Source organism: Dictyoglomus sp. LHC4, from assembly GCF_055181355.1.
Genome location: NZ_CM143707.1, coordinates 1614803 through 1672473 on the forward strand (window position 1 = coordinate 1614803; position 57671 = coordinate 1672473).

Genomic DNA, 57671 nt, shown 5'->3' on the forward strand with positions numbered 1-57671 from the left:
TACCCCCTCAGATATTCCGCTAATAATCCTATTTCTTTGTGGAAAGGTATATCTTGTAGGTCTTGTACCTAAAGGATACTCACTTATTAAGGCTCCATTCTCCACTACTCTTTCTGCTAAAATTCTATTTCCAGAAGGATATATAAAATCTAAAGAACTACCAAGAATCCCATATGTTCTCCCTCCACCTTCTAAAGCTCCTTTATGAGCATATGTATCTATCCCATAAGCAAGACCACTTACTATTATAAATCCATATTTTACTAATTCTCTTGAGAAATACTCAGAGATTTTAATTCCATATTGGGTGGGTCTTCTTGTTCCTACAACAGCTATATATCTTTTACCAATTATATTTCCTCTATATGTGAGAAATAACGGTGGATTTTTTATCTCTTTGAGTAAAGGTGGATATTCTTCATCCCATAAAGTTGTAAGTTTATAGTCTTTTTTAACAAGTTTTTCCCACAAGTCTTCCCAATAAGTCTTTCTTTTAAAAATTATAAATTCTTGGATCAAGGAAGAATACGAGAATCTCTCAAGAATTTCATTATCTGACAAAAGGAAAAGTTCTGGTGGCGAAATAAAATCTATCCATTCCCTCCATCTTCTATATAAAGGAGGGAAATAACTTAAAGAATATATAAAGGGTTTATCCTTGGGATTATAATTATACATTAGTTATCAAAATAATAGGGGGACTAAAATAATCCCCCTATATCTCTTTTAAAGAATAAAGTAAAGAATAAATAATATAGCCAATATGATTAACACTGGATTTAATTTTTTAATTTTCCCTGTAAGAAGATTTAACATTACATAAGAAAGAATACCGAATATTAACCCATTTGCTACTGAATAGGTAAAAGGCATAGCCACTATAGTAATAAAAGCAGGAAGAGCTTCCTCTATTTCCTTTAAATTTACTTTTAATATAGGTTCCATCATAAGGAAACCAACAATAACTAAGGCAGGAGCAGTAGCGGAAGATGGTATAATCCCAGCAAGAGGCCAAAAAATTACAGATAAGAGGAAAAGCAATCCTACTACTAATGAGACAGCTCCTGTTTTACCTCCTTCTGCTATTCCTGCTGCAGATTCAATATATGTAGTTATAGTTGAGGTTCCACATAATGCTCCAGCTACAGTTCCTACTGCATCAGAAACTAAAGCTCTATCAGCACCCTCAAAACTTCCGTCTTCTCTAAGCATATTAAGCTTAGCTGCAAGTCCCGAAATAGTACCTACAGTATCAAACATATCTACAAAAGTAAATGTAAAGATAATAGAAAATAATCCCCATTTTAGAGCTCCTAAAATATCCAATGCTAAAAAGGTTTTAGAAAATTCTTCCCAATTAGGAAGGGCTATTATATTTCCTGTAAAATTGGTGATAGGTTGACCATTGGAACCTTTTACAAAAATACCTATAAATGTAGTAATTAATATCCCTAATAATATATTTCCTTTAACATTCAATGCCATAAGTAAAGCAATAATAATAATTCCAAAAATAGAAAGCAAGGTTTCTGGAGATCCTAAATTGCCTAAGGATATTAAAGTAGCATCATTCTTTACTACAATCCCTGCAGATCTTAATCCTATAAGAGCTATAAAAAGTCCTATACCTACTGACGTTGCCATCTTAATATTAAGTGGTATAGCTTGTAAAATCCACTTTCTTACCGAAAGAATTGATAAAATTAAAAAAATGATCCCATCTATAAATACTGCTCCTAATGCAACTTGCCAAGGAAGACCTACTCCTTTACATACAGAATAAGCAAAATATGCATTAAGTCCCATACCAGGAGCCAAAGCAAAAGGAAGTTTTGCATACAATCCCATAGTCAAAGTAGCAATTCCAGCCCCAATAGCGGTTGCCATCAAAACAGCACCCTTTGGCATTCCTGCATCTCCTAATATGTTGGGGTTTACAAATAAAATATAAGCCATGGTAATAAAAGTAGTAAGCCCTGCAATGATCTCGTTAGCCCAATTAGTCTTAAATTTCTCAAAGCCAAAATATCTCTCCAAAGCTTTAATCAATACAAAAACCCCCTTTCATTAATTTTAAAGATTAGAAACAAAATCCTCTAAACCTCGAAAGGTTAGAGCCTCCATCAAATGACTTTCTTTAATCTCTTCACTACTTTCTAAATCTGCTATAGATCTTGAAACCTTTATAATTCTATCAATAGATCTCATAGATAATTTCATTCTTTCAGCTGTATTTAATAATAAATCCCTAATTCTTGGATTTAGGTTAACATATTTTTTGATAAGTTTTGGAGTCAATTGGGAATTTAAATATATTTTCTCGGATTTATATCTTTCATATTGAATCTCTCTTGCTTTTTTTACTCTTTCTCTAATCCTTTCTGATGATTCCTCAAGATTATCATTAAAGATCTTTTCTTTCTCCACTCTATTCATATAAACCCTTATATCAATTCTGTCTAAAAGTGGACCTGATACCTTACTCCAATATTTTTTTACATCATAAGGAGTACAAGTACATTCTTTCTCTTTATCACCAAAATATCCACATTTACAAGGATTCATACCAGCCACTAAAACAAATTGAGCTGGATATGTAACAGTATACTTAGATCTTGAAATCACAATCTTCCCCTCTTCTAATGGCTGTCTTAATCCCTCCAAAACATCTCTTCTAAATTCTGGTAGTTCATCTAAAAATAAGATTCCTTTATGGGCAAGAGTAATTTCCCCGATTTGAGGAGAGACCCCTCCCCCTAAAAGGCCAGCATGAGATATAGTATGATGAGGATTCCTAAAAGGCCGTTTTCGTATTAAAGAATCTTCTACTAATAAACCTGCAGCACTATATATTTGAGTAACTTCAAAAGCCTCTTCATAAGTCAATGGGGGAAAAATGGAAGAGAAGGCCCTTGCTAAAAGAGTCTTACCTGTACCTGGTGGACCTACTAAAAGAACATTATGTCCACCAGATGCTGCTACTTCTAATGCTCTTTTAGGGAAATAATGCCCTTTTATAAAAGAAAAATCTTCTTCATAAACTGGATTATATTCAGGATATTGAAATTTAACAGGAGGTAAATTTATTTCCCCTAAAAGAAATCTCACAATTTGGGAAAGATGAGAAACAGGATAAATTTCAATCCCATCTATTAGACTACATTCAAATTCATTTTCCTTTGGTACAAAAACTTTATTGTATCCATTATTTTTTAAACCATATACAATAGACAAAATCCCTTTTCCTTTTCTTATCCTTCCATCAAAAGCAAGTTCACCTAAGAAAGCAGTCTTTTCATTATCAAAGTGAAAATTCATAAATGTAGAAAGGATCCCTATAGCAATTGGTAAATCAAATAAAGGTGTATCTTTTTTCAAATCCGCAGGGGCTAAATTTATAGTCACTCTTTTTAAAGGAAATTCAAAACCAGAATTTTTTAATGCAGATCTTACCCTCTCCTTAGATTCTTGCACCTCTTGCTCAGCCAATCCTACTATATTAAAGCTTGGAACTCCAGAAGTAATATCTACCTCAATTTCAACATCATAACATTTCAATCCCCATAAAGTAGCAGATTTAACCATAGAAAGCATTTGTTATATGCTCCCATTTATCTACTTTCCCTAAAGGAGAAATATAAATACTTATAACATCAAACCTTACACCTTTCATTTTCTTAAATCTATTCTTAAATTTTACCATAAAAGCTTCAGCTATCATCCTTATCTTCTCTTGTTTTTTCAAACTTACTGCTTCAATAGGTAAACCATATTTATTTGATCTTCTTGTTTTAACCTCTACAAAAACTAAAATTCCATTTCTTTCAGCCACAATATCTATCTCTCCTAAAGACATTTTTAAATTTCTATATAATATAGAATATCCTTCCTTTTCTAAAAGATTTACAGCAAAATCTTCTCCTAATTTTCCAATATATTGATTACTCACAAAAGTCTAAATCTCCTTCTGTGGATATCAAGCACTCCTAACGATCTTATCTTTTCTCTATGTTCCTTAGTTGCATAACCTTTATGTTTCCCAAATCCATAATCGGGATATTTTTCATCAAGTGTCCTCATATATCTATCTCTCAAGACCTTAGCAACAATTGAAGCAGAAGCCACATTCAAACAATACCTATCTCCTCTAATCACCGTTTCTTGTGGTATATATAAATCTGGAATACTAATATTACCATCTACTAGGATATACTCAGGCTTTACCCTAAGGCTGTCTATAGCTCTTTTCATTGCAAGAAGAGTAGCTTTCAAAATGCCAAACCTTTCTATCTCTTCCACATTAGCAAAACCGTAACTCCAACAAATAGCCTCTTCTTTAATCTTTTCAAAAAGGATCTCTCTTTCTTCCGGCTTCAACATTTTGGAATCTTTAACAGTAATATTAGAAAAAGGAGGCAAGATTACAGCTCCAGCATATACAGGACCTGCTAAGGCTCCCCTACCTGCCTCATCTACTCCCGCTATATATTTGAAATAATTCCAAAGCCTTCTCTCTATGTCTCCTATTTTACCAACCCTATTCTTTGGGGTGGCCATAAAAGTAATACCGCTTTTCCTACTAAATTTTTCTTAGGTACAAATCCCCAATATCTACTATCCACACTTACAGGCCTGTTATCTCCTAATACAAAATAACTTTCCTTTGGTACTTGTATTGGTCCATAATTATCACTACTTTTATTTTTTACATAAGGTTCATCTAAAGCTCTACCATTCACATATACTATTCCATTTTTTATTTCTATAGTATCCCCAGGAAGAGCTATTAACCTTTTTACATACTCCTTAGTAGGATCTTGGGGATATTTAAAAACTATAACCTCTCCCCTTCTTGGCTCTCTAAAATAATAAGGGATTCTTATAACCAAAACTGCTTCCTTTTCATTTAAAGTAGGTATCATAGAACCAGTAGGGATGTAAGATATCTGCAATATAAATGTCTTTATTAAAAAGGCTAATATAAAAGCAAATATAATAGTTTCAAGAAGATCGTACCATTCATGCTTCTTCAATTCTTGTCTCTTACTAAGTATAAGATTCCAAAATTCCAGTAATTTATCCTTCATTTTCTACCCTCTCAGCAATCTTGGCACTCTTACCTTTTCTTTGTCTTAAGTAATAAAGCTTAGCTCTTCTAACCTTTCCTCTCTTTACTACTTCAATCTTTTCCACAAAAGGTGAATGAATTGGAAAAATTCTTTCCACACCTATTCCTTGTACAACCTTTCTTACAGTAATAGTTTCTCTAATACCACCATGCTTTTTAGCAATAACAACCCCTTCATACACCTGAATTCTTTCTTTATCTCCTTCCACAATACGATAATGAACCCTAACAGTATCACCAGGCCATATTTGTGGTAAATCCTTTTTCATAAACTCTTTTTCAAGATTCTGAATTACAAGATCCATTTTTTACCTCCTCTCTTAGTTCTCTTTTAATTTCTTCTAAAAATGAAATATCTTCTTCAGAAAGTTTTGTTTTCTGAAGTAAATCAGGCCTTCTAAGTAATGTTCTTCTTAAGGCTTCTTTTCTTCTCCATTTCCTAATCTTTTCATGATCCCCAGATAACAATACTTCTGGTACTTTTAAGCCTTCAAAGTCTCTGGGATGAGTATAATGAGGATACTCCAAAATTCCCCATTGAAATGATTCTTCTCTTAAAGAATTAGGATCTCCTATAGCCCCAGGAATAAGCCTTACTACTGCATCAACTATAACCATGGCAGGAATTTCTCCACCACTTAAAACATAGTCTCCTATAGAAACTTCCCTAGTTATTATAGTTCTTACTCTTTCATCTATTCCCTCATATCTTCCACATATGATTATTAGATGACTTTTCTGTGCAAATTCTTCTGCCAATTTTTGATTAAAAAGATCTCCTGATGGCGAAAGAAGTATTACTTCTGAATCCTCTTTCTTTAAGGCTCTCACAGCTCTAAATATAGGCTCTAGTTTCATTACCATTCCAGGTCCACCACCATAAGGATAATCATCAACTGATCTATGCTTATCAGTAGTATAATCCCTTAAATTATGGATATAAATATCCACCAACCCTTTTTCTTTGGCTCTTTTTATTATGCTTACATTAAAAGGGCCTTTAAACATCTCTGGAAATATGGTAATAATATCGATCTTTATCATAACTAATACTCTTGCATTTTTTTAATAATAATTTTTCCTTCATTTAGATCTACTTTTATTACTACATCCTTAATAGCAGGAATACAAATCTCTTCTTCTCCCTCCACCACAAAAACATCATTGCTTCCTGTTTCTAAAATCTCCCTTACAGTTCCCAAATATTTTCCTTCCAATTCATATACAGGAAGCCCCATTATTTGGTAAGAATAAAAATAACCTTCTGGAAGAACCGGTAAATCTTCTTCTTCTAACAGAAGCCAGTTTCCTTTTAGTTTTTCTGCATCTGTTCTATTTGTTATTTCAGTAAAATAAACAACAAACCCTTTATTATGTTTTCTTATATATTCCAATGATAGTTCCTTCTTTACAATAAGGGTATCTCTCCAAGACAAATATATTCTTTGTCCCTTCTTTAAATCTAAAAGATAATCGTAGAAGGGCCATATTTTTAATCCACCTTTTATTCCAAAAGGCTCTCCTATCTTAGCTATTCTTACCAAACGAGAAGCCATCCCTCATTGTAGTACTTCTATTACCACCTTTTTACCCTTTTTAATACCCGCTACTCTTATTATCGTCTGTAAAGCTTTAACAGTTTGTCCCTGCTTTCCAATAACTCTACCTCTATCCTCTGGGGCTACTTTTACTTCAAGTATTACTGACTTAGTTCCTTCTACTTCTCTAACCTCAACCTCTTCAGGTTTCTGAACAATAGCTTTAACAATATACTCTAATAACTCTTTCATTAACAAAAGCCCCCTTTATGCAGAACTTTTAACAGTTCTCTTTAAGGCAAGGAACTTATCCCAAACACCATACTCCTTGAGCAAACTAAGAACAGTATCGGTAGGTTGGGCACCTTGACTTAGCCAATATAATATTCTTTCTTCTTTTAACTGTATAGTGGCTGGATCAGTCTTAGGATCATAATATCCTAAGATCTCTAAATGTTTACCATCTCTTGGTTCTCTACTATCCATAGCCACTATTCGATATGCTGGACTATTTTTTGCTCCAATCCTTGTTAAACGAATCTTTACCAAAATTCTTCACCTCCTTGTTAGATTTATTTTATCTTAAAAATGGAAAGAAAGATTTTTTACTTTTATTTAATTGTTTTATCAAATCTAAGGTTTGAAAATACTGCTTTAATAATCTATTTACATCTTGTACTGTAGTACCACTACCTTTGGCAATTCTTAATCTTCTACTTCCATTTATTATGGAAGGATTTCTTCTCTCCTCTGGAGTCATCGATTCTATTATAGCAAGAAATTTTTTAATTTCCTTTTCTCCTACTTCTGGTTTAATTTTATCCTTTGGTACATAAGGTAACATATCTAAAATCTGATCAAATGATCCTACTTTTTTAAGTTCTTTAAGTTGAATATAGAAATCTTCAAGATCAAATTTTGACTTTTTAAGCTTTTCTTCTAATTTTGCCATTTTTTCCATTTCAATATTCTTTTCTATACGCTCAACTAAGGATGTGAGATCACCCATTCCAAGGATTCTTGACGCAAATCTATCAGGATAGAAATATTCTAAATCTTCAATCTTTTCTCCTACTCCAATAAACTTTATAGGTTTACCTGTTACAGCTTTTATAGATAAAGCTGCACCACCTCTAGCATCACCATCTAATTTAGTAAGAATCACACCTGTAATTGGTAAAAGTTCATTAAATTTTTCTGCTATATTTACAGCATCCTGCCCTGTCATCCCATCTACTACTAAGAGAATCTCTGAGGGTTCAAAGCTTTTATTTAAATCCTCTAATTCTTTCATCATCTCCTCATCAATATGTAGCCTACCAGTAGTATCTACAATCATGACATCTGCTAATCTTTCTTTTGAAAATTTTATCGCTCCTTCAATTATTTCTTGTGGGGTTTTACCATCTAAACAAACCGGTACCTTTATTTTTTCCCCTAAAACCTGTAGTTGTTTTCCAGCTGCTGGTCTAAAAGTATCTGCACCTACAAGTACCACTCTTCTTCGTTCCTGTAAAAGCCTATATGCAAGCTTTGCAGCTGTAGTAGTCTTACCAGATCCTTGAAGTCCTACTAAGAAAATAACTCCTGGCTTTCTAACCCCAAGATTAATATTAGCCCTATCCCCTCCAAGAATGTTTATTAATTCATAATAAAGAATTTTGATAATTTGCTCAGCAGGTGTAACACTTCTAAAAACTTCTTCCTGTAATGCCTTAGCCTTCACATTATTAAGAAGCTCTTTCACTACTTTGTAATGAGCATCCGCCTCTAAGAGAGCTTGTCTTATCTCTCTTAGAGCCTCTTCAATATCTTTCTCTGAGAGCCTTCCTTTTCCTCTCAGTCTTCTAAAAATATCCTGCAATCTACCTGTTAAATTTTCAAACATTTTTATCTTTCTTCTCCATAAATTTAAATTCTCACACTTAGCATACTATAGACAATATAGAACTTATTGTCAATAATCTCTATTTTTCCCAAAAATCTGGAATCTTTTTCCATCTTTCTTTCACGAAATGAGCTGCCATTTTAGGTTGTCTCTGCCTAGTAAATACTCCTTTTCTATTACCAAGAACCCTTCTTACTTCTTGTTTTGTCATAAAATCAGCAAAATTCCAAATATGCTCACCTATTACAAAGTCTAATCTATCTAAGGTTTCCATAAAGCGCCTTAACATCTCCCATTGGTATTCTTCAGTAAACATTAAAGGTGGATCACTATGAAATCCAGTAATAGTATCTGCACCAAATTCTGAAAGTATAATAGGTTTTCCAAATTTATCATACCAATCTTTCAATTCTTTTTCTAATTGATATTCTATAATATCTAAATTTCCAGAATCAGTATACCAGGAATAATAGCGATTAACACAAATAACATCCACATATTTACTTACTTTTGTATCTTTATAAGAAGTACTTTCCACAATTGTTACCGGTCTTGTTGGATCAAGCTTTTTTGTCTCCTCTATAATCTTTTTAAAATACTCCTCAGATTCTTCCTCAAAAGTTGCAGCTTCGTTTGCCACACTCCACATAACAACAGAAGGATGATTTTTATCCCTATCTATCATTTCTTTCATGACTTGCAGATGGTGTTCTAAAGTCCTTTCATCAACTCGCCCTTTCCTAAAAACCTTATTCTCTGGATTCCATAAATTCATACCAACTGCAGGTGCTTCCTCGATAACCGCTATACCATATTTATCAGCTAAAAAAAGCACTTCGTCGCTATAGGGATAATGTGATGTTCTAAAAGAATTAGCACCTATCCATTTCAATAAATTGAAATCTTTTATATTTATTACGTGGTCTAACCCTTTTCCTCTTATATCAGAATCCTCATGTTTACCGAAACCCTTAAAATAAAAAGGTTTATTATTAATTAGAAATCTTTTGCCATCAATCCTTATAGTTCTTATTCCTATATCTAATCTATAGCAATCTATAAGTTTCTTATCTAAAAAAATTTTCACTTCAAGTGTATATAAATGAGGATTTCCTGGTTCCCATAAATTAGCATTTTTAACCTCTAACATACCATTAAAAGAATTAGATGAAGCTACTAAATTTCCATTTTCATCCCTTAAATTTACTATGATATTACCTATTTCTCCCTCTAAACTTACTTTGTATTCTACCAATCCGTCCTTTCCTTTAATATCTGTTTCTACCTTTATATCTTTTATATAAGTCATCGGGGTTGTATATAACAAAACAGGTCTGTGAATCCCCGAATAATTAAAGAAATCAAAATAGTATTCCAATACTTTATATTCTTTTGGATGCATCTCATCATTTATTATTTTCAACTCTCCAGGTGGAAGAATATCCCAGCTTAAAGTATTATCAACAGATATTAGTATCTCATTTTCTCCTCCATATTTTAGTAGAGATGAAATTTCACCCTCAAAAGGCAAAAATCCACCTTTGTGCTCCATAACTTTTACATTATTTACATACACTTCTGAAAAATGGGCTGCAGATCCTATTCTTAGGAAGACTCTTTTTTCTTTCCAACTAATCGGTATAAAAGTCCTCTTTCTATACCAAACCTTCCCAACATAATCTCTAAGAGTTATATCTTGAGTTATATCATTGTAACTTGCAGGAACAGGCATGAGAATAAAACTATCTTCCCCATCACGCTTAAAATCCCAAATCCCTGAAAGGTCCTTTACTTCTCTTGTCTCCGTTTCTATAGGATAAAGCATTAAATCTCCCTCCATAAATATTAAAATTTATTTTAAAATTATACCAAAAATTTAAAAGTTTTAAGTTTTTTATGTTAAAATATCATTAACATTTTTCAAGAAAGGAGGGTATAAAATATGGAAAACAAAGAAATTTATTCTTATGAAACCTTACAAAATATGAGCGACCTTCTAAAAATATTAGCTCATCCTATAAGAATCAAATTATTACTTCTGCTTTCTAAAGAACCTAATACTGTTTCTGAACTACTTAAGATTTTAGATTTAAGACAACCTAATCTTTCTCAACATCTTACTTTATTAAAAAGGATCAAAATATTAAAGATAAAGAGAGATGGTAAGTCTGTATATTACTATATAGCTCATCCAGAAATCCAGGATATTATAACGAAAGTAAAAGAGTTATCAGAAAAAATAGCAAAATAAGGAGGAAAAAGATGGGAACAATATTCAATGCTATTGCTGTAATAATTGGAGGAACCATAGGAACAATTTTTAAGGAAAAAATTCCCTCAAGTTTACAGAAGTTACTTATGGATGCATTAGGATTAATATGCTTACCTTTAGGTATGGAGATGGCTATTAAAGGAGAAAAATTTTTAGCATTGGTTTTTAGTACAGTAATAGGAGGTATAATAGGTGAATTAATAGGAATTCATGAGGGTTTAGAAAAATTTTCAAATATGATAGAAAGAAGGTTTGCAAAAGAGAAAAATACATTTGCCAAGGGATTTCTTACTGCAACACTCCTATATTGTATAGGACCCATGACCATAATGGGATCATTACAAGATGGATTAGGACAATCTCCTCAAATTCTCTATACTAAGTCTCTATTGGATGGTACTGCTTCCATAGCTTTAGCTTCAGCCTTAGGTTTAGGTGTTATATTTTCAGCCATATCTGTATTAGTAGTCCAAGGGAGTATCACTTTATTCGCAAAATTTATCAGTACATTTTTCACAGACATAATAGTACAAGAGATGACAGCAGTAGGTGGAGTATTAATATTAGGTATTGCATTAAATCTGTTAAATATTAAGCAAATTAAAGTTGCTAATTTATTACCTGCCCTATTTCTTATTCCAATTTTTATACATATTTTTCCTTAAAATCCCAATTCTTCATTTACTACTACAATTGAAAAAGGTGTTTTAGCTGGAGGAGCTTCGATAATAGTAGTAATTCTACATATTTTTTTAGGATGATTACAATCAATGCAATACCCCTCTTCTGCACAAGGAAGTTCAAGTTTTAATCTTTTTGCATTAAGGGGTGTTACTACGTTCTTAATTCTCCATATAGCGGTTTCCAGATTAATAACTAACTTATTTTTACCTACTACTACAATTACTTTTTTAGGACCAAAAATTTGTGCTGCTATCCTATTTCCAATTGCCTCCATATTTACAATCTCCCCTGAAAAAGTCAAAGCATTAACACTGGAAAGGAAAATATCAGATAACAACTCTTGTCTTCTTATTTCTAAATCCTCCTCAGGAGATAATCCTTCCTTCCAATGATGAATAACCCTGTTACCTCTTCTCTCTAACTCTTCAATAACCCCTATTTCTCTAATAGTCACACTCCCACCTACTCCTACTTTAGCATTTTCAGGTATCATTTTAAGAACTAAATCTCTTGCTTCATGTCTATCATTTACTAAAAAAACTTCAAAACCCCTTTCTTTTAAAAGATTTGCTGTTCTTTTAAGTTGTTTCTCTTCTAACCATCCCTTAAGATCTCCCATAAATAAACCTCCTTACTCCCATTCTATAGTTGCTGGTGGTTTGTCCGTTAAATCATAAACCACCCTATTAATACCTTTCACCTCATTAGTAATTCTTCTTGATATCTTACCAAGTATATCATAAGGTACTTCTACAAAATTAGCTGTCATCCCATCTTCACTCTCTACAATCCTTAAAGCTACAACATACTCATAAGATCTAAAATCTCCTTTAACTCCTACTGTTCTAATAGGTAGAAGTACAGCAAATGATTGCCAAATTTTTTCATATTCGCTCCACTTTTGTAACTCTTCCTGTAATATATTTTCAGCCATTCTAAGAATCTCTAATTTATCCTTTGTTACCTCTCCTAAGATTCTTACAGCAAGCCCTGGGCCGGGAAATGGTTGTCGCTTAATAATAAAATCAGGAATATTTAAAATCTCAGCAATTTTTCGTACCTCATCTTTAAAAAGATATCTAAAGGGTTCTATTAATTCAAATTTTAAATTTTCAGGAAGACCCCCCACATTATGATGTGTCTTTATCTTAGCAGCCATACCTGTAGATGAAGCAGCACTTTCTATAACATCAGGATATAGAGTTCCCTGAGCCAGATATTTAAAAGGACCTCTCTTCTTTGCTTCCTCAAGAAAGACCTCTATAAACTCATGTCCAATAATTTTTCTCTTCTCTTCAGGATCTGTCACTCTTTTTAATCTATTTAAAAATCTATCTTCCGCATTAACGACTACCAAATTCACTCCTAAGGATATCAACGCATTACTTACCTCTTCTTTTTCACCTTTCCTCAATAAACCATGATCCACAAAAATAGCAGTTAACTTATCTCCTATAGCTTTCTGTAATAATACCGCCAAAGTTGAAGAATCTACTCCTCCACTGACAGCAAGCAAAACCCTATCTTCTCCTACTCTCTCTTTTATCTCCTTGATCTTTTCTTCAACAAACCTTCCTAAATCCCAATTTTTCTTAGCCTTGCAAATTTCAAAAGCAAAATTCTCCAATACCTTTTTCCCATTTTCTGTATGGGTAACTTCTGGATGAAACTGCACCGCAAATAGAGGATTTGTTTGGGACTGAGCTGCAGCAATATAATTATTTTCAGAATAAGCCAAAACCTCAAAAGAAGGTGGTAATTCTTTCACCACATCATAATGACTCATCCATACCTTTTCCTCTTCAGCTAACCCTTTAAATAATAATGAGTTTTTAACAATTCTTATTTTATTTAAACCAAACTCACCTTTTTCACCTTTTTCTACCTTCCCACCAAGAATTTGAGCCATTAATTGAAAGCCAAAACATATACCAAATACAGGAATCTTTCCAGAAAAAATATCCATATCAAAATTTAAGTTAAAATCGTATACACTGTTAGGTCCTCCTGAAAGTACTATACCTTCTACATCTTTGTTTTTTAGTTCTGAAAATTTCACTGTTGGTGGAAAGATCTCTGAATATACTCCCATTTCTCTAAATCTACGGGCTATAAGCTGAGTATATTGAGAGCCAAAATCTATAACACCTATCATAGATTACCAAACTCCCTTTCTAAAATTTTTTCAATCTCTGAAATAATAACTCTCAATGGTATACCCTCTTTTTCGGCGATTTTTCGGCAATCCTCATACTCAGGATATGTTTTTTCAATATCTCCATATTTAGAAAATTTAACTCTAACTTTACCCCAAGGTGTAACTATCTCTTTAATCTCCCTTATCATAAATCTCTTATCTACATAATATTTTCTTATTCCTAAAGTGGTTGTCTCTCTAAAAATAATTTCAAATAATTTTCCTTCATATATAGGATTTGCTATGACTGTAAGTAGAACTCCAGGCCTACCCTTTTTCATATATACAGGAGTTAAGAAAACATCAAGAGCTCCTTCATTAAACAACTTTTCAGTTAAATATCCATAAATCTGTGGATTCATATCATCAATATTGGTCTCCAAAACTACATTTTTCTCATCCAATACCATATTTTCGTCCTTTTCTCCTAAAACTACTCTAAGAAGATTAGGAAACTGAAAATTCTTTTTTCCGCATCCGTATCCTATTTTCTCAATTTTTATCTCAGGCATATTATCAAAAGATTTTGCAATAGTAGTTATAATAGCAGCTCCTGTTGGTGTCACTAATTCTCCTTCTCTCCCATCAGTATAAACAGGAACACCTTTAAGGATCTCCAAGGTTGCAGGGGCAGGAACAGGAATTTTTCCATGATCTGTATCAACAAAACCCCCACCTAAGGGAAGAGAAGAAGAATAAATTTCATCCACATTTAAAATTTCTATAGCAATCAAAGATCCTAAAACATCTATAATAGTGTCTAAAGCTCCTACCTCGTGAAAATGTAATTTTTCTATGGATTCATTATGAATTCTTGATTCTGCCTCAGCAATTTTATAGAAAATTTTTTTGGCTTTCTCTTTGATATCCGAAGATAGATTACTTTTTTCCACAATATCAATTAAATCCTGAAGATGTCTATAGGCTTTAGTATCTTTTATCCTTATATTTACATCTGTACCATAAATTGCTCCTTTTTTCTTCTTTGTTACTTCAATTTCATAACCTTCAATAGGAATCTTTTTAAGCTCACTTTTCCATAATTCTTCATCTAATCCCAAATCCAAAAGGGCTCCTAAAATCATATCTCCACTTATTCCTGAAAAACAATCAAAATATAATATCTTCATTTTTTCTCCTCCACCATCAAATTTATCATATTTGCTAAATATCCTGCACCAAATCCGTTATCAATATTAACCACCGCTATTCCAGGAACACAACTGTTTAACATAGTAAGCAAAGCTGAAAGACCATTAAAATTAGCACCATATCCTACACTGGTAGGTACAGCTATTATAGGTCTTGCTACTAATCCTCCTACCAAAGAAGGGAGTGCTCCTTCCATTCCTGCCACTACAACAATAACATTTGCTTTATGAAATTCAGCCAATCTATCAAATAATCTATGAATTCCAGCTACCCCTACATCATAGATTCTCTCAACATTACTTCCCATTATCTCACATGTTACTGCTGCTTCCTCAGCTACAGGAAGATCAGCAGTTCCTGCACAAGAAACAATAACTTTTCCTTTCATCTCTATTTCTTCCCTCAATACTGCAACCATTCTTGCTTTTTCAAAATAAATAGCATCTTCAATCTTGCTCTTTACCTTATCAAAAATTTCTTTACTTGCCCTTGTAGCGATAACTCTATTATTCACTTTTACTAATCTTTCCATTATTTCCATTACTTGCTCAGGAGTCTTTCTTTCTGCAAATACAACCTCAGGAAATCCTCTAATAAGAGCCCTTAAGTGATCGATTTTAGCAAACTGTACATCTTCGTAAGGTAGAATTTTTAACCTATCAATAGCATCCTCAATAGATAATTCTCCTCTCTTTACCTTGTATAATATTTCTCTAACTTTCTCTTTCATTCACCGTCTCCTTAATAAGAATTTTTTTAATATTTATACATTAATTTCTTCTTTTTTAAAAGGGTTTGGTGATAAAATAATATTAATAAAAAAGGATGGGGGTGTTGAGTATGGCAGAGGATCGTAAATGCAAAAATTGTAAATTCTACCAACCCAATCCTAATGATCCATCCCGTGGCACTTGCTTTGGTATACCTGTAAAAGCTGAAAACTGTTGTCCTCAATTTGTAGCTAAGTCTTAAATTCTACTCTTTCTAAATATATTTCTGAATTTCTTATCAAATGTTTAATAAATTCTGGGGAAATTAGATATAAGATAATTGAATAAGGCCTATAGTTAAGGTAATGTAATGATTTCTTAAAAATTAGGAGGCTCCTTATAAGAACACCAAAAAGAAATAGGATTTTATACTCAATAAAATCTCTTAACTCAAAAAGCTCACGAGGAGCCTCCAACCTTTTTTCTTTTATTCTTTTAATAACTTCTTTTCGTTCATTTAAAAGATTGTAGAGCATCAATAAGAAACTTTCAGGAAATGTGAAATTTTTAAATATTCCATCATATCCTTTGGACTCTAACTTTTTAACTAATTTAATACTTCTCCCTAAATCAACCGAATACCCTTTCTCATATAATATAAAATTGGCAAGATGAAAATACTCTCCTAATTCTAAACCTTTTATAAGCTCTAAAAATTTTGAAACTTGTTCAACTTTATTTCTCCAAATCTTAGAAAATTCTTTAGAATTAATAACTTTCTTGCCTAAATATATCTCGATAAATTTGGGAACTTGTATATCTAAATCCATTTTATCTAAATTATCTAAAAGATTAAGTCTTACCCTAATAAGATGACTATCAGGAATATTTTTTAGATAAGAATTCAATTCTCCTAAAAAATAATCTACCATTGGAGCATATTTTGATCCTTCTTCAGGAACCGCTAATACTCTAGGATGTCTTCTCATTTCAGCCATAAATGGACCTGCCTTACCAATAAGAGCAAATCCATAAGGAAACTTACCACAATCATATAAAGTTTTGAGAAAAGTTTCTGCACTATCAAGATTTTCTTTAGACACCAGAACAAAAGATTTACAATGAGGAGAAGATAACTTAATATAAGGCTTGTCATTATTAATTGTTTCTAAATTACATCTTATTAAAACCTTCCTATCACCCTGGAAATTAAAGATCTCTAAAAAATATGGCAGTTGTAAAGTATTTTCTTTCATTACTACTCTTTTCAAAGGTAACCTTGCCTTATTAAGAGCTAAATTGTAGGCGTTAGAAAATATAATAGGATGTTTCAATAATAAATCAAAGAAATAATAGAAGCTTTTATTTTCTAAATCTTCATATGATGCAATTTTAAGTATATCTGATGTTCTCTGAAAATTAAAATTATAATCTTCTGATATATCCTTAATTATCTTTTCAGCAAGCCTTATTTGAAAATCAGCTATCGTTACGTTTTTCTCTTCTAAGATCTCTTTGGCCCAGTTATATATTTTTCTTGCTCTCTTTAAAATTCCTTTCCTTTCTTCCTTATTTTTTACTTGTTTTAAAGTTCCTCTTAATCCTAAGATAAAAATAGTTTTCAAATATCTTAATAGCTCATCATCAAAATATATACTTGAAAGACTTATTTCCTCAGGATAACGAGGTACAATTCCATACCATCCTAAGGATTTTGAAAACAAATAATATATTTCTGCTTTAGGATTCCTTTGGAAATATGAAGTTAATGTCTCTTTATTTGCCATTATTCCAGATCCTGTAAAAACAGAATAATTTTCATAGTCTAAAGAAAAACAAAAGTCAGCCAAGCTCTTTGAAAAATTGTCATCTCGCTTTATTATATCCCTAAATCTTCCCCAATCCTTTGCTAACCACAATAGTTTAAAATTTAAATCATTATAGTCAGAAGGCTCAATTGTAACCCCATATAAAAGGCCATAAGATATATCTTGATTTATATATACCGCTCCCGTCAATTTTCCTGCATAATCCTCAGTAAGAGTATATCTCCCTGGATCTTTATAAAAAGGAATCAGTCTATAATCCCCTGTACCAAGTTTCTCATCATGTATAAAAGGAACAAAAGGTAATTTCTCTCTTAAACTATTATAAATTACTAAATCAGTAATAAGAGCATCCCATAATAAATTTTGATCACCCTTATAAACCCACTTTATTCCTAAATCAATAAGCTTTTCAGACAAATCTGATGTACAGTTAATCCTAAGAGTATAGAAATTTTCATCTTCTCTTATTATTTCTCTATAACCCTCTTCCATGCTTAAATCCCTATATGTCTAAATTTCTCACAAATTTTGCTTTCTGCTCTATGAAATTTCTTCTCTCTTCTACATTATTTCCCATTAGGATAGAAAAAAGTCTTTCTGCTTCTAATGCGTCCTCTATGGTAACCTGCAAAAGAATTCTTTTTTGAGGATCCATAGTGGTTTCTCTTAATTGATCTGGGTCCATTTCTCCCAAACCTTTGTATCTCTGTAGATATACATTATCTGGATAACCCCATTCCTTCAAAATCTCCTCCTTTTCCTCTTCGGAATAAGCATATCTTTCTTCTTTACCTTTTCTTAAAAGGTATAATGGTGGTTGAGCTATATAAACATATCCTCCCTCAATCAGAGGCCTAAAATGCCTATAAAAGAATGTAAGTAGAAGAGTTCTTATATGAGCCCCATCCACATCAGCATCGGTCATAATAATAATTTTATGATATCTAAGTTTAGATAAATCGAAATCTTGACCTATACCTGTTCCTAAGGATGCAATTATAGTCTTTATCTCTTCACTAGACAGAATTTTGGTAAGATGCTGAGCTTTCTCCACATTTAGTATTTTACCTCTTAGAGGCAAAATAGCCTGATATCTTCTATCTCTTGCTTGTTTTGCAGAACCTCCTGCTGATTCTCCCTCAACTATAAAGAGTTCACACTTCGTAGGATCTTTTTCAGAACAATCTGCTAATTTTCCAGGGAGTAAGGTAGACTCAAGTAGACTCTTTCTTCTAACAAGCTCTTTTGCCTTCCTTGCTGCCTGTCTTGCCCTATAAGCCTCAATAATCTTACCAATTATTAATTTTCCAATATCCGGGCTTTTATTAAAGTACTCTGTTAACTCTTCTTCTACAACCTTTTCTACAAATTTTTTAACCTCTGAATTACCAAGTTTTGTCTTAGTTTGCCCTTCAAATTGAGGATTAGGAACCTTCGTACTTATAATAGCAGTTAATCCTTCCCTTACATCTTCACCAGATAATGATTCAGCCTCCTTCCAAAGTCCCCAAATTCTAGCAAAACTGTTTACTACTTTTGTCAGAGCTGAACGAAATCCTGTTACATGAGTTCCACCCTCAATAGTATGTATATTGTTCACGTAAGACAATAATAATTCGTCATATCCAGTATTGTATTGGAGAACCACTTCTATAACTAGATTCTCCTCTTCTCTCTTAAAATAAAAGGGTTCATGTAATACTTCTTTACCCTTTGAGAGATATTCCATAAATTGTATTAAGCCGCCCTCATATTTATATACGTTACCCTTACTGGTGTTTTCATCTTTTAATTCGATAGTAACACTAGGATTTAGAAAGGCTAACTCTCTCAATCTATTTGCAATAATTTCATAATCAAATTTCGTAGTCTCAAAAATCTCAGGATCTGGATAAAAAAGTATCTTTGTTCCTGTTTTATCAGTGCTACCTTTTTCTATCAAAAGGGTAACAGGTTTTCCTTTCTCATAAGCCTGATAATATAATTTACCATCTCTCATTACCTCTACTTCTAATCTCCTTGAAAGAGCATTAACAACAGAAAGTCCAACGCCATGTAGTCCACCACTTATCTTATAAATAGAATTAGAGAACTTACCCCCTGCATGAAGTGTAGTTAAAACAATCTCTAAAGCAGGTTTTTTTGCTTGAGGATGTAAGTCTACTGGAATACCTCTTCCATTATCCAACACTACAACCCCACCATCTTTACGCAATTCTACATATATATAATCACAATATCCTGCCATAACTTCATCAATACTGTTATCTACTAATTCAAAAACAAGATGGTGAAGCCCTCTTACTCCCACATCTCCTATATACATACCTGGTCTTTTCCTTACTGCCTCTGTACCTTCCAATATTTGAATACTGTCTGCAGTGTATTTATCCTTTTTTGTTACGGTCATCTTTTATACCTCCTTTTTGCATAATGGCTAAGTTTCTATAATAATTTCTAAGAATTTCTCTTAACTCATCATCTTTTACTTCCTCAACTATTTTAGCAATTCTTTCTTCTTCACGCAAAGAAAGTATAGGTTTTTGACTAATATTAGTTTTTCTCTTTGCTTTAAAATTCCTACCTTTATCAATAAAGACGATATCTTTTATAATATTTGGAATAACAAGTTTATTATTTATTTTTTCTATTAATTTGTTCTTAAAAAGCATAAGTTCTTGTACCCATACACTGCTATCTACATATACATAGAGAATCCCATTTTTCACATATGCTGGTCTAGTATGAGATGATAAGGTCTCACCTACCACTTCTTCCCATTTCTCCATGGCTAAATATTCACATAATTTCTTTTCTAAATTGAGTCTTATGAAGACTTCCCAAAGCTTTGAATATAAAGAATCACTCATTATAGAATACTTCTCCGTTTTTCACTAAAAAATGTGGATAATCCTTTAAAAAACCCATTCTCATTGGCAAACTCATAAAAATCTGAAATATACTTATACCATTCCAAACAAGTTTCTGTTTTTCTTCATCTAAATCTCCAAAAAGATCATCTATAATAAGAATTGGCTTTTCTCTTCTGAACTCGGAAAGAAGCTTTACAGTAGCTAATTTAAAGATTATAAAGGCAAGTTTTCTCTCACCAGCAGACGCATATTTTCTCATATCATATCTAAGAGAATCTTTCTTTATGTAAAATCTAAGATCATCCCTGTGAGGTCCCACTAATGTGTAACCTTTTTTATTCTCATCATCAAATGATTCCTTTAGCTTTAGTTCAAAATTTTTCATTAAATTTTCTTCATCCATATTCTCTAAATTAACACTTGAGTAGTATTCTATTTCCAAAAAGTCTCTTCCCAAAAACTCAAGAGAAATATTATGGATAAGTTGTCTTAATTTATTAATTATCTTCAATCTTTCTATCAGTATATAAGTTCCACTTTTTACTAAGAAACTGTTCCATATATCTACATTACCATTACTTTTTAACGTAAGATTTCTCTGATATAAAACCTTATAATACTCAGAAAGTAATTTATGATATTTGTAAGAAAGAGTAGAAATAAATCTATCCAAAATATATCTTCTTTCAGATGGGCCTTTTTTGAAACTTTCAATCTCTTCTTGAGAAAAAACAACTGCAGGAAATAGAAATATCATATCTTTTTGCTTCTTTAATAATTTTTGGTTTATCTTAATTTTTTTATCTACTTTAGATAAGGCTGTTTCTAAAATCAATTTTTGATTTTGCCATAATACATTACCCTTTATATAAAAGCTTTCCTCATTCCAATTTATTAATTCCTTTTCATATGGTGTTCTAAAGGATTTTCCCGTAAAAAGAAAATAAATACTCTCCAAGAGATTAGTCTTTCCCTGAGCATTCTCCCCACAAAATATGTTTTTATCGAAAAATTTTAATTGTACATTTTTAAGATTTCTAAAATTTACTACCCTCAAATCCTCTAAAAACACTAATCATCCCCTATTAATAAATATTTTTCTCCTCCTATTTCTACCACATCCCCTTTCTTAAGCTTTCTTCCTCTATGAAGTTCTATCTCACCATTTACCTTTACCACACCAGAAAGGATTAGATTTTTAGCCTGTCCACCTGTATCCACAACCTTAGCCCACTTCAAAAATTGACCTAAGGTGATAGTATCTGTGTAAATTTTTATCTCCTTCATAATCTTACTGGCATTAATATATACATATAATTTTCCTCTTCTGGAGAAGTTATCAATGCTGGTCCTAAATCAGTTGTAAATTTCATTATAATCTCATCTACACTCATATTATCTAATGGATCCATCAGATATTCCACATTAAAACCAATCTCCAAACTTCCATTTATATCAATCTCTGCAGGAAGTACTTCTTTAGCAAACCCTCTTTCAGAAGGTAAAGTAGATACAACTACCTCATTGGAATTAATAGTAATTTTCACAGTATTAGTCTGATCAATTTCGGCAAAAACCGCCATTCTTTCTAAAAGGTCAAGAAAATCTTTTCTATTTGCCTTAAAGGATGATGTAAAATCAGTTGGAATTATTTTATCATAAGCAGGAAATTGCCCTTGTAGCAGTCTGGAAATAAAATATATCTCCCCACAATTAAAAACCACTTGACTATCAAGGCTTCTCATGTCTACCCTATCATCCTTAGCTTTTGTTAGAATCTTATGCCATTCTTTTAAACTTTTAGCTGGAATTATAGTAGGTGGGAAATTATTATCTATGTATAATGCTTTTAATGCTAATCTGTGCCCATCTACTGCTACCACATTAAGCTTTCCGTCTCTCCCCTCAAAAAGAACACCTGTAAGGACCTGTTTAATCTCATCTTCAGCTGCAGCAAAAATAGTTTCTTTAATAGCTCTTCCAAGCTCTATTCTATCTAAGGATATATTATATTTATTTTCTATATCGCCTATTTCTACTTTCGGAAATTCTTCGGTACTTTCACCCTGTATCTCTATATCTGAATATCCCGCATGAATTATTGCCCTATTTCTCTCATTTACCTGTATTTCTAAGGTTACATCGGGAAGTTTTCCCACAACTTCAATAAAAATACTAGCTGGAAGACATACTTCTCCAGGCTCCTCAACTATTACAGGCATACTTAGAGCAAGACCTATTTCAAGATTATTTCCTTGAAGATATAACGTATCATTTTCAGCCTTCATATAAACATAAGTCAATATAGGAACAGTGGTTTTTGTGGCTACAGCACTTTTAACAAACTGTAAAGATTGATATAAATCTTCTCTTTGAGTTATAAATTTCATCCTTCCTTCCTCCTTTTCATGAATTATTCTATATAAGACAATTATACCTTGAGGCATAAAAAATAAAAAGTTACATTTGACAAAATTATAATTCCGACTTAAAATGTATATGTTGAGTGAATTACTAAACATTTATGGAGAGGAGAAAGGATGTTTAAAGTATCAGCAAAAATTGAATATGGGTTAAGAGCTATGATTCTCCTTGGCCAAAATTACAATATTGGAAGACTTTCTTTATCTGAGATAGCAAACAGCGAAAAAATCTCAAAAGAATTTTTAGCCCAGTTGATGTTAGATTTAAGAAAAGCAAATTTAGTAGAAAGTTATAAAGGTATAACAGGAGGATATTCGTTAACAAGACATCCCAGAGAAATAACGTTAAGAGAAATATTAGAAGCCTTGGAAGGACCAATTCAAATTATTGAGTGCATACGTGGATCCAACTTATGTGAGAAACAAAATCTCTGTATCACAAAAAATGTTTGGGAGTTTGTAGAGATTAAAATCTTAGATTTATTCAATGAGATCACTTTACAAGATTTAATTACAGGAAATATAAGAAAGGAGGCAAATATTTTATTATGACAGAAATATTAAGAGTAGAGAATTTAAGAGTAGAAATTAAAGAGGAAACAATTCTAGAGGGATTAAATTTTTCCTTAGAAGAAGGTGTACATGTTCTCTTAGGACCTAATGGTACTGGTAAATCAACTCTTCTCGGTGCCATTATGGGTCTTCATAAGTATAAGTTATCAGGAAAGATTTACTTTTATGGAGAAGATATTACCGATTTAACTCCTGATCAAAGATTTAAGAAAGGAATTTTCCTTGCCTATCAACTTCCACCAAGTGTAAGAGGAGTAAGATTAAGGGATATACTAAAGAAAATCTTAAATATAGATCCCAAAAAAGAGTTACCAGTTGAGATTTATAACTATCTAAAATCCTTAGATTTAGATGAGAGTTTTTTGGAAAGAGAAATTAATTATGGATTCTCAGGAGGAGAAAGGAAAAAAAGTGAAATACTTCAATTACTCCTGGCAAAGCCAAAACTAGCCTTATTAGATGAGCCTGATTCTGGAGTAGATATAGATTCCTTAAAGCTTATTGGTGAAGCTCTAAGAAAAATAGCTAAAGAAAGTAATTTACTGATAGTAACGCATAATCTAAAGATCTTAGATTATGTAGCGCCTGATTCTGTAATTGTCTTATTAGATGGTAAATTTGTGTATAAAGATGGTTTAGAAATAATCCATCAAATTGAAGAAAGAGGATATAATTATGTAAGGAGGTTGGTCTATGCTCAAAACTTATCTTAAAGAGATTAGAGAAAAAGCTTTCAAAGCTAAAGATAAGCCTGCTATTTTAGGACCAGATATAGATTTAGAATCATATATGAGAACAATAGAAGAAACTCCAATAGATGATCTGGAAAAACTACCGGATGAAATAAAAGAGAACATCTTATATTCTGGCATAACCCCATCAGAAAATGATAGGGCAGGTACCTACTTTCAAATTAACCATAGTGTGGTTTATGAGAAATTACAAGAAATATATAAAGGAAAACTTGAAATAATGTCTATTCAAGAAGCCCTTGAGAAATATGATTGGTTGGAAAATTATTATAGTAGATTAGTTCAACCAGATACTGATAAGTATACTGCTTGGGCAGAAATAAAACCTACAGGAGGCTACTTTATCAGAGTACTTAAAGGTCAAAGAGTAGAACATCCTGTTCAATCATGTCTGTATATAAAGGAAGGGAATATAAGTCAAAATGTCCATAACATAATTATAGTAGAAGAAGGTGCAGAAGTATTTGTTACTACTGGTTGTCTTACACATCTTAAGGATCAACCAGGAATCCATATAGGTATCTCAGAATTTTATGTAAAAAAAGGTGGAAAACTTTACTTTACAATGATACATAACTGGTCAGAAGAATTTCACGTAAGACCAAGAACTGCTGTATTAGTTGAAGAGGGAGGTATCTTTATAAATAATTACGTAACCTTAAAACCTGTTAAATCAATCCAAAGCTACCCAACTGTATATGTGAGAAAAGGAGCCATTGCTCGTCTTTATAGTATCATCTATGGGAGAAAAGATTCCTACATAGATCTTGGAGGAAGATTGGTTTTTGAAGAGGAAGATGCCAAGGGAGAAATTGTCTCAAGAATCATAGCAAATGACTCATCCAAGATATATAGTAGAAGTGAAATTACTGGAAAGGCAAAAGGGACAAAAGGATTCTTAGATTGTAGAGGAATATTACTTAGTAAGTCCTCTCAAATAGTAGCTGTGCCTATCTTAGACGCTCAACATCCAGAAAGTGAATTGTCTCATGAAGCAGCCATAGGTCCAATTAATGAAGAAGAAATAGAATATCTTACAACAAGAGGTTTTGATAAAGATGAGGCCATATCAACTATAACAAGGGGATTTTTAAGTTTAGAAATACCGGGACTCCCAAAGGTAGCCAAAGAACAAATTAATTACGCTGTAGCCCAATTAGAAAAAGCTGGGTTATAATATGTTTAAATGGAAGAAAATTTTAAAGAAATCCTTAGAGAAAAGGTAAAGAATATAGATATTGAGCTTTCCCCCTCTCAAGAGGAGAAGTTTTTTCTGTACTATAAAGTGTTAAAAGATTGGAATAGAAAGATAAACTTAACATCTCTTGAGGGGGAGGAAGAGATTATCTTAAAACATTTTGTAGATTCCCTTACATGTATTATACCAATAAAAGATGAAAAAATAAAAAGGGTTATTGATATAGGAACTGGGGCAGGATTTCCCGGTATTCCAATCAAAATTATTATCCCTACCCTTAATATCACCCTTCTCGAATCCCAAAAAAAGAAAGTTTCTTTTTTAGAAGAACTTATTAAGATATTAAATCTTGATAAAGTTGAAATTATATGGGACCGAGCAGAAAAATTAGGAAAAAATCCTCAATACAGAGAAACTTATGATTTAGCATTAGCAAGAGGAGTAGCAAAACCCAATATTGTTTTGGAATATGCTTTACCCTTTGTAAAAATCTCTGGATTATTTCTCAGTCAAGCTACTGAAAAAAATATAAATGAATGGTATATGGCTAAGAATGTAATATCAATCCTTGGTGGAAACCTGGAAAAGGAAATCTCAATTTCTATAGATTCCACCATTTCTCGAAAGCTATTGATTATTAGAAAAATCTCTTCAACTCCCGATAAATTTCCACGAAAGCCTGGAATCCCTGAAAAAAAACCATTACTTTAGAAAAGGGAGGAACAAAAATGTCTATTGAAATTAAAGAGGTAAAAAGCAAAAAGGATAAAAAAGAATTTATAATGTTTCCTTCTAAACTATATAAGAATGATCCTCTTTGGGTACCACCTTTAATCTCTGAGATGAAAAGAATTATGGAAGGACCCGGAAGTTTGTTATTTCAAAGTGGACCTCATACCTTTTTTAATGCATATAAATCTGGGGAAATAGTTGGAAGAATTGCGGTAGGTATCGATGAAAAAATGAATAAGTGGAGAAATAAAAAGGAGGGTTATGTTACCCTTTTTGAATGTATAAATGATAAAGAAGTAGCCTTTTCTCTATTAAATAAAGCAGAAGAATGGTTAAAAGAAAGAAAAATGGAAGATATGGTTGGTCCTGTATCTCCTACAAATGGAGACGATTATAGAGGAATGTTAGTTGAAAATTTTGAAGATCCCCCAGTAATATACACAACTTATAATCCTCCATATTATGTCGATTTTTTTGAAAGCTACGGTTTTGAAAGAGAACATACATTTGTAGCTTACAAATATGATTTAAAAAAGTTGCCCTTAGATGACCATATAAAAGTAATTGAATATGCTAAGAAAAAATATAATTTTTACACAAGACCTGCAGATTATTCAAAGATTCCTGAAGAAGCAAAAACTTTACAAAAGATATTAGAAAGATCGCTTATACCCTTAGAATATGATTATCTTATACCTCCTACTGAAGAAGAAATGTTGAATCTAGCAAAAGATTTAGTAAAATTTATTCCATCAGAATTTGTACAATTAGCATTTTCTAATGAAAATCCAGTTGGTTTTGCTGTTGCTATGCCAGATTATAATCAAATATTAAAGAAGCTTAATGGTCAACTTTTTCCAATTGGGTGGTTAAAATTCCTCATGTATAAAAATAAAATAAACAGGGCAAGAGTATTCTTACTTTTTGTAATTCCTGAGTACCAATCAAAAGGTGTTCCTGCAGCTCTGTTTATTGAGCTCCTTAGACATGCGAGGAAAAAAAGATATGTTTTTGCAGAAGGATCTACCATAAATGCTAATAACACCAAAATGTGCAGAGAGGCAGAAGGGGTTGGTGGGGTTTTATATAAAAAGTTTGTAATATTTAAAAAGAAAATACATTAAAAGGAGGTGAAAAGGAAAAACTTTTTTATGAGAATATTGACATAAAAAAGATTTTTCTTATACTTATATAGAACTTATAAAATTTAAGAAAGGGAGTAATAGAAATGGAAGATAAAAAGAATCTTACTATAGAAGAATGTGAAGCCTTAGCAGATGTATTTAAATCTTTATCAAGTTATGTAAGAATCCATATCTTATGTGCGTTAAGAGATGGAGAAAAAAGTGCAGGAGAAATAGCAAAAATCATAAATGCATCCTTTGCCAATACATCACAAAATCTTAAAGATCTTTACAATTTAGGCCTTTTAAAAAAAAGACGTGTAGGTCAATTTGTTTATTATTCCTTAGCTGATGATTCAGTATTGGAACTTTTAAATTTAGTTTATAAACTCAGATTTCGTGGAGTAAAAAGCTAAAAAAAAGAGGGGAGAATCTCTCTCCCCTCTTAAAAAATTCCTCTCTTAGAACTTGAAAGCCCCAGATATACTAAAGGCTTGTGGCTTTGTAAGATCTTGAGGATCAAAAGCAAAACCTAAATCTGCTTGAAGAAGAAGCAAATTCACACCAAAGCCAGCTGTGTAAAGTTGTGGATTAAATTGAGTATCTAAAATTGCTCCTCCCCTCAATACAGCAAACAGCAATACAGGCTGTTCAATCCCAATCCTATATAATGTGGGAGAAAGATTACTATCAAGATCTGCTCCAACCACAATTCTTGTGCTAAGAACTGGTACTTTTACAAATACACCCGCCTTAAGAGACATGGATGGAAGGGTTACCTCAATAGGATTAGTAGTTTCAGAATATGATGTGTATTCGTGATAATTGCCATTACTATCGTAATACCCATCTCCATATCCATAAATTTCTTTTCCTTCAAGAGGTATACTATATGCATCCTTTGCCATGATACCTACTGCTAAAAAGGGTGAAAATCTCATATAGGCACCAAGGTCAAGAGAAATATATTTTTCATCTCTTGAATTATATTCTTTTTTATGAATATCATTATCATTGGGCTCATTTGAAATTTCAGCATACGATACTCCACTTTGAGTCACATGTATGCTTTCATTGTAAGAATAATATAAAGTATTGTTTAACCTTATATTAGTACCTAGATTTAATTTCAAGCCTAATAAATCTAAAGCAGGTATAGCAATGGTTAAGGCACCATTAAGATTTGGAATACCAGTTACAGTAATATTTACATCAGCTTTTAGATCTTCAGAAGGATCATCTGAGGTATATTTGTGGAAATAAAAGTTTATATCACTATCTCCAAATATTGTGATTCCTATTTTACTTATACCAAGATGTAGATATCCTGCAAGAGAAAGATAGGTATTAATATCACCATCTGGAGGCTCTGTATTACTATTTAATGTGTTGTAAAGATCTATAAAAGATTGTACATTAGAAATAGGTGCTAATCCAAGACCTGCTTTAAGAGTTAGCTTTGAATATTCACCTATAAGAGCTGGATTATATATGGCAGATGTTGGGGAGTCAGCAAGAGCTGTCATAGCACCTGCCACACCCATAGCCCTTGGATCATAAAGTAAATCCTTAAAGCCATAACTTGTAGTAACCCCGTAAGATACTGTAAAAAGAAAGATTAAAAATAAAAAGGAGCTTAAAATTAACTTATTTTTCATGTTCTTCTCACCTCTCTTAAAGATTTCTTTCAGTTACATTGTATCACTTAAAAAATAAATAATAAAGTGATATAAATCACACTGTCATTAATATGATATAATGGAAATGAAGATAAATATAAAAATGTCAAAGTTTCTGGAGGATAAAAACTATGGAGAGGAAAAGAATATTTACACAAAGAAATGATCCTTTTGGTAGAGAAATATTTAGAATTGTAGACTGTTTCTATAGAGAAAGTACGCGCTTCTCCATGCAATGGGGGGCATGGGTACCAAGAGTAGACGTTTATGAAACTAATGATAAAATAGTGGTCTTAGTAGAGATTGCAGGAATAAAGATTCAAGATATTGATATTACATTCCACGAAGGTAAATTAATCCTAAGAGGTACAAGACAAGAAAATTATATATCAGAACCAGAAGTTTATCACAGGATGGAGATAAACTTTGGCCCCTTTGAAAGGGTAATACAGTTACCTGTAGAAGTTGATGCTCAAAACGCGGAGGCATCATATAACAATGGGTTTTTGGAAATTGTTCTTCCCAAAAAGTAAAGAAAGGAGGGATGAAAAAATGGAAGAAAAAGAAATAAACCAAATGCCAGATATACCAGAAGAATTACCAATTCTTCCACTAAGAGAGACAGTAGTATATCCTCAAATGCTTATTCCACTTGTTGTGGGAAGAGAAAAGAGCATTAAATTAGTAGAAGATGCCCTTTCTGGTAATAAAATAATCGGAATGTGTATGCAGAAAACTCCTATAGAAGAACCAACACCAGATGATATTCATAGGGTAGGTACTGTTGGGATAATTGTTAGAAGTTTAAGATTCCCAGATAACACCCTTAGACTATTTGTACAAGGATTACAAAGAATAAGAATAATAGAATTTACGCAGACAGAACCATACTTTAAAGCAAAGGTAGAAGTAATAGAAGAAAAGGTAGAAAAAACTGTTGAAATAGAAGGACTAATGAGGAATCTTTTAAATCTATTCCAAAAGATGGCATCCTTAATACCCCAATTTCCAGAAGAGCTTATAATAAATGCCATGAATATACAGGAACCAGGAAAGCTGGCAGACTTTATAGCCTTTAATACTAACCTAAATATTAACGAGAAACAAGAGATATTAGAGACTTTAGATGTAAAAGAAAGACTACAAAAAGTAACATACTATCTTACAAGGGAGTTAGAAATCCTTGAAATAGCTAATAAAATCCAAAATGAAGTCAAAAATGAAATAGAAAAAAGTCAAAAAGAATATTTCCTAAGACAACAGATGAAAGCAATACAAAAAGAGCTTGGTGAAATAGATCCCAGAGAGATGGAAATAAATGAATTAAGGCAGAAACTTCAAGAAGCAAAACTCCCTCCCGAAGCAATGAAAGAAGCAGAAAGAGAGTTAGAAAGACTTGCTTTAATGCCACCCGGCTCTGCAGAATATACAGTTACAAGAACCTATTTAGATTGGCTAATTAGTTTGCCATGGGCAAAGTCTACAGAAGATAACCTTGATATAAAAAGAGCTGAAGAAATCTTAAATAAAGACCACTATGATTTGGAGAAGGTTAAAGAAAGAATCTTAGAATACTTAGCTGTTAGGAAGTTAAAAAGTGACATGAAGGGCCCAATATTATGTTTTGTAGGACCTCCAGGCGTTGGTAAAACATCTCTCGGAAAATCTATAGCCAGGGCTCTTGGAAGAAAGTTTGTAAGAATATCTTTGGGTGGTATAAGAGACGAAGCTGAGATAAGAGGACATAGAAGAACCTACGTAGGAGCCTTACCGGGAAGAATTATTCAAGGAATGAGAAAAGCTGAGTCTAACAATCCTGTATTTATGCTTGATGAGATAGACAAATTAGGGGCAGATTTTAGAGGAGACCCATCAGCAGCACTATTAGAAGTCCTTGATCCTGAACAAAACAATTCTTTTGTAGACAACTACTTAGGTGTACCTTTTGATCTTTCTAAGGTCATGTTTATAGCAACTGCAAATGTACTATATACTATACCCCCAGCCTTACTTGATAGAATGGAAGTAATAGAACTCCCTGGATATACGGAATATCAAAAGCTTGGAATAGCAAAAGGTTTCTTAATTCCAAGGCAACTAAAGGAGCATGGTTTAGAAAATTATCCGATAGAATTTACTGAAGAAGCTATAAAGAAAATTATAAGAGAATATACTCGAGAAGCAGGAGTAAGAAATTTAGAAAGAGAGATCGCTTCTATCATTAGAAAGATTGCAAAAGGTATTGCAGAAGGAAGTATTAGTAATAAGGTGATTGTTGATAAGGAAGATATACCTAAATACTTAGGTCCAGAGAAATATACCTTTGGTATGAAAGGAGAAAGGGATGAGGTTGGAGTAGCTACTGGTCTTGCCTGGACAGAAGCAGGCGGTGATATTCTTTTCGTTGAAGCTTTAGTAGTTGAAGGGAAAGGAAATCTTATACTTACTGGTAAACTTGGAGAGGTAATGCAGGAATCAGCAAAAACAGCCCTTTCTTATGTGAGATCAAAGTTAAAAGATCTAAATGTAAATTACGAAATTCTTGAAAAATCAGATATCCATGTACATGTACCATCAGGTGCTATTCCTAAGGATGGCCCATCAGCGGGTGTAACAATAGCAACAGCTATAGCTTCAGCTCTTACCAAGAGGCCTGTCAAGAAAGATATTGGAATGACAGGAGAAATCACTTTGCGTGGTAAAGTTCTTCCGGTAGGTGGAATAAGAGAAAAGGTTCTTGCAGCTCACAGGGCAGGTCTTACAGCAGTAATAATGCCTAAGGATAATCAAAAAGACTTGGAAGAAATACCAGAAGAAGTTAAAAATGAGCTAAATTTTTATTTTGTTGAACACGCCGATGAGGTCTTAAACCTTGCTCTTTTGGGGGTGAAAGAATATGCTGAGCAAAGAGATCCTGAAAGAACTGGGTAATCTTAATTTTTATCCGTATTTGATAACAACTCTTTACATAAATGTATCCCCCTTGGTAAACCCCAAGGGGGAATATAAGATAATATGGAAAGATTTAAAAAAATCAGTTTTAGATAATCTAAATAATCAAAATTTAGAGGTAGAGATCAAAAAGTCAGTACTTTTAGATTTAGAAAAAATAGAAACTATCTTAGATCAGGGCTCTTTTGGATCTGCTAATACAATTATTCTAATGAGCTGTAGTGCCAAAGATTGGGAACATTATATACCTCTTTATCCTCCCCTTAAAAACAAATTAGTAATAGATAAAGACCCTTATACAAAACCCCTATCCCACCTTATAGTTGCCAATAGACCTTATTACTTAGTAATTTTGTCAAAAGGAGATGCCAGAGTTTTCAAATATTTCTTGGGAGAAATTCATGAGGAAGGAGAGATAAGAGAAGAAATACCAAAAAAACATAAACAAGGAGGATGGGAAGCATCCGATTGGCAAAGATGGCATGAAACACACGTTATATGGTATTTTAAAGAAGTAGCTGATTTTTTAGACAAAATAATAAATACAAATGAAAAGATAATTTTAGGAAGTACTTCTCCTAAAAATATCTCTGAATTTTTAGAACTTCTTCCCAAAAGGCTCCATAATTCAATAATTGGAGAAATATCTTTAGAATTGGATTCTCCAATAAAGGATATTCTTGAAAAGACATATGAACTTATTAAATATTATGAAGAAAAAGAAACTAAAGACTTAGTAGAAAGTCTAATTGTGGCCAATGCAAAGGGAAAGGAAGCAGTCATAGGATTAGAAAATGTTGCCCACGAGGTATATCAGAAGAGAGTACAGAAACTATTAGTAGAAGAAAATTATGAACAAGAAGGATATGAATGTCCATCATGTTATTTTAGAAGTACTTATTTAGAAATTTGTCCTTATTGTAATATAAAGATGATCAAAAGATCAGATATAGTAGATGAAATTATAGAAGATGCAATTATAGAAGGGGCAGAATTAAAATATATTGAAAATAAAGAACTTGCAAAAAAGATAAATATCATAGGTGCTTTTTTGAGGTATTAAAAAAGAGGGGAGAATCTTTCTCCCCTCTTTATATTATCTTCTTAATTCTTAAATTCTATAGTCTCTCTGCTATATATCCTGTTAAGTCAGCAAGTCTGCAAGCATAACCCCATTCATTATCATACCAAGCAAAAACCTTTACCATATTCTTATCAATTACAATTGTAGATGGAAGATCTACTACTGTAGAATAAGTGGTTCCTTTGAAGTCCATTGAAACAAGCTCTTCATCAGTGACTCCAAGAATTCCCTTCATCCTTCCTTCAGCTGCCTTTCTAAATGCATCATTTACTTCCTCAACAGTTACATCTTTTTGTAATATACATACCAAATCAGTCACTGATACAGTTGGTGTTGGAACTCTCAATGCTACTCCATGCATCTTTCCATCAAGTTCAGGAATAACTCTACCAATAGCTTTTGCTGCACCTGTAGATGTAGGAATAATATTTAATGCTGCAGCCCTTGCTCTCCTAAGATCTTTATGAGGAAGGTCTAAAATTCTTTGATCATTTGTATAGGAATGTACAGTAGTCATAAGACCTTTCTCAATACCAAAGTTATCTAATAACACTTTTGCAACTGGAGCTAAACTGTTGGTGGTACAAGAAGCATTAGAAATAATATGATGCTTTGAAGGATCATATTTTTCCTCATTAACACCTATAACTATTGTTATATCTTCGCCTTTCGCTGGAGCAGAGATAATTACTTTCTTTGTCCCCCCAGAGGTAATATGTACTTTTGCCTTATCGGCATCAGTAAAAAGTCCTGTTGATTCTATAACCACATCAACCCCTAAATCTTTCCAAGGAAGATTTGCTGGATCCTTTTCAGCAAAAACCCTTATCTCTTTTCCATCTATAATTATGGACTTATCTGTATATTTTACATCACCCTTATAGGTTCCATAGTTGGAATCATATTTGAATAGATGAGCTAAAGTTTTTGTATCAGTAATATCATTAACAGCCACTACTTCAACTTTATCAGGATACCTTTCTAAAAGTGCTTTAAGTACTTGTCTCCCAATTCTCCCAAAGCCATTAATACCTACTTTAACAGCCATAAAAACACCTCCTAAATCGTTGAATTTTTCTTTATTTCACCCTCTTCATTATACCACTTACTTTTTACAAAAATTGTTAAAATGTTTTTAAAACTAAATATTGAAACTTAATATTTTACCAGGTATGTAAACTACTTTCTTTATCTCTTTATTATCCAAATACTTTTTAACATTCTCCCTTTGTAATGCTAAATTCATAACTTCTTCTTGAGTCGCATCAGCACTTACATCTATTCGATCTCTCACCCTTCCATTAATTTGAATAACTACAGTTACAATTTCCTCCTTTATTAACTCTGGATCATAAGAAGGCCAGGGTTGCATATGAATACTATATTCATTTCCTAATTCTTTCCACAGCTCTTCAGTAATATGGGGAACAAAGGGTGAAAGAAGTAATAATGAAGTCTTTACTGCTTCTTCAAATGCAGGAGTTCTTCCATACACCCTTTTGTGCTCTGTGAGAAGATTAGTTAATTCCATAATAGACGCAATAGCAGTATTAAATTTAAAATTCTCTATATCTTCCGTAACCTTCTTAATAGTCTTATGTAACTTCCTTCTTATAATCTTTTCTTCCTCATCATCAATTTTTTGTTCATCTGTACTTTCTAAAACTAATCTCCAAAACCTATTCAAGAATCTATTTGCTCCCTCTACTCCTTCATCGCTCCACTCAATATCCACTTCAGGTGGAGCAACAAACAATATAAATAAACGGGCTGTATCAGCACCATAATTCTCCACCATATAATCTACAGAAACAATATTCCCTAAGGATTTAGACATTATCTGTCCATCTTTATAAACCATTCCTTGAGTAAAAAGTCTCTTAAATGGTTCTTTTACTGGGCTATATCCTGCATCATAAAGAACCTTTGTTATAAATCGAGAATAAAGTAAATGCAATACAGCATGTTCTATACCACCTGTATATTGATCAACAGGCATCCAATACTCTGCCTTTTCTCTTGAGAATGGCTCTTTATCATTGTGTGGGTCAGTATAACGAAAATAATACCATGAAGAATCAACAAATGTGGCAAGAGTATCGGTTTCCCTCTTTGCAAGACTTCCGCATTTTGGACACTTTGTATTTACAAATTCAGGGACTTTCGCTAAAGGACTTTCACCTGTTCCCGTTGGCTCAAAATCAGAAAGATCAGGAAGCTCTACTGGCAAATCTTCGTAAAGCACAGGTACTATTCCACAATTGGGGCAATAAATAATGGGAATAGGTGCTCCCCAGTATCTTTGACGAGATATTAACCAATCTCTTAATCTATATTGTACTTTTTTCTTTCCAATCCCTAAATTTTCAAACTTCTCAACAATAATTTTCCAAAATTCTGAACTTTTTAAACCATTGTATTTCTCTGAATTAATCATTATCCCTTCTTCTTCATAGGGAAGTGGAGGTTCTTTGCCAGGTTCAGGAGTAATTACAGGAATTATTGGAATATTATACTTTACTGCAAATTCATAATCTCGGGAGTCATGGGCAGGTACAGCCATTATTGCCCCTGTTCCGTAGGTTGCAAGTACATAATCAGCCACATATATTGGTACAGGTTTTTTAGTAAGAGGATGTATTGCATAACTTCCCGTGAATACTCCAGTTTTATCCTTTTCTGAAACAATCCTTTCTAATTCACTTTTATTTTTAGCAATCTTTACATACTCTCTCACTTCATCTAAATATTCCTTTTTAGTTATTTTTTCTACCAATGGATGCTCTGGAGCCAGTACTACAAAAGTTACTCCATAGATAGTGTCAGGTCTTGTAGTATAAACATATATCTTCTCATCAGAATCCTGAATATCAAAGTAAAATTCGAGTCCTTCAGATTTACCTATCCAGTTTTTTTGCATTAGTTTAACTTTCTCTGGCCAATACTCCAGAGTATCTAAATCATTTAATAAATCTTCAGCATAAGCAGTAATTTTAAAGAACCATTGTTCAAATTCCCTCTTCTCAACCTCTGATTTACATCTCCAACATTTACCATCAATTACTTCCTCATTAGCAAGTACTGTCTTACAAGTAGGACACCAGTTAGCAGGAGCTTTTTTTCTATATGCAAGCCCTCTTTCATAAAGTTTTAAAAAGATCCACTGAGTCCACTTATAATAGTCCGGAGCACAAGCTGTAACCTCCCTATCCCAATCATAAACCACACCCATTTTAAAAAGCTGCTCCTTCATTCTTGCTATATTCTGATAGGTCCATTCCTTTGGATGTACCTTATGCTTTATAGCTGCATTCTCAGCAGGTTGCCCAAAAGCATCCCATCCCATTGGATTTAAAACATTGTAACCACGCATAGTATAGTATCTTGCTACCACATCACCAATAGTGTAGTTCCTCATATGTCCCATATGGAGATCTCCAGATGGATACGGGAACATAACCAAAGTGTAGTACTTTGGTTTATCCTTTCTTTCAGTTACATGATACAATTTGTCCTCTTGCCATTTTCTCTGCCATTTAGGTTCTATTTCCTGTGGATTATACCTCTTCATTTTTTAAATCCCTCTCTCCTCTTACAAATTTTTCTTTATCTCCAATTATATAAAAGTAAATTACTATGGACAATAATTAAAAATTAGGAAGACTTCCTTCTTAGAAATCCTATTTTCATTGTCAAAATTCTATCAGTAGAAAATATTTTTGCTGCAATTATTATAAGAGCTATAAAAACAACTACCATATATAATATCCCTAAAAATACAATATTATAATTTCCAAGTAAAATTTCCCTTGATGCAATAAAAGGATGACTAAAAGGTATAGCCATTATAATAAGCCTTACTGGCAAAGAAAGGTTATTGATATCAGAAAAGAGAGAAACAAAATAAGGTATAATAACTAAAAAAACTAAAGGTAAAGACATACTTTGAGCACTTTTTAAATCTTCAGCTAAAACCCCTAAAATGGTAGATAAAGCTAAGCCACAAAGAATTGCTAAAAACAATGAAATTCCAAACAAAGTATAACCGTAAGGTGTAAAGCTCAAACCTAATTTTTGAATAATATCAGATGTACTGCTTACATCCACATTTCCACCTATTTCACCCATAAAAGATCTATATCCATACATATAAATTAAAGATGAAATTATTCCAACTATACCAGCTCCCATCATTTTAGCAATCACTATCTGTCTTCTACCTATAGGTACTGTAAGGAGAGTCTCAAGGGTTTTATCCTGCTTCTCCATAGCTATAGCAGAAAGAACCATCTGGGATGTATACATGATTACTACCATTAGAATACTAGGAATAAATATTGATTGAGAATAAACTGAGTTAAGAACATCTGATGTAGTACCTTCTGCAATCCTGTTTTTAACAATAACAAACTCTTTTTTCCTTATAGGGTTTTTCAAACTATCAGGATCTACCCCTGGGAATTTAGCTCCAATAAACTGGTCAGACATATACCTATTCATTGCGTTAATAACCTGATCCAAAACTGCAGATCCCACATTACTGCCCAATGAGAAACTCCTTATGAAAGAATATATCTCAATCTCTGCTGGCTTAAATCTAGACACTAATGATCCAAAATTCTCAGGGATTAAAACAAAAAAATTTATTTTTTCTCTTCTTGCAAAATCAAATGCCAAATCTTTATCTTCCTTTGGAAGAAGCTCATTTAATAACTTAACCTTGAAATTTGCCAAAGAAAGATTACTCAAAAGTTCCTTCGATATTTCTGATTTATCAAGATCTAATACATAGATGTCTTTTGTCTCAACAGCCTTCTCAATTTCTCTTTTTGTAATACTACCCATAAAATTAAAAATTAATATTGTAAAAATAAGAGATATTATTAATTGAAAAGTTACAAGTTCCTTTATTTCCTTTTTCAATAGGTTTAAAAACTTGTTCATTGTACTACCCTCCGAAACACTTCCTCTAAATTTTTAACATTGTGTTTTTCCTTCAACTCTTCTGGTCTACCTATCTCTAATATTTTTCCCTTATCAATAAGAGCAACTCTATCAGAGAGAAATTCTATCTCTAACATATTATGAGAAGAAAGTAAAACAGATGTCCCTTCTTTAACATATGCTCTTATAATCTCTCTTATTTCTAAAGCATTAATAACATCCAAACCGGACGTAGGCTCATCCAAGATCGCTAAAGTAGGCTTCGTCATGAGAGCTCTTGCAAGTAAAAGTTTTCTAGTCATTCCTTTACTGTATGTCCCTACTTTATCCTTTAATCTATCTTCGAGTCCACTTATTTCTTTTGCTCTATTTAAAAATTCTTCTAACTCCATTTGATTGTTAGCATAAAAAGTTGCCATAAATTTTAAATAATCAATACCTTTCATATTCTTATAAGCCCCTGCCTCTTCGGGTAGATAGCTAATATTTTCTCTTACAAAATCAGGATTTTTTCTTAAATCTTTACCCATAAATGTAACTTTTCCATCCGATGGAGTAAGAAGAGTTGCAACTATTCTTAGGGTAGTTGTTTTACCAGCACCATTTGGTCCTATCAAAGCAAAAATCTCACCCTTTTTAACCTCAAAACTAACACCTTTAAGGGCTTCTAAATTACCATAAACCTTTCTAAGATTTTCTACCTGGAGAATATTATCCAAAAATATCACCCCCAAACTAATATTGTTTGTGGAAATTATATCAATCAAATTTAATAAAACCTATTAAAAATATGTTAAAACGTATTTTACTTGCAAAAAATTTTCATTTAGAATACAATTTTTACTAGAACAAAGCTGTTAGCATAAGGAGAGACTTCAAATGAATTTTAAAGAAAATTTAAAAAATAAAGGCATAAGATTGAGCAAACCAAGACTCATTGTCCTTGAGTTCTTTGAACAAAACAAAAAGGGACATTTTTCTATTTATGAAATTTATGAAGAATTAAAAAAACAGAATAAAAAAGTTTCTTTTACCTCTGTCTATAGGAGTTGTAAACTTTTTGAACGCTTAGGTTATATACGTCCTATAAGCTTTGAAGAAAGACATATTCATTATGAAAGTAATTTAAATCCTCATATACATTTCCAATGTGTATCATGTGGGAAAGTAGAGGAAAAGGAATTAACAAATCTCTTAGAGATATCTAAGATAATAAAAACAGAAGATGATAATTTTATAGTTACATCGATAAAGATTCAAGTATTAGGAGTATGTGAAGATTGCCAAAAGAAACAAAGGGGGTAATTATGATCAAAAAACTAATAGAATTAGAAAAGGGAGAAAAAGGAAAAGTAGTTAGCATTATAGGTGGTAAAGGAAAAATTTTAAGACTTGCAGAATTGGGAGTAATCCCAGGAGAAGAAATTGTTCTTTTTCAAAAATCTTTAGGACCTGTGATAGTAAAAGTTAAGGATACTAATTTAGCTTTAGGTAGAGGTTTAGCAGAAAGTATTCTTGTAGAGGTAGAGAACCATGAAAAAGAAAATTAAAGTAGGTTTAGCTGGTAATCCAAATGTGGGAAAAAGTACTGTATTTAATCAACTTACAGGATTAAATCAACATACAGGCAATTGGCCAGGAAAAACAGTGGAGAAAAAGATTGGATATATAGAAAAAGATGATTATCTAATAGAGGTGGTAGATCTTCCAGGAACTTATAGTCTTACTGCTCAATCCTTAGAAGAACTTATAGCAAGGGAATTTATAGTGGAAGAAAAGCCTGATATCTTAGTACTGGTTTTAGATGCTTCCCTTTTGGAAAGGAATTTATATTTGTTGTCTCAAATTTTAGAATTACACAATAATGTAATTATTGCTCTTAATATGATGGATATATTAGAAAGCAAAAAATATAAATTAGATGTGAAAAAGTTTGAAGAAAAGTTAGGACTACCTGTGATTCCCATGGTAGCAAGTAAGGGTAAAGGCTTAAATGAACTTATAGAAAAGGTTATTGAGATTTATGAGAAAGATAATATTCATCCCACAAAAGTAAAATATTCAAAATTAGAAGAGACTATCAAAAGAATAGAAGATCTGTTACCTGACAAAATTCAAAAATATCCAAAAAGATGGGTGGTAGTAAAATTATTAGAAAATGACACAATTATCATAGATTTATGTAAAAATAATTTAAAAGATTGGGAAAAAATCCAAAAAATCATAGAAGAAAGAGAAGATAATCCTATAAGAGTTGCTACTGCAAGATATGAATGGATTAAAGAAATATTAAAGGAGGTTATAGAAAAACCCAAAAAACAAGCAATTCTCTGGACTGATAAAATAGATGAATATGTTACTCATCCCATTTGGGGATTTGTTATAGCCCTTTTTATAGTAGTAACAATTTTCTATCTTACTTTCTCCATAAATAATCTAATATCTATTCCTTTGGAAAATCTACTTGACATTATAGGAGAAAAGATATCAATCCTTTTGACTTTTTTACCAGAATTTCTAAGAAACTTGATAACTAAAGGCATTTGGCAAGGTATTGCAACTATTCTTTCTTTTACCCCTTTAATTACTATATTCTTCTTATTTTTAGCTCTTTTAGAAGATACAGGCTATCTTGCAAGACTTGCTTTCATAACTGATAGAATAATGCATAGTTTAGGACTTCATGGTAAATCCTTCCTTCCATTAGTGATAAGCTTTGGTTGTAACGTACCTGGAGTAATGGCCACAAGAACCCTTGAAGACCAAAAAGACAGGATACTTTTAATAATTATTGATTCCTTTATCCCTTGTGTACCAAGAATATTAGTTGCTTCCTTCTTCCTTGGAATATTCTTTCCCCAATATGCCTTTCTACTTCTTTTAACGCTTTATATTATTAGTTTCACTTCCATATATATAAGTGGCAAATTATTAAGAAAAAAGGTATTTAAAACTTCCATGAATCATCTTCTTATGGAACTACCAATATATAAAACTCCAAGCCCTAAAATAGTACTTTTATATATATGGGATAAATTAAAATCTTTTTTCATAAGAGCAGGAACTGTTATGGCTTTACTTTCAGGATTAACTTGGATTCTTACCAACATTCCCTCTGGAAATATAGAGAACTCATTATTCTCTCAAATAGGCAAATTATTTCTACCTTTAGTCTCTCCCTTAGGTTTCAGTTGGCAACTTACTACAGCCCTTCTTTCAGGATTTGTAGCTAAAGAAGCTTCACTTTCCACTTTAAGTGCCATCTATGGTCAAAGTGGAAATGAACTTGGTAATATATTGTTAAAAGAGTTAAATCCCATAACAGCTTATAGTTTTGTAGTATTTCAACTCTTATATATACCATGTGCAGCCACAGTTGCTACGATCTATAAAGAAACAAATTCCATAAAATGGACAGTATTTGCTGTTTTTTACTCTTTTATCTATGCCTATATCTTCACTTTTATTCTCCATCATATATTAGTATTTTTATCAAGTATGTTATGATAGAAAAAGTACTTGAATATATTAAAGATAAAAGAATTATAAATATTGATAAGCTGAAGAAGGATCTTCATTTATCTGATGAAGAATGGGAATTGATCCTTCTCCAGCTTAAAGATCTTGGTTATATAAAAAAGGAATCTTTATCAGAGAGTATAAAATGTTCCTCCTGTCCCTTTGCTAAATCCTGCTTTCAAGGATGTCTTCAATCTGGGATCTTATATTTTGTAAAACCTCATAAGGATTAGGACTCTGAGTAATAGGACGTCCAATAACCAAATAATCAGCTCCTTTCTCCATTGCTTCTCTTGGAGTCATGATTCTTTGCTGATCATCAGTTTTCTCCTTTGTAAGCCTTATTCCTGGTGTAACAATAAGCATAGGACGCCTAAAGTTTTTCCTAAGTAATTCTATCTCCCACGGGGAAGCTATAACGCCATCAAGACCTGTCTCTTGTGCAAGTTGAGCTAAAAATAATACCTGTTCTGGTAAAGATCTGGATATTCCCCAACTTCTCCTAAGGGTTTCTTCATTGAAACTGGTTAATACAGTTACACCAAGAAGATAAGGATATTGTGTTTTATTACTCTCTTTAAATTGAGATACAACTTTAACTGATTCTTTCAACATATCTTCTCCACCAAGAATATGAAGAGTTATCATAAAAGGATCCAATGTAAGAAGTCTTTCAATAGTTCTTACGACCGTGTTGGGAATATCAAATAACTTTAAATCAATAAAAACATTAGTACCCATCTCTTTCAAGACCTTTACAACATGAGGACCCGCTACGGAAAAAAGTTCAAGCCCAACCTTAAAATTTCTTACATGTGGTACCAAATTTTCAGCTATTTCTAAGGCTTTTTTCTCTTCAGGAAAATCGAGAGCCACAATAATAGGATCAAATTTCTTAAACATTTAATCAACCTCCCTATTAAAATGATGAGCTATTCCTATAACATTTTGAATCTTCTCATTCTTAAAATAATCTTCAGCCTCTTTAACCAGCTTACTCCCAATCCATGGATCTCTAAAATTAGCACTTCCTATTTCCACCAAAGAAGCTCCTGAGAAAAGATATTCTAAAACATCTGAGAAATTTACTATCCCCCCACATCCCACTATAGGGAGCAAATTTAATTCGTAGATTTCCCAAATATGCTTCAAAACCAATGGTTTAATAGCAGGTCCAGAATATCCAGCAAAAACACGTTTAAAAACAGGACTTCTTTTTTTTGTATCTATCGCAAGCCCTAAGAAAGTATTAAAAGCCACAACAGCTTCGCCACCTGCGTCCTTTACTACCCTTACTATATCCAAAATATTTGGAGCCTGAGGAGTTAATTTTATCCAAACTGGCTTGTTAATTATCTCTACAACCTTTTTTGTTATAACCTTTACCATATCTATATCAATCCCGAAGAGCATACCACCACTATCTACATTAGGGCAAGAAAGATTTAATTCCAAAACTGAGAAATTATAATCTCCAAGTTCTTTAGCAATATGATAATATTCTTGTTCTCTTTCCCCTGCTATGCTTATAATTACATGAGTATCCAATCTCTCTAAGTAGGGCATTTCTTCTTCGATAAATTTCTCTAATCCAGGATTTTCAAGTCCTATAGAATTTAATATTCCAGCATAACATTCCCATATTCTCGGTGTAGGATTTCCTTCTCTTGGTTTTAATGTAATACTTTTTGTTACAATACCACCTAAAATATTTACATCATAAAACTTTGCCATTTCTCTTCCAAAACCACATGTGCCTGATGCAAGTAGAATTGGATTCTTAAAAACTATGCTTCCAACTTTAATTTTTAAATTATCCACCTAATTCAACCTCCGATCCTACAATGATAGGTCCATCCTTACACACATGAAAATTGCGATTTCTTCCCTTCAAAAAACAAGATAAACATATTCCTACTCCACACCCCATTCTTTCTTCAAAAGAAATATAAAGCTTATCCTTTTGATCCACTAAATGATATAAACTTTCGAGCATTGGATAAGGACCACAAACAATTATCTTGTCAAAATCTAATAAGGAGGGTAAAAATTCTAATATTTTTCCTTTATTACCCACGCTTCCATCCTCGGTAGAAATTACAAAATTATAGCTATATTTTTGTATATCTCTATAAATTTTCTCTTCCACATATGAGGAAAAACCGATATAGGAATTGAAAATTACATTTTCTTTATAAAAATTAACAAGAAAATTCAATGGGGCTATACCTACCCCTCCTCCAACAATAAGAACCCTCTCTCCTTGATTTAAAGAAGGAAAAGAATTTCCAAGAGGTAAAAGCATAAAAATTTTTTCACCAACTTTCTTTTGTGATAAAATCTCCGTTCCTCTTCCCATCTTCTGATAAAGAAAATATATAAGATTATCTTCCACACTATAAAAACTCATAGGTCTTCTCAAAAAAGGATCATAACTTTCCTCTACTTGCAACATTGCAAATTGACCAGGTAAAATTTCAAAGGTATCTTTTGGAAGTCTTATTTTCAAAAGATAAATTCTTTCTGATACTTTTTCATTTTCTACTATTTCTCCTACTACCTCTTTCATCTAAATATCTTCCCTTCTCTATATACTAACCTTCCCTCTACAAAGGTCATAATAGGCCATCCTTTCAATCTCCATCCATGAAAAGGAGTATTCTTGCCTTTAGAAAAAAGCTTATCTTTATTAACTTCTTTCTCTGCTTCTATATCAATTATTGTAAGATTAGCTGGCACTCCTTCTTCTAAGGGAATAAATGGTAGATTAAGAATCTTTGCTGGATTATACGACATCTTCTTAAAGATTTTTAATAACGGAATTTTTCTTTGATGAAATCCATAAGTAACCATAAGAGGAATAGCTGTTTCAATACCACTAATTCCAAACTCTGCTAAATTGTAATCTACCGTCTTCTCATCTATATGATGTGGGGCATGATCTGTAGCAATAACATCTATAATATCTGACTCTAATGCTTCCCAAAGCACTTTCTGATCTTCCTTTGTTCTTAAAGGAGGATTCATTTTAGTATTTGTATCATATCCACTTTCTTTAACATAATCCTCGGTAAGAACTAAATGATGAGGAGTAACATCACATGTTACATTTATTCCCTTTTCCTTACCCCATCTGATCATTTCAACACTTTGCCAACAAGATATATGGGCCAAATGTAATTTTCCTTCTGTCAATGATGTAAGAAAAATATCTCTTGCTACTATACTAGCTTCTGCTACCCATGGCATCCCTTTTAATCCAAGGACCATAGCAGTTTTTCCCCAATTCATACTGCCTCCGGAGGTTAAATTAGTATCTTCCGCATGTTCTATGATAGGAACATCAAAGGCCTTTGCATATTCTAAAGCACATCTTAATACTTCACTATTTAATACACATTTTCCATCATCTGAAAAGGCTTTAGCACCTGCTAAAAACATATCTCCTATCTCTGAAATCTCCATACCTTCCCTTCCTTTAGTTATAGTTCCAATTGGATATATTCTTGCTAAACCTATAACATTAGATTTTTCATATATATACCTCACAATCATTTTGTTATCTATAGGGGGATTTGTATTAGGCATACAAGCCACAGCAGTAAATCCACCAGCTACAGCTGCCATAGAACCTGTCTCCAGTGTTTCTTTCCATTCATAACCTGGTTCTCTAAAATGAACATGCATATCTATTAAAGTAGGTACAACAACTTTATTATTACCATCCACAATTTCCACATTTTGGTCCAAATTTAACTCTTTTCCAATGCCTCTAATATAACCATCTTCTATGTATAGATCTCCAATCTCCTCTTTATTTTTATCTGTATGTAACAAAATAGCATTCTTAATTAATATTTTCATCTGACCTACCTCCCAACATAAGGTAAAGAAGCGCCATTCTTACAGCTACACCATTCGTTACTTGTTCATTAATCAAAGATAACGTACTATCGGCAACTTCCGAAGATATTTCTACACCCCTATTCATAGGACCAGGATGCATAATTAAAACATCTTTTTTAGCCTTTTTTAAACGCTCTTCTGTTACTCCAAATAAAGCATGATATTCCCTCAAGCTTGGGAAAAGCCCTTTCTTTTGTCTTTCTAACTGAAGTCTTAAAACATATACAATATCCGCATCTTCAATAGCCTCATCTAAATTATATGTGACTTTAGCATTTAAGTATTGAATATCCTTAGGAATTAAAGTAGGAGGTCCACATACTATAATAGAGCTTCCCAGCTTATTCCAAGCATATATATTAGATCTCGCAACTCTACTATGGAATATATCCCCAACTATAGCTATCTTTAATCCATCAACTCTATTCTTTTTTTCATAAACGGTAAAAACATCCAAGAGAGCCTGGGTGGGATGTTCATGCATTCCATCACCTGCATTTATAACCTTTGACCTTATGTTTTTAGCAATAAAAAGGGGTACCCCAGAGGAACTATGTCTAATAATAAATAATTCTACTCCCATAGCCTCTATAGTCTTAACAGTATCAAGAAGAGTTTCACCTTTCTGAATACTACTTGTAGATGTTGCAATACTTATAGTATCAGCACTTAAATATTTTGCAGCAAGTTCAAAAGAGGAACGAGTTCTTGTGCTTGGTTCATAAAAAAGAGTACATATGGTTCTTCCTCTCAAAGTTGGTACTTTTTTAATACTTCTATTCAATATATCTTTCATGGATTTGGCTGTTTCAATAATTAGTTCAATCTCCTCCTTTTTAAGCTCTTCAATACCTATTAAATCTTTTCTATCCCACATTATTATTCCTCCTTCCATTCTCCAATTACTACTTCATCTACCCCATCTATCTCTTCCAATCTAACCTCAATTTGTTCTTTTCGAGAGGTAGGTACGTTTTTTCCAACATAATCAGCTCTAATAGGAAGTTCTCTATGACCTCTATCAATTAAAACAGAAAGTTGTACTGTTCTTGGTCTACCTATATCCATAAGAGCATCTAAAGCAGATCTTACTGTCCTTCCTGTATAAAGTACATCATCCACTAAAATCACATCTTTACCTTCAATGGAAAAATTAATTTCCGTTTTACCCACCTTGGGTTGATCCAATCTTAAGTTCAGATCATCTCTATATAAGGTAATATCTAAACTACCAACAGGAACTTCCTTTCTCTCTATCTCAGCAAGAAATTTTTTTAATCTTTTAGCTAATGGTACCCCCCTTCTTCTTATTCCGATAAGTACTACGTTATCTACGCCTTTATTCCTTTCTACAATTTCATGGGCAATTCTTTTAAGAGCTCGCTGTATAGCCTCCTTATCCATTATTCGTGCCTTTTCCTGAAAATACATAGATTCTTTAACCCCCTTTCTTTTATAAAAGATAAAAAAGCGGACATACCCATTTTTATTATGGATATGTCCGCTTTATAATCATTTCTATTTATATTTTTTTTCAATTTTCCTCCCTTTTTAGCCTCACTGGGCTAAATTAAAGGACCAATGTATTATAAAAAAGAAAAAATTAAGTGTCAATTAAAACTAATACTTCAAAAACTTCTCTACGATCTCTTTTTTACATGTATTTTGTAGAATTTTTAGTTCATTAAATCTCTTATGCAAACAAGAAAAAATAATAGCCATTGACTCATGTACACCATAAGTAGGATCTGGATCTGTTGCTTCATGTATTGATATTTTTAATTTATGATCGTTAAGATAAAGAGAGATAAAAAATCTTTGTTTTAGGGAACCTTCTACTACGACAGTATCAATCAGTATCTCATTTTCCTTTGAATAGAAACTTATATAATTAATTATCTTATTATCCTTTCCATATATACCCTTAGGAAGAATCTTTAGAATCTCTTCTATTTTAAGATCTTCTTTTAATTCCATAATTATATAAGGCATAATAATCTCCTCCTTCTTTAACTTCAAAAGAGGATAAAAATCCTTAATCCATAACGGCATCTCTATTGTTTCCACTTTTTTATAGCCTATATAATAGATGGGAAGCCCAATAGATATCCATTTTCTTGCATATTTCGTTTTATAATATTCAGGAAAATCATTTATCATGCTTTTTCCCCATAAAGGTTTAAAAATTCCTATCTTTTCAAAAATATCTATAGTATAATTAGCATAGTCTAAACTATCTGTTGCCATAATAAAATGCCCTTCTATTTCTAATCTATCTCCTAAAAGATAACAAAAAGCATCGTTTATAATTCTTCTTTCTTTATGGGATTTTTTTGGCCAAGGATCAGGAAAATTCATATAGACAGTCTTTAAAGATTGGGAGTTAAATAGTTTGCAAAGAGCTTTAGCTCCTTCTATTCTTACAATTCTCAGATTTTCTAAATTAGCTTTATTTACTTTTCTTTCGGCCTTTTTAAGTATTTCTTTGGATACATCTACACCAATAACACTAATGTGTGGATTATTTTGAGCAAGCCATATAGAAAACTCCCCATTCCCCATTCCAATTTCCAAGTAAATAGGAGCTCTCCTTTCAAATATTCTTTCCCAATCTGGAAAAAATCCCAAATCTTTTTCTTTTAATAATAAACTCTCCATATTAGATGTTATGATATACTAATTCATAATTTGTGAAAAGGAGGTCAAAATGAGAGGAAAAAGAGAACCAATAGTATTAGAGAATTTTGGGCAAAAAATCTTTGGAGTCTTTCATGTACCTGAAAAAACACCTGCACCTTTTGTACTCTTTTGTCATGGTTTTACAGGTACAAAAACAGAACCTCATAGAATTTTTGTAAATACAGCAGAAGCTCTTGCAAAAGAAGGAATTGGTGCATTAAGAATTGATTTTCGTGGTTCTGGAGACAGTGAGGGTTCTTTCAAAGATATGACTGTAGAAGGCGAAGTTTCAGATGCCCTTGTAGCTCTCGATTTTCTCAAACAAAATAATTTAGTTGACAAGGAAAGAATAGGTATATTAGGTCTATCTATGGGTGGAGCAGTGGCCAGTATTGCTTCTGGAAGAAGCCCTATTGTAAAATCCTGTGTTTTATGGTCTGCTGTATGCCATTTTGATCTATTCTTTAACAGACCCTCAGAAGAAATACAAAAAATTAAAGATTATGGAGATTTTATTGATCTTGGGGGAAATCCTGTGGGTAAAAATTTTTTGGCTGAAATTGTAGGAGTAGAACCATTAGAAGAATTAAAGAAAAGAATATTGCCTGTATTAATTATTCATGGAAGTAGTGATCCTGTAGTACCAGTACAACATGCCTATGATTATTATGAAGGAATTAAGAATACTCATAAAGCCGCTTTAGAAATAATAGAAGGAGCAGATCATACCTTTAACTCCATTGAATGGGAAAGAAAAGTCATAGATAGTACCTTAAGATGGTTTAAAGAGACATTATAAAAAGGTAGATATAATCTCTTCTTTTATTTCCTTAAAAACCAGATCTCTAGTTTCAGGAGTAAGATAATATGTTTTACCATATTTCTTAAATGCAGTTATAAAGTCCCTATGTAAAGATGCAATTATATTTTGATTACTATTTAAGATTTCAAAAATCTTATCTCTAAATTTACGAGATAAAAACTCCATTTTTCCTATTTCATCTATAATAAATATATCTCCTTTTTGACAAAATACATCCTCTATTATTTTCTCAAAATAATCTATATCTACATAATATTTCCCAAACCTATGAAGAGTAACATTATATACAGATGCAAAATTGACTCTCTCATTTGTTTTCAGTAAAATCATATCAAATCCAATTCTAAATTTTCCATCTCTAACTTCTTCCGTAATAAAACCACAAGTACTTATATTCCTTTCTCTACAAAAGGCATCAACCTTCTTAAGTAAAGTAGTCTTTCCAACTCCAGGCTGTCCTGTCACAAAAATTTTCATCCTTGATTCACCATTGAATCTCATAAATTTTTGTATTATAACATATAAAAGTTAAAAATTATGATCTATGTATGTTACAATAGATCTTGGAACCACAAATTTAAAGATAATTCTATGGAACCATAAAGGGAAATTGAAAAAAAGACAATTTTTCCTACTCCAATTTCATCTGATTATACAATTGATCCCTTAAAGATTATCCATTACCTCAATGATTTCTTTTCTAATTTAGAAAGAAAATACAAAAAGAATATACAGGGTATAGCTGTGGGAGGAATGAGCGAAGCAGGTTTACTTATAGATAAAAATGGAAATCCATTAACTCCAATCTTTTCATGGTTAAACGAGAAGGGTGATGAAGAGATAAAAATCCTTGAAAAACTTAGCAAAAGATATATATTTTATATCACAGGACTTAAAGTTCATCATAAGTATTCATTGGCAAAGATTTTATGGCTTCAAAAAAGGAAAAATATATTTGGATGAAAGCATACAAATGGATAAATGCTGTAGACTTTATTAATTTTTATTTAAGTAAAAACTTATATACAGATTATTCTCTTGCCAGCAGAATGCTTCTCTTTGACATAAATAAAAAACTTGGTCTGAAGAAATATTAAAATTATGTAATATATCACCCGAAAAATTACCTGATATTAAACCTACAGGATCTATAATTGGTAAAATTGATATCTCCATTAAAAATAAATTCTCATTAAATACCTTTCCTATTATATTAGGTGGGCATGATCATCCTATAGGAAGCCTTATCTATAATCTTCAAAACTCAATATTTGATTCCTGGGGAACAGCTGAGACCTTTATACTCCACACCGAAAAACCTTTATTAAAAGAAGCAGTAAGAGAATTAGGGTTCTCGGTAGGATGCATAAAAAATTTTTATTATTTAATAGCAGGAATACACTTTTCGGGAGAAATATTAAAATGGTTAAAAGATAATATGAAATGGAAATTAATCATTGAAGAATACACTCCAACTAATGTCCTATTTTTTCCATTCTTGTTGGGTAAGGATTCAAGAAAATATAAGGAAAACATCAAGGCAATTTTTTATGGGATAGATCTAAATACTCATATAAAAGATCTTATCAAAGCAGTATGGGAAGGAGTTTTTATGAAAGTAGATATATATTAGAAAATATTGAAAATTTGGGAATACCAATGGAGAGAATCTATTTAAGTAGATGTATGATTAGATTTAAAAAAAATCATTAAATTAAAAGCAAATGTATTAAATAAATCTATATACATTTCAAAAGAAAAGGAATCTACATCAAAAGGCTTAGCTCTTCTTATTGCCGAAAATTTGAATGTGGAAAACACAAAAAATTTTAAGGATTTTTCTTTTGATATTATATCACCCACATCTTCAAAGATTTTTGAGGATAATTATATAAGATACAAAAAAATTAGGGGGCTTCTGGGAGAATAGCCAGAAGCCCCTCTCTTTAAATTATTTCAAACCTTCAAGAATTGCATTAATTGCTGCTTCAAACTTAGGTTTTAAGGATTTTATAGATTTTGCAGGATTTGCTGGGTCAATCTGATCCATAAGCTCATTGAATCCAGGAATACCAGCAGCAGGATTAATAACTGTTCTTGTAGATGCGTCTATAAGTAAATCATAAATCTCTTTTCCACCAACTCTCTCTATTTGATCCTTAACTATTAATTCCTTTTCTTTATCTGTTGGCATTAGCATCCATATTAAGTACAATGCTGCAAGCTCTGGATCTTTGGAAGAAGAAGCAATAGCCCATGCCGAATCATCACCTTCATCAGCACTCTTTTTCTTACTATCAGGACCCTTTGGAAATGGAACTATTCCAAGCTTCTTACCAAGAGCATTCCTCATATTAGTTAAATCCCATGGACCCCAATAATCCATACAGGTTATACCTTTTTGGAATCTACCCTGTGGATCTGTCCACCAGTCAGCAGGTCTCATCTTATATTTTGCATCCATATCATACAAGGCTTGGAATGCTCTATATGCCTTTGGATCATCTAAATTAAATACAGGCCTACCACCTATATACTTGATAGGTAAAACATCGTTAGTCCATAAGAAAGGATGATAAGTTCTCCAACTTGCATAGGCATACTGATCTATTTTTCCATCACCATTGGTGTCTTGTGTAAGTTGCTTCCCTAATTCAAAGAAGATATCCCATGTCCATTTACCCTGCTTATACAACTCTAATGGATCTGGTAATCCTGCCATCTCAAATTTCTCTTTATTATAGTAAAGAATATATGGAAATACGTTATCATTATATATATTTGTTACTGCATAAATTTGTCCTCTCCATGTGAAATAATCTAAAATATTTTTCCTAAAACCTACAGCATTCCAAAGATTTTTATCCTTAAAGTCAATATACCTATCAAGAGGAAGGAGCATCTTCTTCATCATCCAAGTAGGTTTCTGCCTACTATCTATGTATACAATATCGGCTCCAGATCCAGACAAAATAGCAGCAGTTTGTTTTTCCACCTTCGTTTCCCATGTTACGTATACAATTTTCACCTTTGCTCCGGTTATTTTTTCAAATTCTTCCCTTGATTGTTTAGGAGATCTTACACCAGAAATGTCACTTTTTTCCACCTCAGGCCAATGTTGCCAAACATAGATAGTTTTACCTCTATACTTTTGTGTATCAATATTCAATGTATAATTTCCAACTTTTACTGTATATACTCTTTGCCCAAAGCCCGGGACAAAAGTCACAAAAGAAAAGAAAATTATAAAGAACAAAATAAACAAAGATTTTTTACTCATTCTTTAACCTCCCCTTTAATAAATTTTAAGTCTAAAAAGTTTTAATACTTTCCATATACCCCCTTTCTTTTGTAAATAGTTTCCATAGTATTTGTTTACATAGTACATCATTTTGAAAATAATAACTAACATTATATTGACCTAAAATAGCAAAAATTTGCTCTTATAATACTGGTACAGTAGTTTCCAATATCATACCTTCAGGGAAAAATTCAAAAATTATTTTTAGATTTGTTCCACCCTGAAGATTTTCAAAAACTTGCTTTTTTATAACCACTTGTGATTCAACAACATTAAAGTCATCCCAACCTCTGAGATAAGGAGTCCATGAATCTCTAATAGGTCTACCAGTTTTGGCATCAAAAATCTTTATTGTACATAATTTTGTACCATTAAAATTAATAAGAAATTTTGCATCCATTGGCACTCCACTAATAATATTAAATGGTTTATCTAATAAAACTGGGTCTTTGTATTGAATGATCTCTAAAGGATAATCTACTCCTTTTGTGAATTTAAACATGAAAATTCCATTTCTTCCATATACACCAGGTTTAATTATTGTTTTTATTAAACTAGATTTCAATAAAACTTGATCATCCTTAAGCAAAATATAATCTTTATTTAAATCTAATTTCCTTTCCCCTAAATATATACCTTCCAATTTATTACCATTCAATTCTAAAGAGATTACTGTATCTTTAATCTCTTGTTTCTCTTTTAAATAAAGTATCCCAGGATTTAAAAAGGCATTAGGATTCCCCATTGAAGCATTAATAATTATTTTTACAAGAACCTCATCTCTCCACATCCTATTTCTCCTATCATAATTATCAAAACCATTATCCCAATAAAAGGTTGCCATTTTATATTTTTTAGCTGTTCTTATAAGGTTATCAATAAAATACCATTCTGCTGGTTTATTCCCATTAGATACTCCAAACTCACCAATTATAAAAGCATGATTTGGAAATTTTTCTCTAACAATACGAATATCATTATCCATCTGTGCTTTATCTTTATTGCTTCCCCATGTTTTCCTTCCCCACCAATTAGCAACAAAATCCCATGGCGAATAATAATGGATACCAATAATTATATTTTCATCCTTTGGAGGTATTAGGTATTTCTCAGCCTTATATGTATCTGTCAAGAGTGGAGGTATTACTAATAATCTTTTATCATTAAATCCTCCTGAATTTCTTATAAGCTTTAGAATTCTTTCATTTACTTCATTTTGAATTTTTCCAGCCTCTCCTTCGGAGAAACCCTCATAAGTAGGTTCATTTATTATCTCAAAAATCAGTTTCTCTGAATAATTCTTAAATCTTTTTGCTATCTGCTCCCACAATTTCTCCAGTTTTCTCATTGTTCCTTCCTTATTTTGCTTCATCTCCTTACTCAGCCATCTCCAAGAATCATGATGGACATTTATTATTACAAAAAGATCCCTTTCAAGAGCCATATTCACAACCTCTTCTACCCTATTCATCCAAGCCTCATCCACCTTATAATCAGGAGCAGGCCCCATATGATCGACCCATGTAACAGGAATTCTTACACTTTTAAATCCTGTTTTCTTAATATCGTCAAAGATGTATCTTTCGGTCTTAGGATTTCCCCAAGAAGTTTCATCAGGTATGGCATCAAGAGAATTTCCAAGATTCCATCCAGGATCCATTTCTTCTACTGCTTTATGAGGATCAATATAATTAAAACTTCCCTTATATGAACTTGCATATCCTTGATTACAAAAGATTATTAAGAAGAATAGTAAATTTAGCAAAACTATTACTTCAATAATTTTCATAACACATCACCTTATTTTACAAATTTGATGTCATCCACATACAAAATAGTCTTTCCAGATGGAACCCCAGAAACCTCTATGCTCATCCCCCATACTCTTTTTAGATCTACAGTAACAAAAGACTTTAAAGGAATTGAAATTTTTGTCCAAGAAGTAGGCACCCCACCTGTAACGGTGTATTTTTCAGAATAAACCTCTTTTCCTCCTTTTTCACTTGGTGCTTCTGCAAGGGTTATTAAAAGATTATAATTATCAGTTTTCTCAGATTTAATATAAAACTCTAAATTTTTATATTGAGATAGATCAAATATTTTATCTTTATTATCAAAATTCCACTTTGCAAAATTAATTCCCATCCCAGCCCACCAGCTTTCCCAAACAAAGCTGATTTTTATACTTCTCTTACCAGAATATGCTATACCCTCTACTTCTTCAGCCTTACAACCTTCAGGAGCAACCCAAAAACCTAATGAAGACAAATTAGAATTATTACTCTCTCCATCATAGATTAATAATACATTACTTATTTGAGAAAAAATCAATGTTACAACCATTAAAAGAAGGATAGAAATCTTTAAGAACCTCTTCATTTAAAATACCCCCTTTTAAATATTTTTAACCAATTATTCCTGTTCTTTCCACACTCTCTACAAAAAATCTTTGGGTAAATATATAGAATATAAGCATAGGTAAAATAACTAATATAGCTCCAGCATACTGCGGTGGTAATATTAGTAAAGGATCAAATATTTGTGTACCACCAGTAATAATGGATCTTATATTTGCTAAATTTAAAGAAAGAGTATACTTATCAAAATCACCAATAAAAACAGATGGCTCAAAAACATCATTCCAATGCCAAACCACCGAAAATAAGAAAACAGTCACTATTGCTGGTATTGAATTAGGAATAAAAATTCTAAGATAGGTTTGAAAAGGAGAAGCACCATCCACATAAGCAGCCTCTTCTAACTCCTTAGACATACCTCTGAAAAACTGTCTAAAAATATATATAAATAGACCACTTCTTAAACCACCACCTAAGATGGTAGGAAGAATAATAGGATAATAGGAATTTAATAGATTTAGAGGTTCACCCCTTATTAATCTGATAATAATTAAGATGTCAAACCTTTGATAAAACACATATAAAGGAATAAGCAAAACCTGAGGTGGCACTATAAGGGTAAATATAATAAGTGCAAATATAATTTCCCTTTCTTTAAATTTAAATCTGGCAAGTCCGTATCCTATCATGGAACAAGCAATAACATTAAAGATAGCAGGAATAATAGAAATAATAAGACTATTCTTAAAAGCATTAAAATAATTTAAAGATTTAAATGCCAATATAAAATTTTCAAGAGTTGGATGCTTTGGAATCCATACTACAGTAGGATCAATAAGATCTTCTCTACTTTTAAGTGCTGCACTTAACATAAAAAGAACCGGTCTTAACAATACGTAAGAAAGACCTATAAAAAGTAAAATTTTTAAAATATTATATGCCCAGACACTTATTTTATGCTTCCATATATGAATTAATTCTTCTTTTTTATATTGTTTAAACATATATTTTCCTCCTTATTCATTCATGTAAAATACCCGTTTAGATATAATCCAAATTAAAATGAGTAAAATAGCACCTACAATTAGGAAATAGAGCCATGCAATAGCTGCACTATAACCATGATTTAATTGTCTAAAGGCCACTTCAAGGATATATCTAAGTACATCATTACTATAATCAGTGAAAGAATCTATAACCGTATATATGACATTTACAAGAATAATAGGAGAAATCATAGGTAATGTAATCTTCCAAAATACTTCCCAAGAAGTTGCTCCTTCTACTTGGGCTACCTCATACAATGATGCAGGAATAGATTGTAATCCAGCTAAAAATATAAGTATCTGCACACCTGATTTCCAAATAATTTCATATATCCTATCAATGGCATTAATAACGGGCATTAAAAATGGAATATTACCTGTTATCCTTACTAAAAACATTCTAAAATCTATACCTCTCAAAAAAGGTGAGTTAGACATAGCCATTCCTGCTTGGGCACCAATATTAAATTGCTCCAAAGAATTAGATTCTAAAACATAAAGTAATGCTCCTGACATAACGACAACAGGCAAGAAAAAAATAGCTCTTACTATGGTTCTTCCTCTAAATCTTTGGTTCAAAAGTATAGCAATAAATAAAGAAAACATTATTATTAAAGGAATATTTACCACAATATTTCCAATTTCAGTAGTCAGATATCTTATAAAATTAGGATCTTCTCTTAAAGCTTTTATAAAATTACTCAATCCCACAAAATTCAATTTATATCCTTCTGGAGAAACATCTAATTGACTAAAGGCAAAAATTATAGATTGAATAAAAGGCCATGCAAAAAAGATCATAAATCCAACAAGCCATGGGTAAACAAATAATCTACCTATTCTTGCTTGTCTTTGAGCTAAAGTTTTAAATCTTTTTTGTTTTTTCATAGATTATTTCCCCCTTATTTCTTTCCTAAGGAGAATAAAAAGTCTTCTCCTCTAACCATTTTACCTTTATATAGATAAGATGCTTTATTATAATTAACTATTATTTCAGCTCCATTCTCATACTCAACTCGATAAACCCCATCTGTAAGCTTATTATGGGACTTTATAGGAACATCATGTATATTCAGATACAAATCCTTAACTTTGTTGTATTCTTCTACTGCTTGATCAATCCAATCCTTATAATTAGAACTTAACATTTCGTTATAAAAACTCTTTTTAAAATATGATGAATCTTTATAAATGAACATATAATAAGGTAAAGCACCATACTCTACCATTCTTAAAAATTCTTTCTTTTGACTTTCTCTTAAATTTCCTGGTTTTCCACTAAAAGGAATATACCCATGAATAATCATTGGATAAAAAGGAATGGCTTCTGATTCTATTGAAAAATTACTACAATCGAGAGAAACATCAAGAAGCATAGAAGTATAAGGAAGAATATAAAGATTACCAGAAGTAAATACAAAGTTATATTTATCTTTATTACTGGATAAAGACTCTCTCCATAATGAAATTACCTCTTCTCTGGAGAGCAATCTTGGAAATTTATTTTGAGAATAAACATACTCTCCCATCTTCTCGATTAAAGCATTATTTATTCCATATTTAGATATACCCTTCAAAAAATTATTTAAATAACTTGGAACCTTACTTGGAAGCACAATAAACCATGGATCATAATCTCTATTCTTCTTCTTAATAACAGGATCCCATTTATATAGAAAAGCAAGACCATTATTTAAATATCTATTTCCATCCCTTGAAGGTGAAAAACCATTACCAGATTCGTGTACTTCTATAATCTCTGCAGTTAAATATAAAGGTATATTGTTCTTCTTACAATAATCTAAAAGCCTTATTAATCCTTTGTCTCCTCCGATTCTTGCTTCTACTTTAACTCCATTTGTAATTTTACTCATATATCCCCCTGATTGATACCCTTTCAAAATAAGGTTTATATTATCAATACCTTTAGATTTTAATTCCTGTAATATCTTAATAGTCTCATCAAAAGTGGTAAGTGGAAAAAGATCAATAACAGGAATTCCAGCCCTAGTAGTCTTTATTTTTATGCTATTAATAATTGTCAAATTAAAAGGTACCTTATCTACTTTTTCAGATTTTTTATAAAGATATCCATTATTGAGAAGATAATTTCTATATGTTCTTGCCATTAAAGAATAATCAACATCTTTACCAGCAAAAAGATAATAATTTATAACAATATCACTCTTAAGACTATAAGGAGAAAACTTACTTACCAATACATCTACCACTTCTCCTGCCTGTCCTGTAGATGCCTCCCTTTCATAAAGTAAGAACTTATGAATCTTACGATAATTAAAAATTGGAT

61 protein-coding genes (2 of these 61 running past the window's edge) are annotated in these 57671 nt (G+C 32.0%); 19 read left to right on the forward strand and 42 right to left on the reverse strand.

What is annotated here, in order from left to right:
- The 13 genes from dprA to uidA form a co-directional block, all read right to left on the reverse strand.
- Positions 1 to 678 carry the 5' portion of a DNA-processing protein DprA gene (gene dprA / locus ACY3JO_RS08205; protein ID WP_463084511.1) on the reverse strand. 408 nt of this gene lie to the left of the window's left edge, so the window shows 678 of its 1086 coding nt (coding positions 1-678); its start codon is at positions 676 to 678; its stop codon lies beyond the left edge, outside the window.
- Positions 679 to 726: 48 nt separating this feature from the next.
- The gene (locus ACY3JO_RS08210; RefSeq protein ID WP_463084512.1) at positions 727 to 2049 is read right to left on the reverse strand and encodes an NCS2 family permease; all 1323 of its coding nucleotides are present in this window, start codon (positions 2047 to 2049) and stop codon (positions 727 to 729) included.
- Between the two features lie 24 nt (positions 2050 to 2073).
- Positions 2074 to 3594 carry a YifB family Mg chelatase-like AAA ATPase gene (locus ACY3JO_RS08215; RefSeq protein ID WP_463084513.1) on the reverse strand — a complete coding sequence of 507 codons (1521 nt, stop codon included), beginning with the start codon at positions 3592 to 3594 and terminating at the stop codon, positions 2074 to 2076.
- Complete coding sequence (locus tag ACY3JO_RS08220; RefSeq protein ID WP_463084514.1) at positions 3578 to 3949, reverse strand: YraN family protein; 372 nt, start codon at positions 3947 to 3949, stop codon at positions 3578 to 3580. Before ACY3JO_RS08220 ends, ACY3JO_RS08215 begins: the two co-directional genes overlap by 17 nt.
- Positions 3946 to 4557: a ribonuclease HII gene (locus ACY3JO_RS08225; RefSeq protein WP_463084515.1), complete on the reverse strand. Its 612-nt coding sequence runs from the start codon at positions 4555 to 4557 to the stop codon at positions 3946 to 3948. Before ACY3JO_RS08225 ends, ACY3JO_RS08220 begins: the two co-directional genes overlap by 4 nt.
- A complete protein-coding gene (gene lepB / locus ACY3JO_RS08230) occupies positions 4524 to 5087 on the reverse strand; it encodes a signal peptidase I (RefSeq protein WP_463084516.1) in 564 nt (187 codons plus the stop codon). The genes ACY3JO_RS08225 and lepB overlap by 34 nt, the downstream gene beginning before the upstream one ends.
- Entirely contained in the window at positions 5077 to 5433 is a 357-nt protein-coding gene (gene rplS, locus ACY3JO_RS08235; protein WP_463084517.1) for a 50S ribosomal protein L19, read from the reverse strand. The genes lepB and rplS overlap by 11 nt, the downstream gene beginning before the upstream one ends.
- A complete protein-coding gene (gene trmD / locus ACY3JO_RS08240; RefSeq protein ID WP_463084518.1) occupies positions 5408 to 6172 on the reverse strand; it encodes a tRNA (guanosine(37)-N1)-methyltransferase TrmD in 765 nt (254 codons plus the stop codon). The genes rplS and trmD overlap by 26 nt, the downstream gene beginning before the upstream one ends.
- Before the next feature lie 2 nt (positions 6173 to 6174).
- Positions 6175 to 6684, reverse strand: a complete 510-nt coding sequence (gene rimM / locus ACY3JO_RS08245; protein ID WP_463084519.1) for a ribosome maturation factor RimM — start codon at positions 6682 to 6684, stop codon at positions 6175 to 6177.
- Between the two features lie 3 nt (positions 6685 to 6687).
- Positions 6688 to 6918 (reverse strand): KH domain-containing protein, encoded by a 231-nt coding sequence (locus ACY3JO_RS08250; protein ID WP_463084520.1) that lies wholly within the window; start codon positions 6916 to 6918, stop codon positions 6688 to 6690.
- Between the two features lie 15 nt (positions 6919 to 6933).
- Positions 6934 to 7215, reverse strand: coding sequence for a 30S ribosomal protein S16 (rpsP, locus tag ACY3JO_RS08255; RefSeq protein WP_463084521.1), 282 nt, complete (start codon positions 7213 to 7215; stop codon positions 6934 to 6936).
- 28 nt (positions 7216 to 7243) lie between these two features.
- Entirely contained in the window at positions 7244 to 8554 is a 1311-nt protein-coding gene (ffh, locus tag ACY3JO_RS08260) for a signal recognition particle protein (protein ID WP_463084522.1), read from the reverse strand.
- A 79-nt stretch (positions 8555 to 8633) separates the two neighbouring features.
- Complete coding sequence (gene uidA / locus ACY3JO_RS08265) at positions 8634 to 10379, reverse strand: beta-glucuronidase (protein ID WP_463084523.1); 1746 nt, start codon at positions 10377 to 10379, stop codon at positions 8634 to 8636.
- A gap of 117 nt (positions 10380 to 10496) precedes the next feature.
- On the opposite strand from uidA, the gene ACY3JO_RS08270 reads away from it, so the two are divergent.
- Both ACY3JO_RS08270 and ACY3JO_RS08275 read left to right on the forward strand, forming a co-directional pair.
- Positions 10497 to 10805, forward strand: coding sequence for an ArsR/SmtB family transcription factor (locus tag ACY3JO_RS08270; protein ID WP_463084524.1), 309 nt, complete (start codon positions 10497 to 10499; stop codon positions 10803 to 10805).
- Between the two features lie 11 nt (positions 10806 to 10816).
- Complete coding sequence (locus ACY3JO_RS08275; protein WP_463084525.1) at positions 10817 to 11491, forward strand: DUF554 domain-containing protein; 675 nt, start codon at positions 10817 to 10819, stop codon at positions 11489 to 11491.
- On the opposite strand, the gene ACY3JO_RS08280 is transcribed toward ACY3JO_RS08275, so the two are convergent.
- Genes ACY3JO_RS08280 through larB form a run of 4 tightly spaced genes read right to left on the reverse strand, consistent with a single transcriptional unit; the run spans position 11488 to position 15589 of the window.
- A complete protein-coding gene (locus ACY3JO_RS08280; protein WP_463084526.1) occupies positions 11488 to 12129 on the reverse strand; it encodes a lactate utilization protein in 642 nt (213 codons plus the stop codon). The two genes, ACY3JO_RS08275 and ACY3JO_RS08280, sit on opposite strands and share 4 nt — an antisense overlap.
- Positions 12130 to 12141: 12 nt before the next feature.
- Positions 12142 to 13665 carry a glutamine-hydrolyzing GMP synthase gene (gene guaA, locus ACY3JO_RS08285; RefSeq protein ID WP_463084527.1) on the reverse strand — a complete coding sequence of 508 codons (1524 nt, stop codon included), beginning with the start codon at positions 13663 to 13665 and terminating at the stop codon, positions 12142 to 12144.
- Positions 13662 to 14837 (reverse strand): nickel pincer cofactor biosynthesis protein LarC, encoded by a 1176-nt coding sequence (gene larC, locus ACY3JO_RS08290; protein ID WP_463084528.1) that lies wholly within the window; start codon positions 14835 to 14837, stop codon positions 13662 to 13664. The genes guaA and larC overlap by 4 nt, the downstream gene beginning before the upstream one ends.
- The gene (gene larB, locus ACY3JO_RS08295; RefSeq protein ID WP_463084529.1) at positions 14834 to 15589 is read right to left on the reverse strand and encodes a nickel pincer cofactor biosynthesis protein LarB; all 756 of its coding nucleotides are present in this window, start codon (positions 15587 to 15589) and stop codon (positions 14834 to 14836) included. Before larB ends, larC begins: the two co-directional genes overlap by 4 nt.
- 110 nt (positions 15590 to 15699) lie before the next feature.
- Between larB and ACY3JO_RS08300 the strand changes: the two genes are divergently transcribed.
- Positions 15700 to 15831, forward strand: a complete 132-nt coding sequence (locus tag ACY3JO_RS08300; RefSeq protein ID WP_463084530.1) for a hypothetical protein — start codon at positions 15700 to 15702, stop codon at positions 15829 to 15831.
- Here ACY3JO_RS08300 and ACY3JO_RS08305 read toward each other — a convergent pair.
- Genes ACY3JO_RS08305 through dnaN form a run of 6 tightly spaced genes read right to left on the reverse strand, consistent with a single transcriptional unit; the run spans position 15821 to position 22661 of the window.
- Complete coding sequence (locus tag ACY3JO_RS08305; RefSeq protein WP_463084531.1) at positions 15821 to 17890, reverse strand: hypothetical protein; 2070 nt, start codon at positions 17888 to 17890, stop codon at positions 15821 to 15823. The genes ACY3JO_RS08300 and ACY3JO_RS08305 overlap by 11 nt on opposite strands.
- 10 nt (positions 17891 to 17900) lie before the next feature.
- Positions 17901 to 19808 carry a DNA topoisomerase (ATP-hydrolyzing) subunit B gene (gyrB, locus tag ACY3JO_RS08310; protein WP_463084532.1) on the reverse strand — a complete coding sequence of 636 codons (1908 nt, stop codon included), beginning with the start codon at positions 19806 to 19808 and terminating at the stop codon, positions 17901 to 17903.
- A complete protein-coding gene (locus ACY3JO_RS08315) occupies positions 19786 to 20268 on the reverse strand; it encodes a DciA family protein (protein ID WP_463084533.1) in 483 nt (160 codons plus the stop codon). Before ACY3JO_RS08315 ends, gyrB begins: the two co-directional genes overlap by 23 nt.
- Complete coding sequence (gene recF, locus ACY3JO_RS08320) at positions 20261 to 21343, reverse strand: DNA replication/repair protein RecF (RefSeq protein ID WP_463084534.1); 1083 nt, start codon at positions 21341 to 21343, stop codon at positions 20261 to 20263. Before recF ends, ACY3JO_RS08315 begins: the two co-directional genes overlap by 8 nt.
- Positions 21343 to 21558, reverse strand: a complete 216-nt coding sequence (gene yaaA, locus ACY3JO_RS08325; protein ID WP_463084535.1) for a S4 domain-containing protein YaaA — start codon at positions 21556 to 21558, stop codon at positions 21343 to 21345. Before yaaA ends, recF begins: the two co-directional genes overlap by 1 nt.
- A complete protein-coding gene (dnaN, locus tag ACY3JO_RS08330) occupies positions 21555 to 22661 on the reverse strand; it encodes a DNA polymerase III subunit beta (RefSeq protein WP_463084536.1) in 1107 nt (368 codons plus the stop codon). Before dnaN ends, yaaA begins: the two co-directional genes overlap by 4 nt.
- A 150-nt stretch (positions 22662 to 22811) precedes the next feature.
- Here dnaN and ACY3JO_RS08335 point away from each other — a divergent pair, with 150 nt between their 5' ends.
- The 6 genes from ACY3JO_RS08335 (at position 22812) to ACY3JO_RS08360 (ending at position 27489) form a co-directional block, all read left to right on the forward strand.
- The gene (locus ACY3JO_RS08335) at positions 22812 to 23246 is read left to right on the forward strand and encodes an RrF2 family transcriptional regulator (RefSeq protein WP_463084537.1); all 435 of its coding nucleotides are present in this window, start codon (positions 22812 to 22814) and stop codon (positions 23244 to 23246) included.
- The gene (sufC, locus tag ACY3JO_RS08340) at positions 23243 to 23980 is read left to right on the forward strand and encodes a Fe-S cluster assembly ATPase SufC (protein WP_463084538.1); all 738 of its coding nucleotides are present in this window, start codon (positions 23243 to 23245) and stop codon (positions 23978 to 23980) included. The genes ACY3JO_RS08335 and sufC overlap by 4 nt, the downstream gene beginning before the upstream one ends.
- Positions 23961 to 25196 (forward strand): SufB/SufD family protein, encoded by a 1236-nt coding sequence (locus tag ACY3JO_RS08345; RefSeq protein ID WP_463084539.1) that lies wholly within the window; start codon positions 23961 to 23963, stop codon positions 25194 to 25196. The genes sufC and ACY3JO_RS08345 overlap by 20 nt, the downstream gene beginning before the upstream one ends.
- A gap of 9 nt (positions 25197 to 25205) precedes the next feature.
- Complete coding sequence (rsmG, locus tag ACY3JO_RS08350; protein WP_463084540.1) at positions 25206 to 25928, forward strand: 16S rRNA (guanine(527)-N(7))-methyltransferase RsmG; 723 nt, start codon at positions 25206 to 25208, stop codon at positions 25926 to 25928.
- Between the two features lie 17 nt (positions 25929 to 25945).
- Positions 25946 to 27073: a GNAT family N-acetyltransferase gene (locus ACY3JO_RS08355; RefSeq protein ID WP_463084541.1), complete on the forward strand. Its 1128-nt coding sequence runs from the start codon at positions 25946 to 25948 to the stop codon at positions 27071 to 27073.
- Between the two features lie 104 nt (positions 27074 to 27177).
- Positions 27178 to 27489: an ArsR/SmtB family transcription factor gene (locus ACY3JO_RS08360; RefSeq protein ID WP_463084542.1), complete on the forward strand. Its 312-nt coding sequence runs from the start codon at positions 27178 to 27180 to the stop codon at positions 27487 to 27489.
- Between the two features lie 45 nt (positions 27490 to 27534).
- On the opposite strand, the gene ACY3JO_RS08365 is transcribed toward ACY3JO_RS08360, so the two are convergent.
- Positions 27535 to 28731, reverse strand: a complete 1197-nt coding sequence (locus ACY3JO_RS08365) for a hypothetical protein (RefSeq protein ID WP_463084543.1) — start codon at positions 28729 to 28731, stop codon at positions 27535 to 27537.
- Between the two features lie 152 nt (positions 28732 to 28883).
- Here ACY3JO_RS08365 and ACY3JO_RS08370 point away from each other — a divergent pair, with 152 nt between their 5' ends.
- The 3 genes from ACY3JO_RS08370 to ACY3JO_RS08380 are packed head-to-tail and all read left to right on the forward strand — an operon-like array spanning position 28884 to position 32767.
- Positions 28884 to 29285 carry an Hsp20/alpha crystallin family protein gene (locus tag ACY3JO_RS08370; protein ID WP_463084544.1) on the forward strand — a complete coding sequence of 134 codons (402 nt, stop codon included), beginning with the start codon at positions 28884 to 28886 and terminating at the stop codon, positions 29283 to 29285.
- A 19-nt stretch (positions 29286 to 29304) separates the two neighbouring features.
- Positions 29305 to 31683: an endopeptidase La gene (gene lon / locus ACY3JO_RS08375; RefSeq protein ID WP_463084545.1), complete on the forward strand. Its 2379-nt coding sequence runs from the start codon at positions 29305 to 29307 to the stop codon at positions 31681 to 31683.
- A complete protein-coding gene (locus ACY3JO_RS08380) occupies positions 31649 to 32767 on the forward strand; it encodes a baeRF10 domain-containing protein (RefSeq protein ID WP_463084546.1) in 1119 nt (372 codons plus the stop codon). Before lon ends, ACY3JO_RS08380 begins: the two co-directional genes overlap by 35 nt.
- Before the next feature lie 55 nt (positions 32768 to 32822).
- Here the strand turns inward: ACY3JO_RS08380 and gap are convergent, their stop codons facing one another.
- The 4 genes from gap to ACY3JO_RS08400 all read right to left on the reverse strand — a co-directional run bounded on the left by gap (position 32823) and on the right by ACY3JO_RS08400 (position 38451).
- Positions 32823 to 33836, reverse strand: coding sequence for a type I glyceraldehyde-3-phosphate dehydrogenase (gap, locus tag ACY3JO_RS08385; RefSeq protein ID WP_463084547.1), 1014 nt, complete (start codon positions 33834 to 33836; stop codon positions 32823 to 32825).
- Between the two features lie 93 nt (positions 33837 to 33929).
- A complete protein-coding gene (gene leuS, locus ACY3JO_RS08390) occupies positions 33930 to 36359 on the reverse strand; it encodes a leucine--tRNA ligase (protein ID WP_463084548.1) in 2430 nt (809 codons plus the stop codon).
- 83 nt (positions 36360 to 36442) lie between these two features.
- Positions 36443 to 37732 (reverse strand): ABC transporter permease, encoded by a 1290-nt coding sequence (locus tag ACY3JO_RS08395; protein ID WP_463084549.1) that lies wholly within the window; start codon positions 37730 to 37732, stop codon positions 36443 to 36445.
- The gene (locus ACY3JO_RS08400) at positions 37729 to 38451 is read right to left on the reverse strand and encodes an ABC transporter ATP-binding protein (RefSeq protein ID WP_463084550.1); all 723 of its coding nucleotides are present in this window, start codon (positions 38449 to 38451) and stop codon (positions 37729 to 37731) included. Before ACY3JO_RS08400 ends, ACY3JO_RS08395 begins: the two co-directional genes overlap by 4 nt.
- 160 nt (positions 38452 to 38611) lie before the next feature.
- Here ACY3JO_RS08400 and ACY3JO_RS08405 point away from each other — a divergent pair, with 160 nt between their 5' ends.
- Genes ACY3JO_RS08405 through feoB form a run of 3 tightly spaced genes read left to right on the forward strand, consistent with a single transcriptional unit; the run spans position 38612 to position 41239 of the window.
- Positions 38612 to 39037 carry a Fur family transcriptional regulator gene (locus tag ACY3JO_RS08405; RefSeq protein WP_463084551.1) on the forward strand — a complete coding sequence of 142 codons (426 nt, stop codon included), beginning with the start codon at positions 38612 to 38614 and terminating at the stop codon, positions 39035 to 39037.
- 2 nt (positions 39038 to 39039) lie between these two features.
- Positions 39040 to 39282, forward strand: coding sequence for a FeoA family protein (locus ACY3JO_RS08410; protein ID WP_463083477.1), 243 nt, complete (start codon positions 39040 to 39042; stop codon positions 39280 to 39282).
- The gene (gene feoB, locus ACY3JO_RS08415; protein ID WP_463084552.1) at positions 39266 to 41239 is read left to right on the forward strand and encodes a ferrous iron transport protein B; all 1974 of its coding nucleotides are present in this window, start codon (positions 39266 to 39268) and stop codon (positions 41237 to 41239) included. Before ACY3JO_RS08410 ends, feoB begins: the two co-directional genes overlap by 17 nt.
- A gap of 177 nt (positions 41240 to 41416) precedes the next feature.
- Here feoB and pyrF read toward each other — a convergent pair whose 3' ends face one another.
- The 7 genes from pyrF to trmB form a co-directional block, all read right to left on the reverse strand.
- Positions 41417 to 42154, reverse strand: coding sequence for an orotidine-5'-phosphate decarboxylase (pyrF, locus tag ACY3JO_RS08420; RefSeq protein WP_463084553.1), 738 nt, complete (start codon positions 42152 to 42154; stop codon positions 41417 to 41419).
- Complete coding sequence (locus ACY3JO_RS08425; protein ID WP_463084554.1) at positions 42155 to 43072, reverse strand: dihydroorotate dehydrogenase; 918 nt, start codon at positions 43070 to 43072, stop codon at positions 42155 to 42157.
- Entirely contained in the window at positions 43065 to 43820 is a 756-nt protein-coding gene (locus tag ACY3JO_RS08430; RefSeq protein ID WP_463084555.1) for a dihydroorotate dehydrogenase electron transfer subunit, read from the reverse strand. The genes ACY3JO_RS08425 and ACY3JO_RS08430 overlap by 8 nt, the downstream gene beginning before the upstream one ends.
- On the reverse strand, positions 43817 to 45115 hold the full coding sequence (locus tag ACY3JO_RS08435) for a dihydroorotase (protein WP_463084556.1): 1299 nt from the start codon (positions 45113 to 45115) through the stop codon (positions 43817 to 43819). Before ACY3JO_RS08435 ends, ACY3JO_RS08430 begins: the two co-directional genes overlap by 4 nt.
- Positions 45099 to 46034: an aspartate carbamoyltransferase catalytic subunit gene (locus ACY3JO_RS08440; protein WP_463084557.1), complete on the reverse strand. Its 936-nt coding sequence runs from the start codon at positions 46032 to 46034 to the stop codon at positions 45099 to 45101. The genes ACY3JO_RS08435 and ACY3JO_RS08440 overlap by 17 nt, the downstream gene beginning before the upstream one ends.
- Before the next feature lie 2 nt (positions 46035 to 46036).
- Positions 46037 to 46588 (reverse strand): bifunctional pyr operon transcriptional regulator/uracil phosphoribosyltransferase PyrR, encoded by a 552-nt coding sequence (pyrR, locus tag ACY3JO_RS08445; RefSeq protein ID WP_463084558.1) that lies wholly within the window; start codon positions 46586 to 46588, stop codon positions 46037 to 46039.
- A 189-nt stretch (positions 46589 to 46777) separates the two neighbouring features.
- A complete protein-coding gene (gene trmB, locus ACY3JO_RS08450) occupies positions 46778 to 47815 on the reverse strand; it encodes a tRNA (guanosine(46)-N7)-methyltransferase TrmB (protein ID WP_463084559.1) in 1038 nt (345 codons plus the stop codon).
- A 49-nt stretch (positions 47816 to 47864) separates the two neighbouring features.
- Between trmB and ACY3JO_RS08455 the strand changes: the two genes are divergently transcribed.
- Positions 47865 to 48635: an alpha/beta hydrolase family protein gene (locus tag ACY3JO_RS08455; protein ID WP_463084560.1), complete on the forward strand. Its 771-nt coding sequence runs from the start codon at positions 47865 to 47867 to the stop codon at positions 48633 to 48635.
- On the opposite strand, the gene ACY3JO_RS08460 is transcribed toward ACY3JO_RS08455, so the two are convergent.
- Complete coding sequence (locus ACY3JO_RS08460; protein WP_463084561.1) at positions 48630 to 49136, reverse strand: NTPase; 507 nt, start codon at positions 49134 to 49136, stop codon at positions 48630 to 48632. The two genes, ACY3JO_RS08455 and ACY3JO_RS08460, sit on opposite strands and share 6 nt — an antisense overlap.
- 198 nt (positions 49137 to 49334) lie before the next feature.
- Between ACY3JO_RS08460 and ACY3JO_RS08465 the strand changes: the two genes are divergently transcribed.
- Genes ACY3JO_RS08465 through ACY3JO_RS08475 form a run of 3 tightly spaced genes read left to right on the forward strand, consistent with a single transcriptional unit; the run spans position 49335 to position 50292 of the window.
- Positions 49335 to 49622, forward strand: coding sequence for an FGGY family carbohydrate kinase (locus ACY3JO_RS08465; protein ID WP_463085667.1), 288 nt, complete (start codon positions 49335 to 49337; stop codon positions 49620 to 49622).
- On the forward strand, positions 49619 to 49756 hold the full coding sequence (locus tag ACY3JO_RS08470) for a hypothetical protein (protein WP_463084562.1): 138 nt from the start codon (positions 49619 to 49621) through the stop codon (positions 49754 to 49756). Before ACY3JO_RS08465 ends, ACY3JO_RS08470 begins: the two co-directional genes overlap by 4 nt.
- A 35-nt stretch (positions 49757 to 49791) precedes the next feature.
- On the forward strand, positions 49792 to 50292 hold the full coding sequence (locus ACY3JO_RS08475) for an FGGY-family carbohydrate kinase (RefSeq protein ID WP_463085668.1): 501 nt from the start codon (positions 49792 to 49794) through the stop codon (positions 50290 to 50292).
- Positions 50293 to 50610: 318 nt separating this feature from the next.
- On the opposite strand, the gene ACY3JO_RS08480 is transcribed toward ACY3JO_RS08475, so the two are convergent.
- The 6 genes from ACY3JO_RS08480 to ACY3JO_RS08505 all read right to left on the reverse strand — a co-directional run.
- Entirely contained in the window at positions 50611 to 51939 is a 1329-nt protein-coding gene (locus tag ACY3JO_RS08480) for an extracellular solute-binding protein (protein ID WP_463084563.1), read from the reverse strand.
- Between the two features lie 163 nt (positions 51940 to 52102).
- Complete coding sequence (locus tag ACY3JO_RS08485; RefSeq protein WP_463084564.1) at positions 52103 to 53749, reverse strand: cellulase family glycosylhydrolase; 1647 nt, start codon at positions 53747 to 53749, stop codon at positions 52103 to 52105.
- Positions 53750 to 53760: 11 nt separating this feature from the next.
- Positions 53761 to 54339: a CIA30 family protein gene (locus tag ACY3JO_RS08490; RefSeq protein WP_463084565.1), complete on the reverse strand. Its 579-nt coding sequence runs from the start codon at positions 54337 to 54339 to the stop codon at positions 53761 to 53763.
- Positions 54340 to 54364: 25 nt separating this feature from the next.
- A complete protein-coding gene (locus ACY3JO_RS08495; RefSeq protein WP_463084566.1) occupies positions 54365 to 55321 on the reverse strand; it encodes a carbohydrate ABC transporter permease in 957 nt (318 codons plus the stop codon).
- 12 nt (positions 55322 to 55333) lie between these two features.
- Positions 55334 to 56251 (reverse strand): carbohydrate ABC transporter permease, encoded by a 918-nt coding sequence (locus ACY3JO_RS08500; RefSeq protein ID WP_463084567.1) that lies wholly within the window; start codon positions 56249 to 56251, stop codon positions 55334 to 55336.
- A 14-nt stretch (positions 56252 to 56265) separates the two neighbouring features.
- Positions 56266 to 57671 carry the 3' portion of a DUF5696 domain-containing protein gene (locus ACY3JO_RS08505; RefSeq protein WP_463084568.1) on the reverse strand. 805 nt of this gene lie beyond the right edge of the window, so only the last 1406 of its 2211 coding nucleotides appear in the window; the start codon falls outside the window, past its right edge — the gene reads right to left on this strand; the stop codon is at positions 56266 to 56268.

Bases quoted from the DNA above. Each gene is read 5' to 3' on its own strand.
- feoB (WP_463084552.1), top strand. From the start codon at position 39,266: ATGAAAAAGAAAATTAAAGTAGGTTTAGCTGGTAATCCAAATGTGGGA.
- ACY3JO_RS08275 (WP_463084525.1), top strand. From the start codon at position 10,817: ATGGGAACAATATTCAATGCTATTGCTGTAATAATTGGAGGAACCATA.
- ACY3JO_RS08455 (WP_463084560.1), top strand. From the start codon at position 47,865: ATGAGAGGAAAAAGAGAACCAATAGTATTAGAGAATTTTGGGCAAAAA.
- ACY3JO_RS08305 (WP_463084531.1), bottom strand. From the start codon at position 17,890: ATGGAAGAGGGTTATAGAGAAATAATAAGAGAAGATGAAAATTTCTAT.
- ACY3JO_RS08345 (WP_463084539.1), top strand. From the start codon at position 23,961: ATGCTCAAAACTTATCTTAAAGAGATTAGAGAAAAAGCTTTCAAAGCT.
- ACY3JO_RS08335 (WP_463084537.1), top strand. From the start codon at position 22,812: ATGTTTAAAGTATCAGCAAAAATTGAATATGGGTTAAGAGCTATGATT.
- uidA (WP_463084523.1), bottom strand. From the start codon at position 10,379: ATGCTTTATCCTATAGAAACGGAGACAAGAGAAGTAAAGGACCTTTCA.
- ACY3JO_RS08395 (WP_463084549.1), bottom strand. From the start codon at position 37,732: ATGAACAAGTTTTTAAACCTATTGAAAAAGGAAATAAAGGAACTTGTA.
- ACY3JO_RS08355 (WP_463084541.1), top strand. From the start codon at position 25,946: ATGTCTATTGAAATTAAAGAGGTAAAAAGCAAAAAGGATAAAAAAGAA.
- pyrF (WP_463084553.1), bottom strand. From the start codon at position 42,154: ATGTTTAAGAAATTTGATCCTATTATTGTGGCTCTCGATTTTCCTGAA.
- ACY3JO_RS08410 (WP_463083477.1), top strand. From the start codon at position 39,040: ATGATCAAAAAACTAATAGAATTAGAAAAGGGAGAAAAAGGAAAAGTA.
- leuS (WP_463084548.1), bottom strand. From the start codon at position 36,359: ATGAAGAGGTATAATCCACAGGAAATAGAACCTAAATGGCAGAGAAAA.
- ffh (WP_463084522.1), bottom strand. From the start codon at position 8,554: ATGTTTGAAAATTTAACAGGTAGATTGCAGGATATTTTTAGAAGACTG.
- ACY3JO_RS08490 (WP_463084565.1), bottom strand. From the start codon at position 54,339: ATGAAGAGGTTCTTAAAGATTTCTATCCTTCTTTTAATGGTTGTAACA.
- gap (WP_463084547.1), bottom strand. From the start codon at position 33,836: ATGGCTGTTAAAGTAGGTATTAATGGCTTTGGGAGAATTGGGAGACAA.
- ACY3JO_RS08470 (WP_463084562.1), top strand. From the start codon at position 49,619: ATGAAAGCATACAAATGGATAAATGCTGTAGACTTTATTAATTTTTAT.
- ACY3JO_RS08365 (WP_463084543.1), bottom strand. From the start codon at position 28,731: ATGAAAAATAAGTTAATTTTAAGCTCCTTTTTATTTTTAATCTTTCTT.
- ACY3JO_RS08500 (WP_463084567.1), bottom strand. From the start codon at position 56,251: ATGAAAAAACAAAAAAGATTTAAAACTTTAGCTCAAAGACAAGCAAGA.
- ACY3JO_RS08370 (WP_463084544.1), top strand. From the start codon at position 28,884: ATGGAGAGGAAAAGAATATTTACACAAAGAAATGATCCTTTTGGTAGA.
- ACY3JO_RS08380 (WP_463084546.1), top strand. From the start codon at position 31,649: ATGCTGAGCAAAGAGATCCTGAAAGAACTGGGTAATCTTAATTTTTAT.
- ACY3JO_RS08430 (WP_463084555.1), bottom strand. From the start codon at position 43,820: ATGAAAGAGGTAGTAGGAGAAATAGTAGAAAATGAAAAAGTATCAGAA.
- ACY3JO_RS08440 (WP_463084557.1), bottom strand. From the start codon at position 46,034: ATGTGGGATAGAAAAGATTTAATAGGTATTGAAGAGCTTAAAAAGGAG.
- larC (WP_463084528.1), bottom strand. From the start codon at position 14,837: ATGAAGATATTATATTTTGATTGTTTTTCAGGAATAAGTGGAGATATG.
- sufC (WP_463084538.1), top strand. From the start codon at position 23,243: ATGACAGAAATATTAAGAGTAGAGAATTTAAGAGTAGAAATTAAAGAG.
- ACY3JO_RS08280 (WP_463084526.1), bottom strand. From the start codon at position 12,129: ATGGGAGATCTTAAGGGATGGTTAGAAGAGAAACAACTTAAAAGAACA.
- ACY3JO_RS08405 (WP_463084551.1), top strand. From the start codon at position 38,612: ATGAATTTTAAAGAAAATTTAAAAAATAAAGGCATAAGATTGAGCAAA.
- rsmG (WP_463084540.1), top strand. From the start codon at position 25,206: ATGGAAGAAAATTTTAAAGAAATCCTTAGAGAAAAGGTAAAGAATATA.
- lon (WP_463084545.1), top strand. From the start codon at position 29,305: ATGGAAGAAAAAGAAATAAACCAAATGCCAGATATACCAGAAGAATTA.
- ACY3JO_RS08215 (WP_463084513.1), bottom strand. From the start codon at position 3,594: ATGCTTTCTATGGTTAAATCTGCTACTTTATGGGGATTGAAATGTTAT.
- trmD (WP_463084518.1), bottom strand. From the start codon at position 6,172: ATGATAAAGATCGATATTATTACCATATTTCCAGAGATGTTTAAAGGC.
- ACY3JO_RS08480 (WP_463084563.1), bottom strand. From the start codon at position 51,939: ATGAGTAAAAAATCTTTGTTTATTTTGTTCTTTATAATTTTCTTTTCT.
- ACY3JO_RS08485 (WP_463084564.1), bottom strand. From the start codon at position 53,749: ATGAAAATTATTGAAGTAATAGTTTTGCTAAATTTACTATTCTTCTTA.
- ACY3JO_RS08495 (WP_463084566.1), bottom strand. From the start codon at position 55,321: ATGTTTAAACAATATAAAAAAGAAGAATTAATTCATATATGGAAGCAT.
- ACY3JO_RS08300 (WP_463084530.1), top strand. From the start codon at position 15,700: ATGGCAGAGGATCGTAAATGCAAAAATTGTAAATTCTACCAACCCAAT.
- ACY3JO_RS08460 (WP_463084561.1), bottom strand. From the start codon at position 49,136: ATGAAAATTTTTGTGACAGGACAGCCTGGAGTTGGAAAGACTACTTTA.
- ACY3JO_RS08225 (WP_463084515.1), bottom strand. From the start codon at position 4,557: ATGGCCACCCCAAAGAATAGGGTTGGTAAAATAGGAGACATAGAGAGA.
- trmB (WP_463084559.1), bottom strand. From the start codon at position 47,815: ATGGAGAGTTTATTATTAAAAGAAAAAGATTTGGGATTTTTTCCAGAT.
- larB (WP_463084529.1), bottom strand. From the start codon at position 15,589: ATGAAAGAGAAAGTTAGAGAAATATTATACAAGGTAAAGAGAGGAGAA.
- ACY3JO_RS08435 (WP_463084556.1), bottom strand. From the start codon at position 45,115: ATGAAAATATTAATTAAGAATGCTATTTTGTTACATACAGATAAAAAT.
- pyrR (WP_463084558.1), bottom strand. From the start codon at position 46,588: ATGTATTTTCAGGAAAAGGCACGAATAATGGATAAGGAGGCTATACAG.
- ACY3JO_RS08250 (WP_463084520.1), bottom strand. From the start codon at position 6,918: ATGAAAGAGTTATTAGAGTATATTGTTAAAGCTATTGTTCAGAAACCT.
- dnaN (WP_463084536.1), bottom strand. From the start codon at position 22,661: ATGAAATTTATAACTCAAAGAGAAGATTTATATCAATCTTTACAGTTT.
- yaaA (WP_463084535.1), bottom strand. From the start codon at position 21,558: ATGAAGGAGATAAAAATTTACACAGATACTATCACCTTAGGTCAATTT.
- rimM (WP_463084519.1), bottom strand. From the start codon at position 6,684: ATGGCTTCTCGTTTGGTAAGAATAGCTAAGATAGGAGAGCCTTTTGGA.
- guaA (WP_463084527.1), bottom strand. From the start codon at position 13,665: ATGATAGGTGTTATAGATTTTGGCTCTCAATATACTCAGCTTATAGCC.
- ACY3JO_RS08360 (WP_463084542.1), top strand. From the start codon at position 27,178: ATGGAAGATAAAAAGAATCTTACTATAGAAGAATGTGAAGCCTTAGCA.
- ACY3JO_RS08315 (WP_463084533.1), bottom strand. From the start codon at position 20,268: ATGAGTGATTCTTTATATTCAAAGCTTTGGGAAGTCTTCATAAGACTC.
- gyrB (WP_463084532.1), bottom strand. From the start codon at position 19,808: ATGACCGTAACAAAAAAGGATAAATACACTGCAGACAGTATTCAAATA.
- rplS (WP_463084517.1), bottom strand. From the start codon at position 5,433: ATGGATCTTGTAATTCAGAATCTTGAAAAAGAGTTTATGAAAAAGGAT.
- lepB (WP_463084516.1), bottom strand. From the start codon at position 5,087: ATGAAGGATAAATTACTGGAATTTTGGAATCTTATACTTAGTAAGAGA.
- ACY3JO_RS08270 (WP_463084524.1), top strand. From the start codon at position 10,497: ATGGAAAACAAAGAAATTTATTCTTATGAAACCTTACAAAATATGAGC.